General features: G+C 69.8%; 45 protein-coding genes and 1 tRNA gene. 17 read left to right on the top strand and 29 right to left on the bottom strand.

Features of this window, described 5'->3' with window-relative positions; genetic code table 11:
* On the bottom strand, positions 1 to 722 hold a 722-nt coding region (locus tag KBI44_10720), incomplete at its 3' end, for a hypothetical protein (GenBank protein MBP9144946.1).
* A gap of 117 nt (positions 723 to 839) precedes the next feature.
* Between KBI44_10720 and KBI44_10715 the strand changes: the two genes are divergently transcribed.
* The 3 genes from KBI44_10715 to KBI44_10705 all read left to right on the top strand — a co-directional run bounded on the left by KBI44_10715 (position 840) and on the right by KBI44_10705 (position 5,260).
* A complete protein-coding gene (locus KBI44_10715; protein MBP9144945.1) occupies positions 840 to 1,460 on the top strand; it encodes a hypothetical protein in 621 nt (206 codons plus the stop codon).
* A 237-nt stretch (positions 1,461 to 1,697) separates the two neighbouring features.
* Positions 1,698 to 3,488: an autotransporter domain-containing protein gene (locus KBI44_10710; protein ID MBP9144944.1), complete on the top strand. Its 1,791-nt coding sequence runs from the start codon at positions 1,698 to 1,700 to the stop codon at positions 3,486 to 3,488.
* 8 nt (positions 3,489 to 3,496) lie between these two features.
* Positions 3,497 to 5,260: a serine/threonine protein kinase gene (locus KBI44_10705; GenBank protein MBP9144943.1), complete on the top strand. Its 1,764-nt coding sequence runs from the start codon at positions 3,497 to 3,499 to the stop codon at positions 5,258 to 5,260.
* A 5-nt stretch (positions 5,261 to 5,265) separates the two neighbouring features.
* Here the strand turns inward: KBI44_10705 and KBI44_10700 are convergent, their stop codons facing one another.
* Complete coding sequence (locus KBI44_10700) at positions 5,266 to 7,314, bottom strand: SEL1-like repeat protein (protein ID MBP9144942.1); 2,049 nt, start codon at positions 7,312 to 7,314, stop codon at positions 5,266 to 5,268.
* 153 nt (positions 7,315 to 7,467) lie between these two features.
* On the opposite strand from KBI44_10700, the gene KBI44_10695 reads away from it, so the two are divergent.
* Entirely contained in the window at positions 7,468 to 9,126 is a 1,659-nt protein-coding gene (locus KBI44_10695) for a SpoIIE family protein phosphatase (GenBank protein MBP9144941.1), read from the top strand.
* Between the two features lie 57 nt (positions 9,127 to 9,183).
* Here the strand turns inward: KBI44_10695 and KBI44_10690 are convergent, their stop codons facing one another.
* Complete coding sequence (locus KBI44_10690; GenBank protein ID MBP9144940.1) at positions 9,184 to 9,687, bottom strand: STAS domain-containing protein; 504 nt, start codon at positions 9,685 to 9,687, stop codon at positions 9,184 to 9,186.
* A 1-nt stretch (position 9,688) separates the two neighbouring features.
* Entirely contained in the window at positions 9,689 to 10,555 is an 867-nt protein-coding gene (locus KBI44_10685) for a cyclic nucleotide-binding domain-containing protein (GenBank protein MBP9144939.1), read from the bottom strand.
* Positions 10,556 to 10,678: 123 nt separating this feature from the next.
* Between KBI44_10685 and KBI44_10680 the strand changes: the two genes are divergently transcribed.
* From KBI44_10680 to KBI44_10630, 11 genes are all read left to right on the top strand, one after another.
* Positions 10,679 to 11,818 (top strand): sigma-54-dependent Fis family transcriptional regulator, encoded by a 1,140-nt coding sequence (locus KBI44_10680; protein MBP9144938.1) that lies wholly within the window; start codon positions 10,679 to 10,681, stop codon positions 11,816 to 11,818.
* Positions 11,815 to 13,356, top strand: a complete 1,542-nt coding sequence (locus KBI44_10675) for an HAD family hydrolase (protein ID MBP9144937.1) — start codon at positions 11,815 to 11,817, stop codon at positions 13,354 to 13,356. The genes KBI44_10680 and KBI44_10675 overlap by 4 nt, the downstream gene beginning before the upstream one ends.
* Positions 13,357 to 13,632: 276 nt before the next feature.
* Positions 13,633 to 13,965, top strand: a complete 333-nt coding sequence (locus KBI44_10670) for an NHLP leader peptide family RiPP precursor (GenBank protein ID MBP9144936.1) — start codon at positions 13,633 to 13,635, stop codon at positions 13,963 to 13,965.
* Positions 13,966 to 14,078: 113 nt separating this feature from the next.
* Entirely contained in the window at positions 14,079 to 17,336 is a 3,258-nt protein-coding gene (lanM, locus tag KBI44_10665) for a type 2 lantipeptide synthetase LanM (protein ID MBP9144935.1), read from the top strand.
* On the top strand, positions 17,333 to 18,361 hold the full coding sequence (locus KBI44_10660; protein MBP9144934.1) for a GNAT family N-acetyltransferase: 1,029 nt from the start codon (positions 17,333 to 17,335) through the stop codon (positions 18,359 to 18,361). Before lanM ends, KBI44_10660 begins: the two co-directional genes overlap by 4 nt.
* 91 nt (positions 18,362 to 18,452) lie before the next feature.
* Complete coding sequence (locus KBI44_10655; protein MBP9144933.1) at positions 18,453 to 20,477, top strand: TolC family protein; 2,025 nt, start codon at positions 18,453 to 18,455, stop codon at positions 20,475 to 20,477.
* Between the two features lie 20 nt (positions 20,478 to 20,497).
* Entirely contained in the window at positions 20,498 to 22,486 is a 1,989-nt protein-coding gene (locus tag KBI44_10650; protein MBP9144932.1) for a TolC family protein, read from the top strand.
* Positions 22,487 to 22,517: 31 nt separating this feature from the next.
* On the top strand, positions 22,518 to 23,663 hold the full coding sequence (locus tag KBI44_10645; protein ID MBP9144931.1) for an NHLP bacteriocin system secretion protein: 1,146 nt from the start codon (positions 22,518 to 22,520) through the stop codon (positions 23,661 to 23,663).
* Between the two features lie 3 nt (positions 23,664 to 23,666).
* Complete coding sequence (locus tag KBI44_10640; GenBank protein MBP9144930.1) at positions 23,667 to 25,889, top strand: NHLP family bacteriocin export ABC transporter peptidase/permease/ATPase subunit; 2,223 nt, start codon at positions 23,667 to 23,669, stop codon at positions 25,887 to 25,889.
* A complete protein-coding gene (locus KBI44_10635) occupies positions 25,864 to 29,259 on the top strand; it encodes an NHLP bacteriocin export ABC transporter permease/ATPase subunit (protein ID MBP9144929.1) in 3,396 nt (1,131 codons plus the stop codon). Before KBI44_10640 ends, KBI44_10635 begins: the two co-directional genes overlap by 26 nt.
* A 21-nt stretch (positions 29,260 to 29,280) precedes the next feature.
* Entirely contained in the window at positions 29,281 to 30,876 is a 1,596-nt protein-coding gene (locus KBI44_10630) for an ATP-binding protein (protein ID MBP9144928.1), read from the top strand.
* On the opposite strand, the gene KBI44_10625 is transcribed toward KBI44_10630, so the two are convergent.
* Together KBI44_10625 and KBI44_10620 are read right to left on the bottom strand one after the other, a co-directional pair.
* The gene (locus tag KBI44_10625) at positions 30,863 to 32,029 is read right to left on the bottom strand and encodes an FHA domain-containing protein (GenBank protein MBP9144927.1); all 1,167 of its coding nucleotides are present in this window, start codon (positions 32,027 to 32,029) and stop codon (positions 30,863 to 30,865) included. The two genes, KBI44_10630 and KBI44_10625, sit on opposite strands and share 14 nt — an antisense overlap.
* Positions 32,030 to 32,063: 34 nt before the next feature.
* A complete protein-coding gene (locus KBI44_10620) occupies positions 32,064 to 36,572 on the bottom strand; it encodes an SDR family oxidoreductase (protein ID MBP9144926.1) in 4,509 nt (1,502 codons plus the stop codon).
* Positions 36,573 to 36,691: 119 nt separating this feature from the next.
* Between KBI44_10620 and KBI44_10615 the strand changes: the two genes are divergently transcribed.
* Positions 36,692 to 37,024 (top strand): hypothetical protein, encoded by a 333-nt coding sequence (locus KBI44_10615; GenBank protein MBP9144925.1) that lies wholly within the window; start codon positions 36,692 to 36,694, stop codon positions 37,022 to 37,024.
* A 13-nt stretch (positions 37,025 to 37,037) separates the two neighbouring features.
* Here KBI44_10615 and KBI44_10610 read toward each other — a convergent pair whose 3' ends face one another.
* From KBI44_10610 to KBI44_10570, 9 genes are all read right to left on the bottom strand, one after another.
* Complete coding sequence (locus KBI44_10610) at positions 37,038 to 37,442, bottom strand: type II toxin-antitoxin system VapC family toxin (GenBank protein ID MBP9144924.1); 405 nt, start codon at positions 37,440 to 37,442, stop codon at positions 37,038 to 37,040.
* A complete protein-coding gene (locus tag KBI44_10605; GenBank protein MBP9144923.1) occupies positions 37,439 to 37,684 on the bottom strand; it encodes a hypothetical protein in 246 nt (81 codons plus the stop codon). Before KBI44_10605 ends, KBI44_10610 begins: the two co-directional genes overlap by 4 nt.
* Before the next feature lie 169 nt (positions 37,685 to 37,853).
* Positions 37,854 to 38,915 (bottom strand): hypothetical protein, encoded by a 1,062-nt coding sequence (locus KBI44_10600; protein MBP9144922.1) that lies wholly within the window; start codon positions 38,913 to 38,915, stop codon positions 37,854 to 37,856.
* 664 nt (positions 38,916 to 39,579) lie between these two features.
* Positions 39,580 to 40,284 (bottom strand): MOSC domain-containing protein, encoded by a 705-nt coding sequence (locus KBI44_10595; GenBank protein ID MBP9144921.1) that lies wholly within the window; start codon positions 40,282 to 40,284, stop codon positions 39,580 to 39,582.
* A gap of 98 nt (positions 40,285 to 40,382) precedes the next feature.
* Entirely contained in the window at positions 40,383 to 41,246 is an 864-nt protein-coding gene (locus tag KBI44_10590; protein MBP9144920.1) for a hypothetical protein, read from the bottom strand.
* A 350-nt stretch (positions 41,247 to 41,596) separates the two neighbouring features.
* On the bottom strand, positions 41,597 to 42,763 hold the full coding sequence (locus KBI44_10585) for an ADP-ribosylglycohydrolase family protein (GenBank protein ID MBP9144919.1): 1,167 nt from the start codon (positions 42,761 to 42,763) through the stop codon (positions 41,597 to 41,599).
* Positions 42,760 to 43,308 (bottom strand): dual specificity protein phosphatase family protein, encoded by a 549-nt coding sequence (locus tag KBI44_10580; protein ID MBP9144918.1) that lies wholly within the window; start codon positions 43,306 to 43,308, stop codon positions 42,760 to 42,762. Before KBI44_10580 ends, KBI44_10585 begins: the two co-directional genes overlap by 4 nt.
* A 363-nt stretch (positions 43,309 to 43,671) precedes the next feature.
* A complete protein-coding gene (locus KBI44_10575) occupies positions 43,672 to 44,295 on the bottom strand; it encodes a hypothetical protein (protein ID MBP9144917.1) in 624 nt (207 codons plus the stop codon).
* A gap of 226 nt (positions 44,296 to 44,521) precedes the next feature.
* The gene (locus KBI44_10570; GenBank protein MBP9144916.1) at positions 44,522 to 44,773 is read right to left on the bottom strand and encodes a hypothetical protein; all 252 of its coding nucleotides are present in this window, start codon (positions 44,771 to 44,773) and stop codon (positions 44,522 to 44,524) included.
* Positions 44,774 to 45,080: 307 nt separating this feature from the next.
* Between KBI44_10570 and KBI44_10565 the strand changes: the two genes are divergently transcribed.
* Positions 45,081 to 46,946, top strand: a complete 1,866-nt coding sequence (locus KBI44_10565; protein MBP9144915.1) for a hypothetical protein — start codon at positions 45,081 to 45,083, stop codon at positions 46,944 to 46,946.
* A 51-nt stretch (positions 46,947 to 46,997) separates the two neighbouring features.
* Here the strand turns inward: KBI44_10565 and KBI44_10560 are convergent, their stop codons facing one another.
* The 14 genes from KBI44_10560 to KBI44_10495 all read right to left on the bottom strand — a co-directional run bounded on the left by KBI44_10560 (position 46,998) and on the right by KBI44_10495 (position 55,471).
* Positions 46,998 to 47,387 carry a hypothetical protein gene (locus tag KBI44_10560; GenBank protein ID MBP9144914.1) on the bottom strand — a complete coding sequence of 130 codons (390 nt, stop codon included), beginning with the start codon at positions 47,385 to 47,387 and terminating at the stop codon, positions 46,998 to 47,000.
* Between the two features lie 502 nt (positions 47,388 to 47,889).
* On the bottom strand, positions 47,890 to 48,186 hold the full coding sequence (locus KBI44_10555) for a type II toxin-antitoxin system RelE/ParE family toxin (GenBank protein MBP9144913.1): 297 nt from the start codon (positions 48,184 to 48,186) through the stop codon (positions 47,890 to 47,892).
* On the bottom strand, positions 48,174 to 48,359 hold the full coding sequence (locus KBI44_10550) for a hypothetical protein (GenBank protein ID MBP9144912.1): 186 nt from the start codon (positions 48,357 to 48,359) through the stop codon (positions 48,174 to 48,176). The genes KBI44_10555 and KBI44_10550 overlap by 13 nt, the downstream gene beginning before the upstream one ends.
* Before the next feature lie 387 nt (positions 48,360 to 48,746).
* Positions 48,747 to 49,061, bottom strand: a complete 315-nt coding sequence (locus KBI44_10545) for a putative addiction module antidote protein (GenBank protein ID MBP9144911.1) — start codon at positions 49,059 to 49,061, stop codon at positions 48,747 to 48,749.
* A gap of 4 nt (positions 49,062 to 49,065) precedes the next feature.
* Positions 49,066 to 49,362, bottom strand: coding sequence for a type II toxin-antitoxin system RelE/ParE family toxin (locus tag KBI44_10540; GenBank protein ID MBP9144910.1), 297 nt, complete (start codon positions 49,360 to 49,362; stop codon positions 49,066 to 49,068).
* Positions 49,363 to 49,746: 384 nt separating this feature from the next.
* Positions 49,747 to 49,968 carry a type II toxin-antitoxin system HicB family antitoxin gene (locus tag KBI44_10535; protein ID MBP9144909.1) on the bottom strand — a complete coding sequence of 74 codons (222 nt, stop codon included), beginning with the start codon at positions 49,966 to 49,968 and terminating at the stop codon, positions 49,747 to 49,749.
* A gap of 710 nt (positions 49,969 to 50,678) precedes the next feature.
* A complete protein-coding gene (locus KBI44_10530) occupies positions 50,679 to 51,107 on the bottom strand; it encodes a hypothetical protein (protein MBP9144908.1) in 429 nt (142 codons plus the stop codon).
* Entirely contained in the window at positions 51,094 to 51,705 is a 612-nt protein-coding gene (locus KBI44_10525; protein MBP9144907.1) for a nucleotidyltransferase domain-containing protein, read from the bottom strand. Before KBI44_10525 ends, KBI44_10530 begins: the two co-directional genes overlap by 14 nt.
* A 198-nt stretch (positions 51,706 to 51,903) precedes the next feature.
* Entirely contained in the window at positions 51,904 to 52,260 is a 357-nt protein-coding gene (locus KBI44_10520) for a transcriptional regulator (GenBank protein ID MBP9144906.1), read from the bottom strand.
* 106 nt (positions 52,261 to 52,366) lie between these two features.
* Positions 52,367 to 52,618, bottom strand: coding sequence for a hypothetical protein (locus KBI44_10515; GenBank protein ID MBP9144905.1), 252 nt, complete (start codon positions 52,616 to 52,618; stop codon positions 52,367 to 52,369).
* A gap of 100 nt (positions 52,619 to 52,718) precedes the next feature.
* Positions 52,719 to 53,885, bottom strand: coding sequence for a slipin family protein (locus KBI44_10510; protein ID MBP9144904.1), 1,167 nt, complete (start codon positions 53,883 to 53,885; stop codon positions 52,719 to 52,721).
* 404 nt (positions 53,886 to 54,289) lie between these two features.
* A tRNA-His gene (locus KBI44_10505) sits at positions 54,290 to 54,362 on the bottom strand.
* Positions 54,363 to 54,994: 632 nt separating this feature from the next.
* Complete coding sequence (locus KBI44_10500; protein MBP9144903.1) at positions 54,995 to 55,237, bottom strand: type II toxin-antitoxin system HicA family toxin; 243 nt, start codon at positions 55,235 to 55,237, stop codon at positions 54,995 to 54,997.
* A gap of 27 nt (positions 55,238 to 55,264) precedes the next feature.
* A complete protein-coding gene (locus tag KBI44_10495) occupies positions 55,265 to 55,471 on the bottom strand; it encodes a 2-oxoisovalerate dehydrogenase (protein MBP9144902.1) in 207 nt (68 codons plus the stop codon).
* Positions 55,472 to 55,517 lie beyond the last annotated feature (46 nt).

Genomic DNA, 55,517 nt, shown 5'->3' with positions numbered 1-55,517 from the left:
TTCTTTTCGGTGAAGGTGAGCTCGCCGCCGTCGCGGATCCGGTCGGCCAGCACCGCCGGCTTCGGCAGGTACTTCTTGCGGTAGTCGTCGCTCTGCCGGCGCTGGTCGGGAGGGAGCGCCGCGAGACGGGCGCGTCCGGTGACGGAGACGAGGTCCAGGGCCGCCTCGAACTTTCCCGACGTGAGCTTGCCGGCGTAGTCGAGCGCGAGCTTCCCCAACTCGTGGTCGAGGATCGCGGCGCCGCGGATCGCCGGCGCGGTCTCGGGCTCCGCCACCGCGAGCGTCATCGGCCCCCGGCTCACCCGCCACTTGCCGCCTTCGAGGGAGGCGAAGCCCATCGCCGAGATATCGCCGGACGGAGTCGGAATCGACAATCGTGCATCCACGCCATCGACGACCATCTCGCCGACGCGCGCGATGTCGGCTTCGAAGGTCGCCGGATCGGGCGTCCGTCCCTGCAGCCGCGCGGCTTCTTCCTTCTGCTCCGCGGGAGACATCGCCGCCCACTCCTCTCGCACCTCCTTCGATGCCCCCTTCCGCACATCTGCCGCCTTCCCCGCCTTGAGCAGCCGCCCGGCCTCGACGATCGCCTTGCCCGCCGGGTGCTCGAGAATCGCCTTGCCCTTGAGCGTCACCGGCTCGGGATCGGCAAGCACGGGTCCCATGGCCACCAGCATCCACAACGCCGCAATCCAAGCCGATGAAGCCGTTCGATCTCGCATGGCACTCTCCCTTATCCCTGGAAACGGAGGGAGCGTCCACCGAGAGACATCGCGGCCCGGTCTGCGGATAGAGTCCGCCCAACTTCCCGCAGGTGAGTGAGGTAACCGAGGTCACCGATGCCGATCCGAGCCCTGCTGCGCCGCGCCCTGTTCGCCGCTGCCACCTTCGCCACCAGCGCTGTCGGCGCGACGGCCGCGAGCGCCCAGGGCGTCGTCCAGAATCCGGAGTTCGACGTCGCTGCGGTCGGCCCATGGACCGGCAACATCGCGAGCCTCACCTGGTCTCCGACCGATCCGGACTGCCTGCCGCCCGATGCGTCGGGCTCTCTTCAGGTCTCGCCCGACAATCCGCAGGGACCGGCCACGGCCTTCCTCTGCGTGGCGCCTCCGCCGGCCGGCACCTGGAACCTGGCCTTCCTGGTGCGCGCCGAATGTCAGGAGGTCGTGAAGGGGATCTTGCGCTACTACCCGGAGGTGAATTGCGGCGGAGCGGTGATCGGCTCCGAAGAGACCGGCGGCACCACCCTCGGCGGCACCTGGGACCAGGCCGAGCTCGCCGGCGCCGCGCCCCCGGTAGGCACCCTGTCGGTCTGGATCGGTCTCGAGCTCTCGGAGTCGCTCACCTCGATCTGCACCACCCTCTTCGACCGGATCCACTTCGGCCGCGGCATCCCGATCCTGCGCAGCGGCTTCGAGACCGGTTCCACCGCCTGCCGGTGGTCCGCCACCGTGCCCTAGCTTTCCCCGAGCCGGCCCCCCGGCGTCGTGCCGGAGAGACCCGGATGCCGAGTGAATCAGGAGGACAGAAATGGGGCCCGGCCGCGTCTCCCGTCCCCGATTCCGCGCCCGAGGACGGACGGAATCCGCCCACGGCAGCCGGTAACTCGGAGGCTGGCCAGCCTCTTGACGCCACTGGATTCGTGGACGGGCGCCTGGGATAGACTGCCGCGGATCACCCACTGTAAGGAGCCTCAAATGACGATCCTTCGTCCCGCTCGCGTTGCTGTGTTTCGCGTGATCCTCGTCGCCCTGGCGACCCTCGCGACACTCACCATGATGTCGTTCGACGGCGTCGCGATTGCCCAGTCTCAAGAAGGGTTCCGGCTCGTCCCGGTCTCGCCCGGAACCCAGAGCGTCGTGCTCGGAGACGGCGTGACCCTGGAGGTGCGGGTGATCGACGCGAACGGCACGCCGGTGCCGAATGTGCCGCTCACCTGGGAGGTGGTCGCGGCTCCGGGATCGCCACGCGGGACGAGCGGTGCCCCCTCCCCGTCCGACGCCGCGGGCATCGCCCGCGCCAACTTCGGTTTCGGTGTCGCCGGCAGCGTGACCATTCGGGCTTCCTTCCGTGGAGTGGCAGTCAACTTCTCGATCACCGTCGGCAGCCTGGGTGAGCTCACTCCGGACAACAACACCCGGGTCTCGGCGGGCGGAGCGATGGACGACATCTGTTTCGACGTGTTCAACAATCCCGACGGCTCGCCGCGGCCGGTCCCGCGCGCGACGCCGCTCTGCGTCTTCATGACCGGAGTCCTGACCAATCAGGATCAGCGTGCTGCGGCGCTCGTCGAAATGTCCCCAACGGGACTCGGCAGTGCGTCGAAGACGGCCTCTTCTGCCGCCTCGCAGCAGCAGGCGATCGTCTCCTCCCGCCTGGGAGCGCTGCGTGGCGGCGCTCTCGCCGCGGGGTCGCAGATCTCCTGGTCGGCTGGCGGCGCGGTCATCGACGGCACGACCCTCGCGGCCGCGCGGACCGAGAGCAAGAGCCGCGAGCGCCTGGGGCGTCACGTCGAGGCGGCCCTGGGTGGCCGCGGCGGCAAGGGCGGGCGTCCGGGCACCTCCGCTCTCGCGCAGGCCACCGCGGCCGAGCCCGAGCGCGAGCGCCGTTGGGGGTTGTTCTTCACCGGCCGACTGCAGCAGGGCGAGCAGTCGGGCGATGTCGGGGACGAAACCGCCTTCGATTTCGACACCACGTCGGGTACGTTGGGCGTCGACTTCGCTGCCGGCGCGAACAGCTTCTTCGGCATCGCCGGCGGCTATGCCACCAACCAGACCGACCTGTCCGGCGGTGGCGGCGAGCTCGAGTTCGACGGCCTGAACCTCATGCTCTACGGAGCCTGGCAGTCGCAGAACGGCTCCTACCTGCAGGCCACCCTCGGCTACGGTTCGACCGAGTACGACCAGCGCCGCCGGATCGAACTGCCGGTGGTGGGCGATCTCGATGCCCGCGCCCTCTTCGACGGCGATCAGCAGTCGGCGTCGCTCGAGGGCGGTTGGGATTGGGGCGGCGAGCGCGTGATCGCTTCGAGCTTCGTGCGCGGCAGCTACACGCGGGCGAAGGTGGACGCCTTCGCGGAGAGCGGCGCAATCGCCAACGTCGTGATCGGGGGAATCCCGGTACCGACCGACTTCGGCGTCGCCGTCGAGGAGCAGCAGCTGGAGTCGCTCCTCGGTGAGTTCGGCTTCGATCTCTCGGGCAACATCTCGATGTCCAACGGTGTGCTCGTGCCGCAGTTCACGCTCACCTATCTCCACGAGTTCGACAACGACGCGCGCACAGTTCACGCCAGTTTCCTCGGCGACCAGGCTGCCGGTTCGTCGTTCCTCGTCTTTCTCGATCCACCGGATCGTGACTGGATCAATGCCGGCCTGAGCCTTTCGGCGCAGTATCTGTGGGGGAGCCTCTTCCTCGCCTACGACCAGGAGTTCGGGCGCGACGACTTCGAGCTCGCCACCTGGCAGGCCGGGCTGCGGTTCGCGTTCTAGCCCCACGGGTGTTCGACGCCGCGAAGCTCGATCCGAAGTACGAGGTCGTCCGCCGGCTGCGCGAGGGCGGCATGGGGACGATCTACCTCGTCCGCCATCGCCTCCTCGAAGAGCTCCGCGTCATCAAGGTGCTGCGCTCGCAGATGACGAGCGACAGCGATCTCGACCAGCGCTTCGAGCGCGAAGCGAAGACGGCGATCCAGCTCCGTCACCCGAACATCGCCCAGCTCTACGACTTCTCCATCGATCCCGAGGGCGTCGCCTACATCGTCATGGAATACATCGAGGGGGTGAACCTCGATGAGTATTGCCGGGCGCGGCCGTCGATCGACCTTCCCGAGACGCTGGGGATCGCCATCCAGGCGCTGCGAGCGCTCGGCTTCCTGCATCGCAAGGGGTACGTTCACCGCGACATCTCGCCCGACAACCTGATGTTGACCCGGGATGCCGACGGCCATTCGCTGGTCAAGCTCATCGACCTCGGCATCGTCAAGATCCTCCGCGAGGACAGCCAGGCGACCGCCACGCTGCACTATCTCGGGAAGCCCCGCTACTCCTCGCCCGAGCAGCTGTCCTCGACGTCGGTGGACGCGCGCAGCGATCTCTACTCCTTCGGGGTGATGCTCTACGAGCTGGTGAGCGGGCGACATCCGATCGCCGGTCAGGATCTGCCTTCGATCGTCACCGGCCACCTCTACCTGCCGCCGCTCGCCTTCGAGGTCTCCGACCCGGAAGGACGGATTCCCGCGTCGCTGCGCACCCTGATCCTCGACGCGCTGGGCAAGAAGCCGGAGGACAGACCGCAGAACGCGGAGGAGTTCGGCCGTCGACTGACCGAGATCCAGCGCGAGCTCGCGCGGAACGCCGCCGCGGCGAACGCTCGGCCGGCGTCCACTCCTGCCGCCCATGCCCCTCATGCCTCGCATGCCGCCGAGATCGAGCGCGTCGGTGCAGCGTCCGCCCGGCAGGCCGCGGCGGCAGCCGAACCGCAGCCGTTTCGGACACCGGAGCCGGAGACGGCCGCCGGGGGCGACGATTCCGACCAGCAAACCGTGGTTCAGAGACCGCGCAGCACGGCGACTCCGCCACTGGACGATCCCATCGTGCAGCGCTCGCCGCCGATGTGGCTCGCCTGGGTCATCGGTGTCGCCGTCGTGGTGACCGGTGTTCTGGTGGCGCTCGCGGTCGCCCGGCTCAAGGGTCACGGCGAACAGATTCCGGACAGCTACGGCAAGGGGCTCGAAGCCCTCGAACGCCACGAACCCGCCGCGGCGGTGCCGCTCCTGCGCTCCGCCGCCGGTCGGGATCCGATCGAGCGCGACGGCTATCTGCCGTTCTTTCACCTCGGAGTGGCGCTGGCGGCGAGCGGTGACTGCGCTGCGGCCGAGGTGGCCTTCAACACCTCGATTGGACAAGCCGCGGTGGGCCGCAGCGCGGACGCCATGGCGCAGGTGGTTTCGGCGCGTCAGGAGTGCGCCAGCGTCGGCCTCGAGCCCGAACTGGTCGAATTCGAGTCGCACGTCGCCGCCCTCGAAGCGCAGGTGAGGGCCCTCGAGGCCGATCGCTCGAATCGCGATCTCGCCGAGCTCTGGCGCGACCCCGCGCTCGGCCAGGAGCTCGACCGCGTCGCTTCGCTCCTGCGTGAAGCGCGCACGCTCATCGACTCGGCGCGCAAGAAAGGCTCGCGAGACCCGCTCTTTGCAGCGCAGGACCGGTTCGCCGACGCCCAGCTCGCGCTCGGTGCCCTGCTCAAGGGCATCGCGGCCCGCTAGAGTCCTCAGCTCTTCGGCTGGAAGATGAAATCGCCGCCTTCGTGGCCGGCGAAGCCGATCTGGGCGTACTCGGGTCGTTGCACCACGCCGAGCTCCGACGAGCGGAAGGCGACCCGCGCCGACACCGCCTGGTAGAGCCGGTCGGCAGAGAGCGGTTCGCGCGCCAGGGAGAGCACGGTGAGCAGGGCGCGGGCGAAGATCGAGTGGCGTTCGGCGCCCTCGTCCAGCACCGGCGCGAGGCCCCCCGACGAGAGCACGCTCCGGACCCGACTGTCCGCGCCGCTGGTGCCCTTCGCGCGCTCGAGTCCGAGCCCCCCGAGGGCGCCGGCGTAGCAGCTGTCGGCCACGACGAGCACGCGGCCGGCGCGCATGATGCCGAAGATCTTCGCCAACGCCTCGTTCGGAATCCAGGTCGACCGGTCGTTGGGATCGGCGTCGACGGGCAGCCAGTAGCCACGGCCGGTGGCCTCGTCGATCCGGCCGTGACCGGCGAAATAGACCAGCAGGTCGTCCTTCGGTCCGAGACGGCCGGCGAGCTCGGTCAGGCGCTGCATCGCAGAGAGAAAGGTGGCATCCGGCAGCAGATCCACTTCGAAACCGAAGCGGTCGCGGAGCATGGCCGCCAGGTCCTCACCGTCGGCGATGGCGGTCGCGAGCGGCGCGAGGTTCCGATACGCGCCGCCCGCGAGGACCAGGGCGTGAAACCGCCTGCCGGTCTCGCGCGGCGCGCCCGCGAGCGACGCGGCGGCCGGTGCCGCAGCACCCGAAGCGACGAAGACGAGCTCGGCTTCGGTCCTTCTCGCCGCGCGGTCGACGGCGACGAACGGGATCGTCTTGTTGGCCTCCACCGGGAGGCGCACCCGGAACAGGCCGTCGGCACCGATCTCGTGGCGCTCCCCGGCGGCCGTGAACTCGACGAGCCCCAACTCCGCCGTCACCTTGCCGACGATCTCCACCTCGCGCGCCCCGGCAGGAACCGGCACCAGAGCCGGACCGCGGGTGGCGAGCACGTCGGGGCGGAGGAACTCGATCGCCGGCGCGCGCTTGGCGATCACCGCCTCGCGGCCGCGGGCAGCGAGATCCTTCGCCGCGGCGGCGGACGATTCGAGCTCCGAAGCGAGGCGGCGGTAGCGATCCTGCGCGGCCTCGAGGTCGGCGACCCGCTTGCGGCCCGATTCGACCGCCTGCTGACGCTGCGCGACGGTGACTCCCGGGGTCGTCGGGGTCGGTTTCGTGGACGCACCGCCAGGGCCCGCGGGAGTCTTCCCTGCGTCCGGGGCGGCGGTGGTCTGGGTGCCGGCTGCGCCAGCCGCGCTGGCTGAGATCGCCGCGATGCTGGTTTTCGCCTGCGCGAGGTCGCGTTCGGCGGCGACGAGGGCCTCCCGCGCCCGCGCGAGCTCGGTGGCGTTGAGCTCGAGCTCGGCCCTGGCGCTCGCCGCTTCACCGGTGAGTCGAGAGACCTCGGAACGCAGCGCCGCCACTTCCTTCTCGAGATCGAGGTCCGTCGCCCCGGCGAGCCCGGCCGCCTTGCGATACCAGACGATCGCCTGGACGGCGTCCTTGGCGACGCCGCTGCCCGACTCGTAGCAATGGGCGAGATTGCGCTGCGCCCGCCGGCTCCCCCCGTCCGCCGCCTTGCGGTACCAGACCGCCGCCTGGACGAGATCGGGTTCGCCGCGGACGCCCTGTTCGTAGATCTCGCCGACGTTGTTGGCGGCCTCGGCGTCGCCGCCCTCCGCCTGCGCCATCCAGGCCTGCAACGCGAAGTCGTTCCGCGTCGGATCGAGGGTGAACTCGCCGCCGCGCAGCCCGCACTCGTGCGCGGTCGAACGCACCACCTGACGGGGTGCGGCGAACTTGGCATGCCGGCCGAGATTGCGCACCCGCGAAGGCAGCAGGCAGTCGACGATGAACAGGTCCTCGGGGTGCCGCACTTCGACGGTCGAGGTCGCGGGGCGCGCGGTGGACGCCGCCCTCGCCACGCCCGCTCCGAACTGCGGCGCGAGCAGCGGTATCGCGAGAGAGCCCAACAGAGTGAGAGTCGGGATGCGCATCGGGGCCTCCGGAATCTCGGCCGAGCGGTGAGGCGGCACCTGCGGCTCTGCGCCACGGGCTGGTCCGGTCGTCGCTCGGCGGGTAAGCTATCGCGTTTCGCCCCGCGGCGAAAGGCAAGAGGTCCCGCCTCTCGCTATGATCGGGCGGTCGCGATGCCGATCCTCATCCATCAATCCGCGCCGCGCAAGGGCCAGCGCTTCACCTTCACCCGCTCGGTGATTCTCGGCCGCGGTCAGCAGTGCGACGTGGTGCTGCCCGAAGCCTCGGTGTCGAGGCGACACGCACAGATCTCGGTCTCCGACGAACGTTGTTTTCTCGCCGATCTGGGCAGCGGCAACGGAACCTTCCTGAACGGCGAGGCACTCGCGAAGCCGGCTCCCCTCGTGAGTGGTGACGAAGTGCGCATCGGCACGGCCGTTTTCGAGTTCCGTGACGGCGACTCGCCGAAACTCGACGGCACGCGTTCGCACACCATGTCGATCCGGGAAGCGGTGCGCGGATCCGGACCGCTGCCCGTGGTCATCCCCCTCGCGGAGCTGCACAAGATCGGCCCGCCGGCCGACGAGATCGAGCGCCTGCGCCGCAAGCTCGACTTCTTCCGACAGGCGGGAGTCGTTCTCACTCAGACCCTGAACGAGCGCGAGCTCTTCGACGCCCTGCTGGAGAAGGCGATGGCGGTGCTGCCGCAGGCGGGGCGGGCCTTCATTCTGCGGCGCGACCCCGAGAGCGGCGAGCTCCACTCGATCGGCGCCCGGACCCGCAGCGGCGCGGTCGAGGAGATTCCCGCCAGCCGAACGCTCATCGACGCGGTCATCCGCCGCCGGGAGCCCCTGGTTTCGGTCGACGTCGGCGCCGAAGCAGGGTTCGAAGTGGCGATCTCCGTCCGCCACCTCAACCTGCGCGCGGTCGCCTGTCTTCCCTTGCTCGTCGAGGATCGGCTGGTCGGTGTCCTGCAGGTCGACAACACCGAGGAGCGGCGAGGATTCACCGCCGACGACCTCGACCTCCTGTCGGGCGTCGCCGGCCCGATCGCGCTCGCGATGGAGCACTCGCGACTGCACGAGAAGCTCGTCGCGCGCGACATCTTCGAGCACGATCTCGCGCTCGCGCGGCGTCTGCAACGCAGTTTTCTGCCGCAGACGCCACCCGAAGTGCCGGGCTACGGCCTGGCGGTCGAGTATTCGCCCGCGGCCGAGGTCGGCGGCGACCTCTACGACTTCTTCCCGCTCGCGAGCGGCCGGATCGGGCTCGCCATCGGCGACGTCTCGGGCAAGGGGGTCTCGGGGGCGCTGCTGATGGCGCGCCTGACCAGCGTGCTCCGCGCGGCCGCGGCACGCGACGAGCATCCCTCGTCCGTGCTCGAAGAGCTCAACCAGCTGGTGTTCGCCGAGAACGACGAGGGCATGTTCGTCACCGCGAGCTTCGCGGTGCTCGATCCCGAGACGGGTTGCCTGGAGATCGCCAACGCCGGGCACCTGCTGCCGATCGTGCGCCACCGCGACGGCCGGGTCGGCGAGCTCAAGCTCCCGTCCGCGAGCGCGCTGGGAGTCAGCCGGCCGCTGCTCGCTCCGGCAGCCTCCTGGACGATGTCCCCCGGCGACCTCATGCTGTTCGCCACCGACGGACTCACCGAAGCGGCCAACCACGGCCTGCAGCGGTTCGGCAACGCGCGCATCATAGAAACGATGCGCCGTCTCTCGAGCGACGATCCGGGGCAGGCGATGAACGCGCTGCTGGTCGCGGCGCGCGCCTTCGTCGGCGATCACGGCTTCGACGACGATCTGACCATTCTCTGCCTGACGCGCGCCTGAGGCGCGCCCGACGGGAGCTTCAGGAACCCCGGAGGCGCGCTCGCGCCACGCGCCACCTCACTTCGGGGGTGCGGCGCCGCGACGGAGGATCTCGGCGGCCAGCGCGACGAGCTCCGGATCGGCCGCGGATCGCTGGGCCAGCAGCGGCGGACCTGCCGGCTCACCGCGGCGGTGCAGGAGGCGATCCGCCATGCGGCCGATGCCACCGAGCCGCGCGCGTCCGGCCAGTGCCGCGACCGCCCGGGCGCGATCGGGAAGAATCGGAAAGAGACCCGAGAAACCGGCGATGTCGAAGACCTCGCGCACACTCGCATTGAGACCGCAGAGCGCGATCGCGCCGCCGTCCGCGGCCAGCCGCTTGCCGACCATGATCACGACCCGCAGGCCCGCGCTGGCGACGAAGTCGAGCGCGGTGAGGTCGAACAGCAGGGCGTGGCACTCCTTGCCGAGCGCCTTTGCAGTCTCGCGTTCGAGCGCCGGCGCGGTCCGCGAATCGAGCTGGCCCGACAGCGCGAGCACGACGACACCGCCCTCCTCGCTCGTCTGAACGGCAAACGCCATCTCAGGCCGGTCCGCCGAGCCGGAAGAGAAAATCGAGCCTGCCGAACCGCAGGCGATCCCGGTCGGCGAGCGGGTGCTCGACGCCGGAAGCGAGCCGCACCCCTCCGACCCAGGTGCCGTTCGAAGTACCGATCTCCTCGCGCAGGAAGTAGCCGCCGTCGCGCCCGATGAGTCGAGCGTGCCGGCGCGAGAGCGTGCGTTCGGTGTCGAGAGCGCCGAGGTCGATCTCCGGCACCGCGCCGGTCACCGGGTCGGGTCGGCCGATCACCAGCGTGGCGCCGGGCACGATCGCGATCGACCAACCCGAGGCGTGTTCGAGCCGCGCGCCCGCGGCAGGCACGGGCGCCGCCGCCGGGGCCGGACCGGGAGCGCGAATCCCCGCGTACGGCGTCTCGGCCGCGCCGCGCGGCCGCCCATCGGCCGCCGGTGCCGGCACCTGCGGCGGCGGCTGCAGGCGCTCCATCCCCACCCGCGCGGCGCGCTCTTCCTCCTCTTCGTACTTGCGCAGGCGCGCCGAGAGCTTGCGCATCATGCGCACGGCGACCTCGGGGTGCTCGCGCAGGAGGGCATCGAGAGTCGAGGCGTCGATCGGCAGCAGCCGGCACGCGACCCTGGCCCGCGCCGTGGCGCTTCTCGGCCGACTCTCGAGCACCGACATCTCGCCGAAGAAGTCGCCGGGGCCGAGCGTCGTCACGATCCGCTCGCTGTCGCCGAGAAACCGCACGATCTCGACCTCGCCGTCATCGATGATGAACATCTCGGAACCGGCGGCGCCTTCCTGGACGATGATCGCGCCGGCGGCATAGTCGCGCAGATGTGCGCTGCGTCCGCCGCCGGAACCGTCGGGCTTGCTCGGAGATTTGACCATATCGAGTGGGGATTGTAGATTCCCCGAGCATTCGACGCCAGTGACGCCAGCCGTGCTCCAGATTCCGGGACCGACACCACTTCGAGTCGGGTCGGAATTCTCGTGCGATCGATCGGAGATGCCATGAGCCGTTCCGCCAGGATCGATCCCAGCCGCCGCAGCGAGCGCCTCTTCTCGCCGGCCGCCTTGGAGATCCGCGAGTTGTCGGTCAGGCGGTCGGGCCCGGAGCGCGCGATCGAGATCGTCGGCCGGTCGCCGCGCCTCGAAGAGACGCTCAAGAAAGTCGCGAAGGTGGCGCGCTACGACGATCCGGTCCTGGTCTACGGCGAGAGCGGCGTCGGCAAGGAGTCGCTGGCGCAGGCGATCCATCTGCTCGGCAATCGCTCTTCCCATCCCTTCGTCTCGGTGAACTGCCCGCAGTTCCAGGAGGGCAACCTCACCGTCTCGGAGCTCTTCGGGCACCGCAAGGGAAGCTTCACTGGCGCCGTCAGCGACCACCGCGGCTGCTTCGAAACGGCCGATGGCGGCGTGGTGTTCCTCGACGAGATCGGCGATCTCGCGATGAACGCGCAGGTGATGCTGCTGCGCGCCATCGGCACCGGCGAGTTCCGGCCTCTGGGCTCCGAAGTCGCGCGCAAGACGAGCGTCCGCATCGTGTCCGCCACCAACCGCTCCCTCAACGAGATGGTGAGCTCGGAGCGGTTTCGCAACGATCTGCTCTTCCGCCTGCGCTACTTCATGATCGAGCCGCCCGCCCTGCGCGAGCGCGGCGACGACTGGCTGCTCCTGATCGAGTGGGCGCTCGATCGGCTGGCCTGCCGCTACGGCACGGCCCGTCAGTTCTCCGACGAATCGCTCCGCCTGATGGAGGGCTATCGCTGGCCGGGCAACGTTCGCGAGCTCATCAGCGTCGTGGCCACCGGCTACGCGCTCGCGGAAGCGAGCCGGATCGAGCCGCTCGACTTCGTCGATCGCCTCGAGCATCAGATGAGTGCGCGCGAGGATCACGTGGCGGCGATCCACCTGCGCCTGTCGCGCGGCAACGCCGACTTCTGGGCGCTCGTCCACGCGCCGTTTCTCGACCGCGACCTGTCGCGCAGCGACATTCGCCAGCTGCTGACCATGGGCCTGAACGACTCCGGTGGCAGCTACCGCAGGCTCCTCGAGCTGTGGGCGATCCCCGCCACCGACTACAAGCGCTTCATGGGTTTCCTGCACCACCATCGCCTGCAACCCCGGCCGACCGGGGAGCCGAAACCTTGAGTTCCGCCTCGAGTGCCGCCTCGAGTGCGACGCCCTCGGGTGCTGTCCGGGCGCTGGTGTTCGATCTCTACGGCACCCTGATTCACCTCGACGAACGGCCGTTCCAGCGCGAGATCGCGCGCCTGATCACCGCCCCGCGCAGGGAGTGGATCGAGTTCCTGCGCGACGTGCTGGTGGTTCGCGCCTACGCCTCGCGCGAAGCTTTCGTCGATGCGATCTTCGAGCGCTTTGCGCCTCGGCCGGACCTCGACCGGGGTGAGGCGCGCTCGCGCGCCCTCGCGCTCCTCGACCGCGAGATCGCTCTGGCGCGGGTGGAGCCCTCGGCGCGGTCGATTCTGGGGTTCCTCCGCCGGCGAGGGTTCGGTCTCGCCCTGCTGACGAACTCGGCGAGCCCGTACCGCGCGCCGTTCGACCGTTTCGCGCTCGCCGAGTCGTTCGACCAGGCCCTCTTCTCCTGTGACCTCGGGGTGAAGAAGCCGGTGGAGGCGAGCTATCGCGCGGCGTTGAGCGCCCTCGGCGTCGGCGCGCAAGAGGCGATGATGATCGGCGACTCGGTCGCCAACGATATCCAGGCGCCCCGTGCCCTCGGGCTCTCCGCGCTGCGGACCGGCGGAACCGGCCCCGGAACGATCCCGAGGTTCGAGGATCTGGCCTGGGCCGAAGGCCTCGAGCGCGGCGAAGTGAAGCCGCTCGCGGCGGCGGGCCGGCGCGTCCGGCTGGGCGGTCTCGTGGGCAGCGTGATCGCGCTCCGCCTGCTCCCGGACACGCTCCAGGGCCGCTACAACCTGGTCGCGAAAGCGGAAGTGATGTGGGACGAGGGTTTCAGCGAAGAGCTCTATCTCAAGCGCTTTCGCCACCCCGAGGCGGCCTGGATCGAAGCGATCGCACGGCCGCTGCACGCCGAGCTCGGAATCGAGACCAATCGCGTCGAAGTGCAACCCGGCGCCGAGACCCTGCTGCTCTCGCGCGCGGTGACCGGCGAGAAGCTCGCGGCGGAGGTGCCCGGTGCCGAGCTCGCCTACGAGATCGGGCGCCATGGCGCCTCGGCGCTGCTGCTCGCCAATGCCGACCTGCGGCCCAGGAACGCCTTCCTGACCCGCCAGGGAGGCACCGAACGGCTCACCATGGTGGACTACGAGTACACGCTCTTCGATCGCGCCCTCGACCTCTCCGGCCTCCCGGGTCGATTCGATCCGAAGTGGCTGGCGCGATTCTCCGACGCCGAGCTCGCCCTGCGCGGCGAGCGCCGGGTGGTGTCGCGCGGCGCGATCCAGCGCACCCGTCGCGCCTTCATCGACCCGCGCACCGCCTCGCCCGCCGCCATCGTCGCCTTTCGCGAAGGCTGGCGCGACGTCCACCAGCGGGCGCGCGCCGGAGTCGCGCGGCTCGAGGAGCTGTTGCGCGCGCGTCTGGCCATGGATCCGCCGCTCGTGGTCGGCACCGAGTCCTATCGCCGGGCGTTCGTGCCGCTCGATATCGCCGATCTCAAGGAACGGATCGCGCTCGAACCCGATGCCGCTTGCGATCTCTGCTTCTGAAACCCGGCACCCCGAACCCGACTCCCCCGCGAGTCGCGCCGGGGCGCGACTCAATCTTGCCCCGGCCGGAATCCAGCCCTTCCAGGATTCCGGCCTCCAGGGGCCATCGCCTTTTGTTTCATGAACTTGACCCCGGCGTCACGAGATGGCACGGGGCCTGCTAGATAGGCTGGACAAGACCGAGGAGAGCGAGCTACGCCGGTCGTCGGCGTGGCAGCCATCCGGGAACGGAGCCCGGTCGGGACAGGAATGCACGCAACACAGGGGAGAAGCAAAATGAAGATGACTCGTGGTGAGATGCAGGACCTGCTCGAGAAGTTCGCCGCGACGAACTCGGACTACCGCTCGGCGCTGCTCAAGAACCCGAAGTCGGTGATCGAGAAGCAGTTCAACATGACGGTGCCCGACAACGTCACGATCAAGGCCGTCGAAGAGAACGCCAACACGATCTACGTCATCGTTCCGCACGCGGTCGCGGCCGGCGCCGAGCTCGCCGACGAGGATCTCGAGAAGGTCGCCGGCGGTTCGACCGTCAAGGGCGACGCCAACTGCGGCGACAGCGACGGCGCGATGAACACCGTCGTCGAGATCAACGCCAGCCTGTTCTAGTCGTTTCGGCGACCCGGCACCCCGTTCGGTTCGGACGGGGTGCCCGGCGCCTCTTTCGACTTCGAGCACGACCTCCCGACGACTCTCCGCTCCACTCTCCACCCGACATCCCCTTGCCGGCATCGACCCCCCTCCCGCCGGCCCGTTTCGACTCCACCGCCGCTCGTCTCGCGCAGATCGCCGAGCGCGCCCTGACGCTGGCCGAGCGTCTCGACCGAGCGCACACCGAGACGGCTCCCCGGCTCGAGCCCGAGGCCGATCTTCTCTCCGGTTGGGCGCGTGCCTTCTCGGGTGGCGATCTCGCGGCGCTCGAGCGCCGGCTCTCGTGGGACGGGCTCGACCTCGCGCTGGCGACGCGGGCGCTGGGCCCCGCCCGGAGCGTCACTCGCTTCACCGGGGAGACCCTGCCCGACTGGCTCGCCGTCGCAGCGCGACGTTTCTCGCTCGGCGAAGACTGCCGCCCCGAAGCGCGCCGAAGGCACAGCCCGGCTACCGGGCTCGAGCTCGCCGCGGTTCCCTTCGCCGAGCTGTGGACCCCGCTCGTCGAGGCGGCGCTCGCCGAGGTGTCGGCAGAGATCGACGCCGCCACGGTTCCGCGGCGCGATCTCGCCACGCTCGCCGAAGGGCTCGCCACGGAGATCGCGGCCGCCGGTGCGCGCGCCGCGCACGGGCGTTACCTGCGATTCCGCGCTCTCTCGGAGGGCGACGAAGCTCCCGGAGCGTACCGCCGCTATGTCGATTCGGAGCTCGCCTCGGGCCTGCTCGAGCTCGCGGTCGAGTTCCCGGTCGCGCTGCGCCAGATCGCCCGGCTCGTCGACACCTGGATCGCTGCGCTCGTCGAGCTCGCGCAGCGCATCGTGCGCGACCGCAACGCCCTCGCGGACCGCTTTGCCGCGGGGCGCGATCCGGGGCCGGTCGTCGCGGTGACGCAGCCGCGGTCGGACCGGCACCACGGCGGCCGCGGGATCTTCCGCGTCCGCTTCGCCGATCGAACCGACCTGGTCGTCAAACCGCGCTCGCTGGCGATCGAGGTCGCCTGGGAGCGCCTCCTCTCGCGGCTCGCGGCGAGGGGTTTCGAAGAGTTGCCGCCGGCGGCACCCGCCCTCGACTTCGCAACCCATGGCTGGATGGAGTGGATCGAGGCCGAGGAGCTGGCCGACGAAGCGGCGGCCGAGGGCTGGTTCCGTCGCGCCGGAGCGCTCGTCGCCCTGGCCGAGCTGCTCGGCGCCGAAGACCTGCACGCAGAGAATCTGGTCGCCGGGCGCGGCGGACCGGTGGTCGTCGACGCGGAGATGATGGCGCAGCCCGATCGCCCCGGGGTCGACGCCCGACAACGCTTCGCCGGCGGTCTGCTGCGCGCCGGTGGCGCCGGTGGCGGCAAGGGCGGCGCCGGCGGCCGGATCGCAAACTGGGCAGGCCTGCACCCGGTCGAACCGCGCGCGGTGACCGCGCAGGCGCTCGGTTGGCGCGATCCGGGCGGTGACGACATCGCGCCGGTCGCTGGCGAGATCTTCACCTCCCCGCTGCCGAATGCGCCGACCCTCTCCGGGGGTTCATCCGGGGCCGGGCGCCAGCTCGCACCCGAGGACCACGCTGCGGCGCTCGCTGTCGGGCACCGGCGAACCTGGGAACGGCTGCTGGTCTGCCGGGACGAGCTCCTGGCCGAAGACGGGCCGCTGGCCGAGCTCGCCGGCGTTTCGACCCGTCTCCTCTTTCGGCCGAGCCAGGAGTACGCCTCGGTTCTCGACCTCCTGAAGACCCCGCGCTGGCAGCGCGAAGGGACGTCGCCCGGGATTCTGCTCGAAGCGCTGGCGCGCCCGTTCGCGACCGCGGAGCGCATCCCCCAGGCCTGGCCGCTGGTCGTCGCCGAGCGGGCGATGCTCGAAGCGCTCGACGTGCCGCGCTTCGAAGTCGGCGCCGATCGACTCGTCGTCGAAGTGCCAGGCGGGCGCGCGGCGGGGCTGATCCTTCGTACGACGCGCGACGCGATCGCCAGCCGCCTTGCCGCCCTCTCCCCGGAGGAGATCGTCCGTCGAGGCGATGCGCTCGCGGCGGCCCTGTCGCCGCCGGCCGGCCCGCGGATCTCGCTCGCGCCGGCGCCGGGCCCGGACGTTCCGGGCCGCGCGCTCGCGCTCGCCGACCGATTGGCGGCCTTCGAGCGCGATCGGGCGGCTTTCGGGCCCGCGCGCGCGGCGGAGAGACCCGCCTCGTTCGACCGCCGCCTGCGCGACCTGGCGCTCTACGACGGCGCGCTCGGCCGGGCGCTCGTCCTGGCGCTGGCCGATCGGCTCGATGGCGGCGACCGTTACGTCGCCGTCGGTGAGGAGCTCGCAGCCGCGCTGGATCGCTTTGCGGACGACTCCCACCTTGCCGAGCTCCCGATCGGCGGCCTGGAGGGGGCCGGATCCGTCGTCTGGGGCCTGGTGGCGCTCTCCTCCCTGCGGCGTGCTGAGAGCGGGGAGAGCGAGGAGTCGGCTGCGTGGCTCGACCGGGCACGCCGCTTTGCCGAGCGGATCGGGCGACCCGGGGCGACCTCCCCGGCGGTGCACGACCTCCACGGCGGCACCGCGGGCGCCCTCCTCGCGCTGCTCGCGTTCGCCGAAGCGACGGGAGAGGCGGGCTGGCGAGAGCGCGCCGCCGAGCTCGGTGACCACCTGCTCGCGGCCGGGGCACCTTCGCCGGGCGGTGGAATCGTCTGGCGCGCGAAGGCCGGAGAGCCGGCCCTCACCGGCTTCGCGCACGGCTCCACCGGGATCGCGCGCGCGCTCTCCGCGCTCTGGGAGGCCACCGGTGAGGCACGCTTCGCCGAGGCGGTCGCCGGCGCGCTCGCCTTCGAGCGCGGTCGATTCGACGCGCGGCTCGGCGACTGGCCGCTGGTTCGTCCGGGGGTCGGCGAGGGCGAAGAGCGCCGGGTGGCGATGACCGCCTACTGTCACGGCGGTGCGGGGATCGCGCTCGGGCGCGCGCTCCTCGCGCCGAAGCTGCGCAACGAGCGCTTCGACGGCGACGTCGATCGCGCCATCTCGGCGACGCGGCGCGCCGGGATGGGCGACTTCGACCACCTCTGCTGCGGCGCCGCCGGAAGGCTCGCGATCCTCGAAGGGGTCGGAGTCCGGCTCGGCCGCGAGGACGCCCGCGCCGCGAGCCGCTCGGGACGCGAAGCGCTGCTCGCCAGGCCGCTCAGCCTACCCGGCTCGTCCCGGGCGCGACCCGAGGTCGAAGCGGGTCTCTTCCGCGGCGTCGCGGGAGTGGCCTGGCTGGGTCTCTTCGCCGCCGCGAGCGGCGACCCGGCCGTACTCGATCCGCTGGCCCTCGAGCTGCCGTCGGAAGCGCAGCAGCGCGCCGCACAGGAGAAAGGGAACGCCCGATGAGCAGGGACCTCGAATTCGTGACGCTCGAGGCCGGACGGGAGCTTCCGCCCGGCCTCGACGAGATGACCTTTCCGATCTACCGCCCGCTCCTCGGGCTGGCGCCGGTCAGCCGCCATCCCGAGCAGGGCGACGTCCGGCTGGTGCAGCCGGTCGCCGTGGTCGCGCGGAGCGGCGACCGCCTGGCGGGCCTGGCGCTGGCCGAGCTGCCGCTCGCTGCGGACGATGCCCCGCAGGCCTCCCGGCCATCCCAGCCATCCGACACCGACCGGCGCCCGGAGCTGCTCTCGCTCTTCGTCCGGCCCGCCGCGCGCTGTGCCGGTGTGGCGACCGCCCTCCTCGCGGCGCTCGAGCGCGAGCTCGTCCGGCGCGGCGCGACGGCGATCGCGACCGTTTACACCGCCGGCCGGCCTTCGATCCCGGCGCTCGAGCGGGTCCTCGAGAAGCGCGGCTGGGAAGCGCCCCGGGCCCGGACACTCTCGGTTCGCTTCCCTCCCGAGGCCGCCCTCGCTTCGGATCTCTTCAGCGAGCGCCGCATGGGCGCGCTCGCGGGGCGCCTCGAGCTCTTCCCCTGGCGCGATCTCGATGCGGCCTCGCGGGACCGGATCCGCAGCAGCCACGAGGCGGCGCCCTGGATCACCCCCGCCCTGGCACCCTGGCGCTTCGAAGCCGCCGGATTCGATCCGCTGTCGTCGATCGGGGCCCGCTACCGCGGCGAGGTCGTCGGCTGGGTGCTCAATCACGTCGTCGCGCCCGGCACCGTCCGCTTCACCTGCAGCTTCCTGCGCAAGGACCTGTCGCGCCGCGGGCGCATCGTGCCGCTCTACCGCGAATCGCTCCGCCGCCTGGCGGAGGGCGGTGTCGAGCGCGCGACCTTCGTCACGCCGGTGAGCTATCCGAACATGGTCCGCTTCATCCTGCGCTGGATCGCGCCGATCGCCGAGTTCGTCGGCGAGACGCGCGGCTCGACCAAGCGGCTCGGGAGCCCCTCGCCGGGCGTCCGGGTCTCCCCCGGCGGGCTCAGTTGATGCGCTTGACGCAGCGACCGGGCGAACGTAACCTTCGCACCGCAACCAACAATGTCCACGCGTCGCCGAACCGGCGACGAGGAGGAAAACGATGAACTTCTTCGGGAAGCGGCTCGGCCGGGCTGTAGGAACCTCTCTCGTCTGCGCCGCGGGGGCGGCCACCCTGGCGCTCGCCGCTGGCTCCGCTGGCTCCGATGGCTACCAGCCGCCGCGCTTCAACTACGGCGAGGGCCAGATCAATCTCGTCGAAGCGGTGCGGCTGACGCTCGAGAACGACCCGAACCTGATGCTCGACGCCCAGGATGTCGAGCGCCAGCGCGGCATCCTGCAGGAGAACACCGGCGCGTTCGACTGGAACCTGAACATCGATCTCTCCTACGACTATCGGCAGCAGCGGGTTCGCGACTCGACGCTCGAGCGCGAGAAGGAGAAGCGCACGGACCTTGCCGCGCACAGGGACTTCACCTGTGCAGAGGAGATCCGCCAGCGCGGCGAGCTCGAGAATCTGCAGCGCTTCGCGGGCGGCGATCCGGCGGCGACGCTGCCCAACGACGTCCAGCAGCAGGTCGACTTCCTCGACGCCATCATCGCCGCCGAAGACAACGCCACCCAGCGCGGGCTGCTCGCCGAGGCGCGATCGAATCTCCTCACCCGGGCGATCGACGCGGCGACCGAAGGCGTGACCGACCTCGCCAACGGCTGCGTCGAGTTGAACGAGGACGTGGCGAATCTCGGACCGGCGCCGGAGGAGGAGGAGATCGCCAGCGGCCGCTTCGATCTCTCCCTTTCGAAGTACTTCCGCTCCGGCATCACCCTCACTCCGTACATGACCGCGGGCTACGACCACAACCAGTTCGCCGGGCGGCGCAACGGCTACTTCGTCGACCGCGTCGACGAGAACGGTCTGCCGGTCACCACCGAGTACGGCACGCAGCTGCGGCGCTTCGTCAATTTCGGCGGCAAGAACATCCTCGATCTCTATCGCACCGAGATCGGCTTCGATGTCAACCTGCCCCTGCTGCGCGGTCGCGGCATCGAATCGGCAGGCGCCTTCGAGAAGGCGGCGCAGATCGACCTCGCCGCCTCGGAGCTCGTCCTGCGCCACGGTTCGTCGACCTCGACGCTCTCGACCGCCTTCGCCTACTGGCAGCTCTACAGCGCGCAGCAGCGCGTCGCGGTGCTCGAGCGCTCGCTCGAGCTGCAGACCCGGATCGGCAACCTCACCGCTCAGCTGATCGAGGGCGACGCTCTGCCGCGGGTCGAATCCGCGCGCTCCGCCGCCTCGCAGGCGAATGCGCGCGCGCAGCTCGAGGGGGCGCGGCGGGATCTCGTCACCGCCCGCCTCGGGCTGGCCCGCGCCATGGGGCTCGACGTCGACGGCGTGGCCAACGCCCCGCTCGCCGAGGGCCCGTTCCCGATCACGCCGACGCCGGAGCAGATCCGGGCGCTCGACGCAACAGCTCTCTCCACTCAGGCGCTCGACCTGCGCGCCGATCGTCAGGCGACACACGAGCTGGTGGCATCGGGCAAGGTCCTGGCCGAAGCGGCGCGTCGCGATCTCGCCTCCCGCCTCGACCTGGCGCTGTCGCTCTCGACCGCGGCGATCGGCGAGGAGAGCTTCGGCAACGCCGTCGATCGCTGGACGGGCCCCAACGGCAGCTTCGCGCTCGCCTTCGACAAGAGCATCGGCAACAACGGCCAGGAGGGCCGGTACGCGCAGAACGAGGCCCTGGTGCGACAGCGGGAGATCTCCGCCATCGATCTCGATCGGCGGATCCGCATCGCCGTCGTCGAGATCCTCCGCTCCCTCGAGGAGGCCTCGGCCGGCCTCGCGGCTGCGGAGGCGGCCGCCGGCCACTTCCAGGCGACGGTCGACGCCGAGTTCGAGAAGCTGGGGCTCGGAGCCTCGACCTTGATCGACGCCATCCTCACCGAGCAGCAGAAGACGGGCTCGGATCTGGCGGTCATCGCCGGTCAACAACAGGTCGCTCTCCTGCTGGCGCGGCTGCGTTTCGAAACCGGAACGCTGATCGACTGGAATGCGGACGGTGGGCGGTTCGCGCCCGAAGCGCTGGTCACCCTGCCGGGCTCGATCGCCGCTGGAAGCCAGCCGTGAGCAGAACGAACCGTTTCCAAATGAACGCGATGGCGGTCCCTCTGCTCGCCCTGCTCGGGCTGCTCGCCCTGGGATCCGGCGCACCGCTGCGAGGCCAGGCGACGCTCCTCACGGCGGAAGAGGCGGTGCGGCGTGCGATCGCCGACAATCCGGACCTGGCGCAGGCCGAGCAGGACGTGGCGCGGCGCTCCGCGATCGTGACCGAGGCGGAATCGATCTTCGATCCCTCCCTGCTCGCCGACTTTCGCGTCGACTACGCCGAGGAGGAGCTCGTCGGCAGCCGCCTCAAGTCCGAGGTCGATCGCCGGTTGCAGCTCGAGATCCCTCCCCCGGCGCTCGACGAGGCCGCGCGCCGTCTGCGCGCGGCCATCCCGACCGACGTGAGCCTCATGAACCCTTCGAGCTGCATCGGTGCGGCGACCTACATCGTGGTCGACGGCGCGCAAACCCTGCTCTGCCTCGACGACAACGGCAATCTCCTCGGTGTCCTGGATCCGGCGCTCGCCGTCGGCCCGACACTCTTCTCCGCGGTCGACCTCGCCGAGGCGTTCGTCGGGCTCGAAGGGCTGAACGGCCGGATCCAGCTCTTCGCCGACTCCCTGCGCGCCACGGCAGCCGATCAGATCCGCCTGGTTTCGGACATTCTGACCGGGACGGCGACGGCGCTCCGCATCCAGCGCGACAACATCGGCGACCTGCCGCGCGATCGCGAGACGATCCTCCTCGACACCGGGGTCGACTACCGCATCCCGTTCCAGAACGGGACCGCGTTGATCTCGAGCCTTTCGCTCGCCAGCACCGAGGACAACTTCACCGATAAGCCGCTCGATCCCGAGTTCGGCGATTCGTTCGTCGCCAACCAGTTCCGGGTGACGGGCGGCGTCTCGCTGGAGATTCCGCTCGGACGCGGCGGCGGGCGCGCCTCGTACGCCGCGCCCCTCGTCGCGGCGGAACTGGCGGAGGCTTCCGCCCGCTCGCTCTACCGTCACGCCGCTGCCGAGCGGGCAGCGGTCGCCCTCGAAGCCTTCTGGGACGTGGTCGCCGCCAAGCGCCGTCTCGCTCTGTTCGAAGTCTCTCTCTCGCAGCAGGACCGGCTGCTCGACGCGACGCAGCAGCTGATCGAGGGCGAGCAGATCGCGCGCCTCGACATCGAGTTCAATCGCGCCCAGCGCGCCGCCACCGAGTCTTCGGTGGCCTCGGCGCGGCGGGCGCTCTCCGAGGCCCGGGCCGCGCTCGCGCTCGAGATCGGCGCCTTCGCCTCGGAGCTCGACGTCCTGGATCCCGGCACCGACTTCGCGCAGTTCCTCGACCAGGCGATCGAGGCGGCGCTCGACGCCGAGGCGTTGGTCCAACTGGCGCTCGCCGAGCGCGCCGACGTCGCGGCGGCGGCCAAGCGCGTCGAGGCGGAATCGACGCTCGCAGCGGCGGCCGAGCTCGACCTCCGGCCACAGGTCGATCTGCGCCTGAACGCCTCGTACAACGCCTACCACGAGACCTACGACACCCGCTTCTACGAGCCGGAGGGCTTCGGCGACGCGTTCGGCGAACCCTGGTCGGGCCCGTCCTACGGCATCGCGCTGCGCTTCCGCCTGCCGATCGGCAACAACGTGGCGCAGGGGCGGCTCCTCCAGGCGCGCTCGGCGACGACCTCGAGCGAAATCGACGCGACCGAGCTCAAGCGCTCGATCCGTCTCCAGGTCCTCGAGGAGCTCTCGACTCTGGCCGCCGCCCGGGCGGAGCTCGCCGCGCGGCGCGAAGCCCGCCTGCGAATCGAGGAGACCGCGGAAGCGACCATGACCCGCTACCAGGCGGGCGACCTCACCGTGCTCGACACGTTGATCACCGAGCAGGAGCTGACGCGGGCCGGACTCGACCTGGTGGCATCCGAACGCGAAGTCCTGTCGCTCCTGACCCGTTTGCGCTTCTCCGCCGGACGCCTGCTCGACCTGCCGGCCGAGGGCGACGTCCGCGCGGCGCGGCTGCTGCCGCTCGATTCGCCACTGCGCTGAGCAGAGAGACGACCGGAGCGAGGAGAGAGCGATGCAAGGCCCGGAAAATCTGCTGCGCAAGGCCTCGGTCGAGAAGCTGTCGTCGCCCGAGCAGCTCGACATGATGATGCGCGTCACGTCGCCGATGGGATGGGTGGCGGTCGCGGCGATCGGCGCCATCATCCTCGCGGCGATCGTCTGGAGCGTGACCTTTCCGATGCCGGTGAAGGTCGACGGGCGGGGCTTCATGGTGCGCGGCGAGGCGGTGCGGGAGGTCCAGATCCTCGCCGGCGGCACGATCCAGTCGATGGAGGTCAAGACCGGCGACGTCATCGAAACCGGCACGGTGGTCGCGCGCCTCTCGATGCCGGACGTCGAAGCCCGGTTGATTTCGGCCCGCGAGCTCCTGGCCGGGCTCGAGCAGCAGACCAGCTCCTCCGGCTCGCAGACGGCCTCGATCCAGGGCCGGCTGCGCGGCCAGATCGCCCGCCTCGAAGCCGATCGCGCGCAGAAACAGAAGCTCGTCGATCGCGGACTCCTGACCTCGGCGTCGGTCGCCGCCATCGACCAGCAGATCACGAGCCTCCAGAACTCCCTCGCGCAGAGCATGATCGGCACCGGCGATCGCGGCCTCCGGGTGGAGGACAAGCGACTCGAGGTTCGCGAGCTCGAGTCGCGGCTCGCGAACGACGCGGTCGTGCGCTCGCCGTTCCCCGGCAGGGTGGTCGCGGTGCGTGCCGGCATCGGACAGTCCGTGCGACCCGGGGACGCGCTGCTGTCGCTCGAATCCACCCAGGATCCCATGCGGGTGATCGGTTTCGTGCCGCTCGCCGCCGGCAAGAAGGTCCTGAACGGTCTCGACGTGCGGATCTCCCCTTCGTTCGTGCGCGTCGAGGACTACGGCTTTCTGCTCGGCAAGGTCATCTCGGTCTCGACTCTGCCTCTCACGCCGGAGGAGATTCAACGCATCGTCGCGAACGACGCCTTGGCCCGGCAGTACATCGACCTCAACCCGTTCCAGGTGGTGATCGAGCCGCTGCCCGCGGAAACGCCCTCGGGGTTCCGCTGGACGTCGTCCGCCGGTCCCCCGCTCGAGGTCGGCAGCGGCACCGACTGCACCATCCAGGTCGTCGTCGAGACGAGGAAGCCGATCTCCTATGTCATCCCGACGGTGAAGAAGGCGCTCGGACTCTCCTGAGCGATGGCTTCGACCAGCGAGTCCAAGCCCGAGAAGCCGGGTAAGTACAGCCCCCGGTCGCCGAAGTCCAAGCGACAGCGAACGCCGACCGTCCTCCAGATGGAGGCAGTGGAGTGCGGCGCCGCCTCGCTCTGCATGATCCTCGGCTACTTCGGGCGCATCGTTCCGCTCGAAGAGTGCCGCGTCGAGTGCGGCGTGTCGCGCGACGGCTCGAAGGCGAACAACGTCCTCAAGGCGGCCCGCAAGTTCGGTCTCGAGGCCAAGGGCTTCAAGTTCGAGCTCGAGAGCCTCTACGAGCTCGACTACCCGGCGATCCTGTTCTGGAACGCCAACCATTTCGTCGTCCTCGAAGGGTTCAAGAAGGGCAAGGCCTGTCTCAACGACCCGGCGCAGGGGCCGCGCCAGGTCACGCTCGAGGAGCTCGACGCCTCCTTCTCGGGCGTCGTCCTGACCTTCAAGAAAACGCCCGAGTTCAAGCCCGGCGGCGAGAAGCCGAGCCTCGCGGGGGCGCTGCGCCGGCGCCTGCGCGGCTCGGAGGTGGCGCTCGCCTATGTGCTCGTCTGCGGGCTGTTCCTGGTCGTTCCGGGGCTGGTCATCCCGACCTATTCGCGCATCTTCGTCGACGAGGTCCTGGTAGCGAACCGGGCCACCATCATCCAGCCGCTGATGCTCGGCATGGCGATCACCCTGCTGCTGCAGGGGGCGCTCACCTGGTTGCAGCGCCACTACCTGCTGCGCCTCGAGACGAAGCTCGCGCTCGCGACCTCGGCGACCTTCTTCCAGCACATCCTGCGGCTGCCGGTGGGCTACTTCGCGCAGCGCTTCGCGGGCGAGGTCGGATCGCGCGTCGGCATCAACGACAAGGTCGCCGGGGTGGTCTCGGGCAAGCTCGCGACCACGGCGATCGACTGCTTCATGGTCGTCTTCTACGCCGCGTTGATGTTCCGCTACGACGTCGGGCTGACGCTCATCGTGATCGGCGTGGCGCTCGCCAACGTCGTGGCGATCAAGGTCGTCGCCCGCGTGCGCACCGACGCCAGCCGCAAGCTCATGACCGACAAGGGGCGGCTCCAGGGCACCTCGATGGGCGGCCTGCGGATGATGGAGACGCTCAAGGCGACCGGCGGCGAGAACGAGTTCTTCTCGCGCTGGGCCGGCTACCAGGCGAAGGCCCTGCGCGCCGAGCAGCAGCTGCGCCAGATCAGCGACATGGTCTCGGTGGTGCCGACGGTGGTGGGAACGCTCGTCACCGCATCGGTGCTGCTCTTCGGCGGCCTCAAGGTGATGGACGGCGTGCTGACGGTGGGTCTCCTGGTCGCCTACCAGGCGCTGACCAGCGGTTTCGTGAAACCGCTCAACTCGTTCGTCACCTTCGGGTCGACCCTCCAGGAGCTCGAGGCCGACCTGAACCGGCTCGACGACGTGCTGCGCTACCCGCAGGATCCGCTGTACTCGAGAGAGTCAGGGTCCCCCGCCGACGCCAGCCCAGACGACCGGCGCCTCAAGCTGCAGGGCAGGATCGAGCTCCGCGGCATCACCTTCGGCTACAGCCCGCTCGAGAAGCCGCTGATCGAGGATTTCGAGCTCACGATCGAGCCCGGCAAGCGGGTCGCCCTGGTGGGCGGCTCGGGCTCGGGAAAATCGACCGTGGCGAAGCTCGTCTCGGGTCTCTATCAGCCTTGGAAGGGCGAGATTCTGTTCGACGGCGTCCCCCGCGACCGCATTCCGCGGCGCCTGCTGGCGAACTCGATCGGCATGGTCGATCAGGAGATCTTCCTCTTCGACGGCGTCCTGCGCGAGAACATCACGATGTGGGATTCGACGGTCCCCGCCGGCCGGCTGACCGAAGCCTGCCGCGACGCGGCGATCGCCGACGTGATCGAGACCCGCGAGGGCGGCTACAACGCGCGCGTCGACGAAGGCGGCGGCAACTTCTCCGGCGGCCAGCGCCAGCGCCTCGAGATCGCGCGCGCGATGGTGGGAAACCCCACCATTCTCATCTTCGACGAGGCGACCTCGGCGCTCGATCCGGCCACCGAGGCGGTGATCGACGACAGCCTGCGGCGCCGCGGCTGCACCTCCATCATCATTGCGCACCGGCTTTCGACGATCCGGGATTGCGACGAAATCATCGTCCTCTCGCGCGGCAAGATCGTGCAGCGCGGAACCCACGAAGAGATGAAAGAGCTCGAAGGCCCCTATGCCGACCTCATCCGGACGCACTGAGGTCAAGCTCCGGGTCACGGCCTCGCCGGTCGACGGTCTCGTCGGCCGGGAGATCGAGCTCGCCGCCGACGGCACCGAGCTCGTCGTCGGGCGGTCGCCGGAGTGTTCGCTGCCGGTGGCCGATGCCGCGATGTCGCGCCGCCACGCGCGCATCGCCCTTCGCGACGACGGCGCCTTCGTCATCGACAACGGCAGCGCCAATGGCGTCTTCGTCGGCAGCGAGCGCGTCGCCGAGCGGCTGCTCGGCGACGGCGGCAGGTTCCGTCTCGGCGCGACCGAGTTCGAGGTCATCGTGGAGCGGCCGGCTCCGCCGGAACCCCCACCGCTGGCTCCGATGACCACGGTCTACGACCCGGCGCCACCGGCGCCGCCGCCGGTCGATCGCACGATCTCGATCGCCGATATCGCCGAGATCGTGCGCAACATCGAGAAGCCGAAAGGCTTCGAGGACGAGGGCGAGGTCGTGGTCGTGGCCGCGAACAAGCCCTTCGTGCTCTCCGACCCCGACTCCGTCTACCTGGTCGAATCCGGCCGCATCGAGATCTTCACGGTGACGCTCGAGCAGGGACAACCGGCGGGCGCCCGCACCCATTTCGTCACCGTCGAGGCGGGCGGGCTGTTCTTCGGCATGGACACCGACCGCTATGGCATGGGGTCGGGTTTCCTCGCCACCGGCAAGGCCGGCTCCGAGCTGCGCCACTTCTCCGCCGCCCGCCTCATGCGCATGGCGGCGGAGCGCGATGGGCACCGCGAACGGATCGCACCGCTGGTGGCGCGCTGGATCGAGGCGCTCTCCCGCCGGCTCATCGTCGATCTCGAGGTGCCGCGTCCGGAGGTCACGATCGAGGCCGGGAAGCTTTTCGAAGCCCCGTCCGGCAAGCGGGTGTCCTCCGAGCGCAGCGTCTGCTGGGTCGAGATGCCGGCGGCGCAGTTCCTGTTCGATGGCATGTCGAGCGCTTCGTGGGAGCTCGAGGGTGTGCTGTTTCCGTTCGCTCCCGGCAGCTGGATGGAGCTCATCGGCGGCGCCGACACCTTCACCGGCACCCCGCGCTCGACGGCCGAAGGGATGGGCGATCCGCGCGCCTGGGCCGGGCTCGAGGCGTTCCACCGCCTGCTCTGCGAGGGGGAGTTCCTCAACAAGCGGCTGTCGAACGTCGACGAGTTCCAGCGCCTGAGGAGCAAGGCCGCGGAGACCGAGCGGGCGCGCGAAGCGGGCATGGGGGCGATCGGTTCGGTGCTCGGCGGCACCGGCGTCTGGAACGTCCAGTCGTTCCTGGGGTCCGACCTCGGTCCGATCTTCGCCGCCATGCAGGCGATCGGGCGGCACATGGGTGTCCCGGTCAAGAGCCACCCGGAAGGCAAGGAGAAGAAGAGCTTCGACGACAGCGTGCTCTCGGTCTGTCTCGCCTCGCGGCTGCGCCTGCGCCGGGTGGCGCTGGTCGACGACTGGTGGGCGCGCGACCAGGGCGCGATGCTGGCGCAGCTCGAGGAGACCAAGGCGCCGATCGCACTCCTGCCGGTGAGCCCGACGAAGTACGAAGCGCTCGACCCGGTGACGGGAGCGCGTCGACCGGTCGACGAGGCGTTCGCGCGCACCCTGTCGTCGTTCGCGACCACTTTCTACCCCGGCTTCCCCGACGGCCCGGTGAGCGCGAAGCAGCTGATCAAGTTCGCCGTCCGCGGTCTCGGGGCGGATTTCCGCTCGGTGATCTGGATGGGCATCGCGCTCGGCGTGCTCGGCACGGTGCCGCCTCTGCTCACCGGCAAGGTGTTCGACACGGCGATCCCGCAGGCCGAGCAGGGGATGCTCTTCCAGTTCGCCGGCGGACTGTTCCTGATGGCCCTGGCGCAGGCCGCCTTCAAGATCACCCAGTCGATCGCCACCATCCGCATGCAGGGCAAGATGGACTACGCCGCCCAGTCGGCGGTCTGGGACCGGCTGCTCGATCTGCCGATGACCTTCTTCCGCGACTACTCGGCGGGCGATCTCGCGGATCGCGCTTCGGGCGTCGATCAGATGCGCGGCATCGTGGCGGGAGCCGGCATCGCCGCCATTCTCGGCTCCTTCTCCTCGCTGTTCAACGTCTTCCAGATGCTGGGCTACGACTTCACCCTGGCGGCGGTGGCGATCGGCCTCACCATCACCTACGTCCTGGTCACCACCTTCGCGAACTTCCTGCAGCTGCGCTATCAGCGCGACGAGCAGAGGAAGCGCGGGCGCATCACCGGGCTGATCCTCCAGCTGATCTCCGGGGTCGCGAAGCTCCGGGTCTGCGGCGCCGAGAATCACGCCTTCCGGGTCTGGGCGACCGCCTTCTCGGAGCAGCGCAAGGTGAGCTTCCGCGTCGGCCGGGTGAAGAACGTCATGCAGGTCTGGAACGCCTGCTTCCCGGTGCTCTCGACGATGATCATCTTCTTCACCGTCGTCTCGCTCAAGCAGTCAGCGGCCGAGTCCGGCACCCCGTTCGAGATGACCACCGGCGACTTCCTCGCCTTCTCGGCCGCCTACGGCATGTTCCTCGCGGCGATGCAGGCGCTGGGCGACGCCTCGCTTTCGATGCTGCGCATCGTGCCGATCTGGGAGCGCCTCAAGCCGATCCTCGAGGCGACGCCCGAGATCGACTCGTCGAAGGTTCACCCGGGAACGCTCTCCGGCGGGATCGAGATTTCACACCTCTCGTTCCGCTACTCCGCCGACGGGCCGTGGATCCTGAAAGACGTCTCGATCAAGATCAAGCCCGGCGAGTTCGTCGCGCTGGTCGGCGGCTCGGGCTCGGGCAAGTCGACGCTGATGCGGCTGATGCTGGGCTTCGAGAAGTCCGAGGTCGGATCGGTCTACTACGACGGCCAGGATCTGGCGACGCTCGATCTCCGGCTGGTGCGCTCCCAGATGGGCGTCGTGCTGCAGGAGAGCCGCCTGCTGCCGGCCGACATCTACCGCAACATCGTCGGCTCGTCGTCGCGCACCGTCGCGGAGGCCTGGGAGGCGGCGGAGAAGGCCGGCATCGCCGACGACGTGCGCGCCATGCCGATGCAGATGCATACCGTCATCTCGGAGGGCGGCGGCGGCTTCTCGGGCGGCCAGAAGCAGCGCCTGATGATCGCCCGGGCCATCGTTCACAAGCCGCGGATCCTGTTCCTCGACGAGGCCACCTCGGCGCTCGACAACAAGACGCAGGCGATCGTCACGGAGAGCATGAACCGGCTGGCGGCGACGCGCATCGTCATCGCCCACCGCCTGTCGACGATCGTCGGGGCGGACCGGATCTGCTACCTCGAACAGGGCGAGCTCAAGGAGCAGGGAACGTTCGACGAGCTCATGGCGAAGGACGGCCTGTTCGCGGCGCTCGCCAAGCGCCAGCTCGCCTGAGCGCCCCCCCCTCCAGTGACGATGCCCGAGCCCAGGGAAAGCGAGCGGCGCCGTCTCCTCGGCGAGCTGGGCGCCGGCCTCGCAGCGGAAGCCAGCACGCTCGCGGCCCTCACCGACTACCTGGGGCAGTCGTACGCCGAGTTGCCGGAGGCGGAGCTCGCCCTCCCCCTCGCCGAGGAGCCGCAGATTCCGTTCTGGCGGGGCTACGCAGAGCAGGCCCGCGACATCGGCGTCGCCCGGGCGCTCGCGCTGCGCTTCCCGCAGCTCGGCTTCCCGGTCGAGCGAGGCATCTCGGAGAGTGCCGAGTACCGCCGCGCGACGCGGCAGGGAGAGGCCGATCCCGCTCGACGCGTCCCGGTGGAGATCGAGCGCGAGGATCTCCTCTCGCTGCATGTCGAGGAGAGCATCGCCGGCGCGATTCCGGTGCTCATCGCCCGCCACAGGAACGACTTCGTGCGCCTGGTGCGCGCCCTCACCGCGCGCAACGAGCCGGAGCCGGTGCCGGACGCGATGGGCGCCTGTCTCGTCAAGGGACTGGTGAACTGGGATCGGGTCGGCGCCCTTCGCCGCCGATTCGAGGCGTCCCTCGAGCCACCCGGCCGCGCCGCGACCGAGGAGGAGTGGGCCGCGGAGATGGCGAGCCGCATCCGGCCGCAGAAGGAGCTCTGGCAGGATCGGCTGATCCTGCTCTCCGACGGCCCGTACTCGGCGGTTCCGGCGGCGGAGGTCGGCCTCGATCCGGCGACCTGGCGCGAGCGCTCGCTCGCGCTGCGGCTCGCGCACGAGTGCTTTCACTGCCTGACGCTCCGGCGGCACGGCCGGATCCGCAGCCACCTCCTGGACGAGCTGCTCGCCGACTATGTCGGCAGCCTCGCGGCCTTCGGCAGCTATGACGCCGGGCGCGCCCTGCGTTTTCTCGGCCTGAATGTCGACGCCCCGTCGCTGCCCGGAGGTCGCTGGGAGATCTACCGCGGTGCGCTGCCGGAGGCGGCGATTCCGATCCTGGCGCGGCTCGTCGAGGCTGCAGCCCGGGCCCTCGAGGGGCTCCCCGTGACGCCTCTCCCCGTGGAGGCGCGCGCCCGGCAGCTCCTCGGTCTCGCGGCTCAGGGGCTCGACGGGATCGCCTCCGGCTCGCCGGGCGCGCCCGAGTCGCTGCTGCCCTTCGCTGCGTCACCGACCTTCCGGGCCTCGGCGCCGGCGACCCTCGCCGCCGTGGCCGAGACGGCGGCGGAGATCGCCCTCTGGGCGCGCCAGGAGGGCCTCGCGGAACGCCCGCTGCGCGACCTGCTCGTGGTCCACGACGAGCTCGCTTCGAACGTCGCCAACCACGGCGCCGGGGCGAGCGAGATCGCTCTGCAGATCGACCTCGACCGGACGCTCCGACGGCTGCACTACCGGCTGGAGGACGACGCGGCGCCGTTCGATCCCGGAGCCCGCTCCCGGCCGGACACCGCGGCCGCGCTCGAGGATCGCTCCCCCGGCGGGCTGGGGATTCACCTGGTGCGGACGCTGACGCGCGACCTGCGCTGGTCGCGGGTCGGCGACCGCAACCGGATCGAGCTCGAGATCGATCTGGACTCGTGCGCTGGAGTCGTCGTCTCGACTAGCCGGTCTTGAAGAGGAAGCGCACGGTGCCGATGTTGACGCGGTCGCCGTCGGCGAGCCGGCGCTTCTCGATGCGCTCGCCGTTCACCCAGGTGCCGTTCTCCGCTCCGAGATCCTCGAGCGTCCAGCCGTCCTCCGTGTAGCGCAGCAGCGCATGGTGGCGGGAGACCGATCCGTGCTGGATCTGGATGCTGTTCTCGCTCACCCGCCCGAGGGTGTTCTCCGGCGACAGCACATGCCCCCGGGCGGAGCCGTCGCCGGCATCGGCCGGGACCAGCGTGGCCTGCAGGCGCAGCGTGGCGCCCGCCGCGCCCGGGTCGACCGATTCGGGAAAGAAGCTCGGCGGCTCGGGCGTGTAGACCACCGTGTGATCCAGCGCTGGCACGGCCGGCGGAGCTGGCGGAGGTGGCGGAGGTAGCGGAGCCATCGAAACGGACGCTGGGATGGCAGCGACCGGCGCCGGCGAGGGCGGGATGGGGATCGCCGGCGAGGACACTCGCGGCGGCGGGATCGGACGCGGCATGGTGATCGACGCCGGCGAGAGCGGGCGAAGGTCGATGCCGGTGGGCGTCGGCACCAGTGGGGAGATCGCAGGCGGCGGATGCACCGGAGCAGGCGCGCTTCCGACGCCGGCCCACGAGCCGCTCGACGAGCCAGTAGCCTGGGTCGATTCCGGGGAAGCCGCGGACTCGGGCGCCGCGGTTTCGGCGATCGCTCCGGCGACCGCCTCGCCGCGAGCGGCGAGCCAGAGCTCGCGGCTCGCCCGGAGCTTCTCGAGCTCGAGACCGAGCTCGGCGAGCCGTTCGCGCGGCACCCGGGAGCGCTCCTCGAACTCGGCCTCCGTGTACTCTTCGAGAAAGCGCCGGAGCTCGATCTCCTGCAGATCGACCTCGACCTCCTCCTTTTCGGTGGCGAGCCGGGCGAGCTCGCTGTCGAGGACGCCGATCGCGCGCGTCGCTTCGACCCGCAACGGCCTCGCGAGGCGGTCGAGCTCGTCGATCCGTTTCGAATAGTCCTCCCGAACCCGCCGGTAGACCGGCTCCGAAACGCTCTCGCGCCGGGCCTCGAGGCCCGCGAGCCAACCCGCGATCGGAACGCGAGCGGCACCCAGCCGGTTCAACTCGTCCAGCACTCCCGAATCGATCGACGTTTCACTTTTCGCCATGGTCGCGGGCGCCCTCCAGAACGGTAGCCGGATCCTATCTCGCGCCGAGCGCCGGGCGGCTCGGTGCCCCGGAAAGGGGACCGCCGGGGGCCTGGCTCCGATGCGCCCGGACGAACGCGGCGAGCGTCGCGACGTCGACCCCGGGGTCCGAGAGCGCCTCCCCCACCACCGCGCGGAAGCGGGCGGTCGGCGTCCGCGGCAGCGCGGGGATCGACTGCCGCAACTGCGGGAGGATGGCGAGCGCCGCGGCGCCCGTCGCCTCGACCCGCGATCGCCACTCGGCCGGCGTGACGAGCTGGAGGGGCTCGACGGGCTCGAGCGAGCCGGGTGCCAGCCCGGCCCGCACTTCCAGATCCGCCAGAACGAGCAGATCGAGCAGCCGCGGCAGTGTCACCAGCCCGCGCTCGCCCGGGGCGAGATTCGAGACGTGAAAGACCGGCGCGCCGCTCGCGCCGATCGCGCCGCTCGCGCCGATCGCCTCGCTGCCGCCGATCCCCGGCGCCTCGCGCGTCCGCTCGGCGAGGCAGGCGATCGCCTCGGCCGCGAAATCGATCGGCACGAGATCGAGGCCGCGCGCCGAGGTCTCGGTCTCCGGGATCCACCCCGGGACGCCGGCCTCCGGCGGACCGGGAATCGACCGCGTCGTGAGGCAGGACGAGAGCACCCGCGTCAGCCAGTCGTGATCGTTGGCGTAGCCGGTCGCGCGCGACCAGGAGAGGAGCGCCGGGCGGCTGATCGAAGCGCGAAAGCGGTCACCCCTCCCACCCATCTGCCGTACCAGCTCCTCCACCATCCGCTCCCCGACCCACTTGGTGATCGCGTAGCCGCTGTTGGCGTCGAACTGTTCCCGCGACAGGCGCTCGGGCACCGGCGTCGTTTCGGCGGCGATCCCGCGCCCCGGTCCGGCGACCAGAAGCGAGACGTTCAGCGACGAGACGAGGTGAAACGCCTTGAGGGTCCCCGTGGTGGCGAGCTCCAGCGCCCGACGGGTGCCGAGAACGTTCGTCGCGCGCAACGCCGCGTAGCCGCTCGCGCCGGTGACGCTCGCCGCCACATGGAGGACCATCCCCACCTCGCGGGCGAGCTCCTGCCAGCGCCCAGCATCGAGCCCGAACTGCGGCGCATCGAGTCGGCCGGCGATTCCGACTACCCTCGCCGACCGGTCGCGCGGATCGGGAGAGAGGCTGGTCTCCGGGAGGCCGGCGGCAGAGACCGCCGCCCGCAGGCGCTCGCAGGCCGCCCGGTCGCTCGCCGCCCGCACGATGGCGAAAACGCGCGCGCCCGCAGGGAGGGTGCGCGCGAGGAGGGTGAGGAGGTGGACGCCGAGAAAGCCGTTCGCGCCGGTGAGCAGAACGTCCCGCGAGGTCGCCTGGGGGACGGTCTTGCCGATCTCAGGCACATCGACCGCGTCGCGATTCGCCAGCGCGAGCTCGTCGTCGCTGGCCGATTGCGGTGCGTTCGCAACCGATTCCGGCAAAGGACCGGACAAAGAAAGGACGGTGGTCGCTTCGTGGCCCGCGGCGTGCCCAGCGGCGTCGTCCACGCCGTCGTTCTCGCCGTCGTCTGCCCTGCGGCGCGCCGGTGCGAGCCAGGCGGCGAGCTCGCGGAGCGGTCGCCGGGCGAGCGTCTCCGAGGCCGCTTGCACCGCCTCGTCGAGCCGCTCCTTGCCGCCGAAGACCTCTTCGATCCGCATCGCCAGCTCGAGCGCGGCGAGCGAGTCGCCCCCCTGCTCGGCGAACGAGAGCTCGAGGTCGATCGTCTCGCGCGGCCGGCGCAAGACCCCTGCGACGATGGCGACGATAGCGGTCATCGCGCGCAGACTCTCGGCGGCCGCGCCTTCGTCCCTTGTGAGAGCTTTCTCCGTGGAGCTCGCATCCGCTCCGACCGCGCCACTCCATCCGGGCTCGGCGCTGGCTGCGACGCCGGCGCTGGCTGCGATACCGGCCACGCCGGCGACGGCGCTCGCGATCGCCTCGCGATAGCGCTCGCCGAGCGCGCGACGGTGGATCTTGAACGACGGGGTGAGCAGCCCGTTCTCCACGGTCCACGGCGAGGCGCCGCCCTCGCGCTGCGCGACGACCACTCCCGACACCCGCTCGTGGGGACGCAGCGCCGCCTCCCCGGCGACGCGCAGCAGTTCGTCGGTGAGCTCGCGCTCGTCGACGCCGTCGCGGCGCGGCACCACGACGGCCACGACCCGCGCCGCGCCGGGCGCGGCGGTGATCCAGATCTGCTCGATCGACTCGCTCCGTGAATAGACGCGCTCGAGCTCTTCGGGCGAGACGAGCTCCGCGCCGGCGAGCTTGAAGGTGAGCTTCGAGCGCCCGACGACGCGCACCCGCCGGCCTGGGCCGAGCTCGACCAGGTCGCCGGTGCGGAAGAAACCGTCGGCGGTGAACTCGGATGCATCGCGCGCCTCGGCGCCCAGATACCGCGCCGTCGAGCGCGCCGTGCGCACCGCGAGCTCGCCCCGCGGCAGCGGCCGGTCGGCCGCGGTAAAGCCGAGCTCGGGCCGGTCGATGAGCCGGTACTCGATGCCCGGCAGCAGGACACCGTTTCTGGCGATGAAGCCGGTCTCGGTGGTGCCGTAACCCTCGGACATCGGCACGCCGAAGAGCGTCTCCATGGTGCGCCGCACGCCCTCGTCGCTCGGCGCCCCGCCGGTCGCCATGAAAGCGATGCGGCCGCCGAGCGCGTCGCGGAAGCGGCGCCGTATCCGGGCGACCTCCGCGGCGTCGAGATCGGGCCGGGCGATCGCCCGCCGGTACTCGCCGTAGAGCGTGTTCCAGATCACCGGCGGCACGTCGAAGAGCGTCGGGCGCAGCCGACGCAGGTCGTGAAAGAGCTCCGCGCCGCGCCGCGTGAAACCGACCCGGCCGCCGTTGGTCAGCGCGCGCCAGACCGAGCCGCGGTCGCCGGCGATCGCCGACGGCTGGAACGAGGCGCCGACGTACGGCCAGAGGTCGACTTCGACGCACATCTCCTCCGCCCACCGCCGGCGCGTCGCGAGCGTCCCCTTCGGCAGTCCGGTGCTGCCCGAGGTGAACAGGATGGTGAAGAGGTCCTCGGCGCCATCCTCCACGATGCCGAGCTCGCGCGCCCGCGCATGGCCGGGCGCGTCGTCGTGCAGGATTCCGGTCGCGAGCGTGAGTCCCGAAGCGGCCCGCCAGGACGCGAGACCCGGGTCACTTCGAGCGTCGTCCAGCAATGTCGAGAGAGAGCGTTCGTCGTGTTGCAACTCAGGCAACGCATCGCCGAAGCCGATGACCCCGGCGACCGCTGCGGTCGCGGTAAGAGCGCCGCGCGCCGCTGCGAACCCCGGCGCGCGCAGGAGCTCGAGGCCGCGGCGGTCGGCGACGACGAGCCCGAGCCCGGCGCGGCCGGCGATGCCGCCGAGCGCCTCGGCGGAGAGCGAGGCCGGGAGCCCCACCGAAGTGCGGCGCGTGAGGACCGCCGCGAGCTCGGCGAGATAGAACTCCGGCGCGTTCGCGTCGACCAGGATCCCGATCGAGGCCTCCGCGGGAACGCCGAGCCGCTCCCAGGAGCGCGCCAGGGCGAAGGCATCGCGCCGCACCTCGGCGTAGCTCCGCCAGGCGTAGGGCCCGTCTCCCGGCATCTGGAGGCGCGCGAGAGTCCCGAACAGCGGCCGGTGCGCCCAGGCGACGAGGAGGTTGTTGAGTCCGACGGCGAGCGCCGGAAAGTCGAGCAGCCCGAGGCGGGCGAAGGTCGGGTGGCTCGGCTCGGCCAGGTACTCCTCGAACAGGAATCCGAACGACCGCCGCAGCGCGCTGATGGCCGAAGGCGCCCCCCTCGCCGGCGATCCCGATGCCTCCTCCGGAATCCGGGCGAGCGCCGCGCGGAGCCGCACCACGAGTCGGTGGCTGGCAGGCGAGAGTACGTGATGGGCCGCTTCGAGCGAGCGATAGCGAACGAGCGGCTCGCGGCTGCGATCGATCAGGAACGGTTCGCCCGAGAGCACGCAGCGCTCGCCCCACGGGCGCTTCGCGGCAGGGGTTCCGGGGAGCTCGTGTCCCGCGATCTCGAGCTCGTCGAAAGGCGCCTCCGGGTCGAGGTGAGAGCAGAGCTCGAGCCGCCAGGGCAGCGCGCGGAGCGACCGGCCCGAGGCCGCCTTCTCGAGCGCCCCCCAGGCGCGCGTGAACAGCCACTGCGCCTGCGAGAGCGCCCGCTGCGCCTCGGCCGAACGAAAGACGCGCCGCGGGGTGAAGGCGTGGCGTGCAGCCCGAGCCGCCGCCACCGCCCGGTGGAAGCGCTCGATCGCCCGGTCGAGCTCCAGGCCGAACGGCGAGAGGTTCTTCCGCCCGGTGATCTCCTCCAGCGCCGCGACCGCGGCGGCGAGCTCGGCCGAGGCAGCCCGTGCCGCCTCGCCCCCGGGCGGCCCCGCAGGCACCGCATCCGCGTAGGCCCGTCGCGCCGCGGCGCGAAGCGCCGCACCGCGTTCGAGCACGCTCTCGACGGCCGGGGCCAGCCCGGGCTCGCGCTCGAGCAGGCGAACGATCGCAGGCGCAGCGAGAACCCGGGCCATGGATGGCGTGGAGACTATCGGACGGAGCCCTCGCCGGGGACGGTCCCCGGCGAAAGCTGCCAGATAGCACCGCGCGAATGCGTCTTTCACTTCGTAGAAGCAACCTTCCGGGAGGACGTATGCACCAGAACAACCGCCGCCGCCGCCGCGCATCGATCCCTGCAGGCCTGCTGTCCGCCGAGGAGGGGTGGATCACCCTGGTCGGGCAGGGCTCGGGATTCGACGACTGCCCTCTCTGCCGCGAGCTCGCCAGCCAGCCCGGAGGGGTCGAGGCGATCGTGGGCTTGCGCCCCGAGAGTCTGCCGGAGCTCGCGCGCGCCGGCTGGCTCGACGACCTCCTCGATCTCGTCGGCCCGAACGCGACCGTGCGGGTCATGGGCCGCGACATGGAAGCCGAGCCGGTCGAAGAGATCTCGATGGCGACCTTCCTCGCCCGCCTGGGCTACAACTAGCCCGGCGCAGTTCCTACTCGACGACGAACTCCTCGATCCGGAGCACCGCCTTCGGAAAGGCCTGCGCGAGGCGGCGGTCGGCGGTGACCAGCGGCAGGTCGAGGCGCAGCGCGACGGCGACGAACTCGGCGTCGTAGGCGGAGATCTTGCCGCGCGCCGCGAGCTCGAGGCGGTCCGGGAGCTCGGGCTCGATCTCCGCGTCGACGACCAGACGCTCCGCCGCGGCGAAAGCATAGAGGGCCTCGGTCAGCGACAGTCCGCGGACGCGCATCGCGGTCGCGAGGATGTTGGCCAGCTCGTGCCGCCAGAGCGCCGGCGCGATCCAATCGGAGTCGCGCAGCGCGACCCGCTCCGCCAGTTCGGAGTGCTCCCCGGCGAGCACGGCGTAGGCGAGCAGATTCGTGTCGACGACGATCAAGGCCTGCCGTCGTTCTTGGCCAGGCTGAGGAAGTCGTCGGTGAGCGGTGCCAAGTGCGCGAGGCGCGCCCGCGCCGCCTTCATGATCGCGACCTTCTCCGCGCCGGTCTGCTGCCGGGCCACCAGGCTGCGCTCGAGCCGCGCCAGCGCCTCCTGGTTCAGGCTCCGCCGGCTGAGCTTCGCCTCCTGCTTCAACCGCCCCACCAACTCGTCCGGCACGTTCTTGAGCGTCAGGGTCGCCATGGGGCCCTCCTTCCGCTCTAGTATATCCATTTCGGTTCCGTTTTACATCCACTTTGGAGACCTTCGGATCGGTCTCCTTCGAGCCCCGGGAGATGGCGCCTCGTCGCCAGCGAGGACCGACGAGAGCCGCGGCGAGTCCCCACGATACGAACCGGGTGGGAAGGTCCTTCTAGCGCGGCGCTTCCAGGTCACGCCGCCGCAGAGCGACCATCCTTGCGAGCGCTGCGAGCGCGAGCAGCGCCGCGAGCGCCGCGAGGCCGAGCGGCGAGAGCGCCGGGACCTCGGCGGGCTCTCCCTGCTGCTCGGCGCTGACGCAGATCTCGACCGAGCCGGCGCCGGGAATCGGTGCAGGCTCCATCACGAACGTCGCGCCACTCGGGGCGACCAAGGTGCCGCCGGCGCCGCCGCCGTCGCCCTCTTTGCCGAGGCCGGTGCCGCCGCCACTGTAGCCGCCGCCCCCGCCGCCGGACGGCCCGGCGCCGCCGCCGCCGCCGCCGAAGCCGCCATCGCCGCCCGAGACCGATCCGGCCCCGCCCGCGGCGTCTCCCGGGCTCGAAATGCGGTGGCCGCCGAATCCCGAGACAAAGCCGATGCCGTCGCCACCGTCGCCGAGGAAGCCCGCGCCGCCGCCGGCGTTGCCGCCCTTCTCGCCGCCGGCCTCGCCGCCGAGGCCGTTCGTGCCACCGGCTCCTCCGGTCGGCCCGCTGCCGGCACCTCCGTCCGGGGAGAAGTTGCCGTCCTGGCCGTCTTGCGAGAGTCCCGCGCCGCCCCCGCCCGCTGCCGCAAGGTAGAGCTCGCCGGCGGGCGTGAAGAGGAAGCTCCCACCGCCGCCTCCCGCGCCGAAACCGGGGTTCCCCGCCCCCCCCTGGCCGCCTGCGATCACCTGGAGCGCCAACGGCGGGGCGACCTCGAAGATCGCGACCACATGGACGCCCCGACCGCCGAGGCGGTTCCCCTGGCCTTCGAGCGCGAGTGGCGCCCGGTCGACGGTCGAGCCGACATGCGAAACGTCGACGTCCGCAGCGACCGCCGAAAGATCCGGGATGGAGTCGCCGCCGGAGCCGCCGGTCAACTCCACGCGGAGCTCGGTCGCGTTCGCAGGGACGTTGTACAGCGCGATCGCGCCCGTCGCGGGGAAGGTGACCAGCGTTCCCGGGAGGCAGTCCGGCGGCCCGCCCGCCCGGATCGGCGCAGCGCAAAATCCGAGGGCGCAGACGAGCCCCACGGCCATTGGAGCCCGAGCGCTTCGCTTCTTCGATGAACGTTCAACTGCGGATGGGCTTCGCTTCACGATGCCTCCCTGGAAGTGTCGACTCCGGGCCGACGACCCGGAGCGGGCCATAGACGCCGTACCGGCCCGACATTCCCTTCATCGAGATCCGCCCCTCCCACCCGACACCGCAAGCGGAAAAGAATCGAAACCGTCGCCATCTCTCCAGAGGCAAGACTTGGCCTGGATCCAGAACCGGATCGGCCCGGCAAGGTGAAGGCCGGCCCGCCGAACACCTGGAGACACCTTGGGACACCGGGGGACACCGGGGGACACTCGAGGACACTGGGAAACACTCGATGACACCGGGGGACACATTGCGGGCAAGCCGACGCGCCCTCCCCGCAACCCCGCCCCACCCCGCTATGTGTCCCCTCCCCGCGGCAACGAAATCTCATCTCCTTCGAGCCCCCGAGAGAAGACCGCCCCGTCTCTCAGAATCTCAGCCCACACCAGGGGACACATTGCGGGCAAGCCAACGCGCCCTCTCCGCAACCCCGCCCCACCCCGCTATGTGTCCCCTCCCCGCGGCAGCGAACTCTCATCTCCTTCGAGCCCCCGAGAGAAGACCGCCCCGTCTCTCACAATCCCAGGAAAAAGCAGCCGGCAAAGCTGCCACGCAACCTCACCCGCGCAGCAACTCCACCGGATCGCCGACCCGAACCCGGCCGCCCCGCACGACTTCGGCGTTCAGTCCGAGGACGCCGCCGGTCCGTTCCACGACGGTGCGCAGCACGCGCGGCTCCTGCTCGAGGGTGTCGGGATCGAACGTCGTCATGACGCAGCGCCCGCGGAGATCGGCGAGCGCCACCACGACCGCGTCTGGCTGACCCGCCTTTCCGATCCGCAGCCGCCGCCCCTCCCAGCCGCGCTCGGCGAGTCCGGGCACCCCGGCGAGGAGCAGGTTGGGCCGGAACCGGCGGCGGTCGGTCTCGACCGAGCCGGCGGCGAGCGACGCGTTCGAGATCTCCGCGATGGCGCCGTCCGTCATGACGAGGAGCGGCAGGATGTCGAAGCGCTCGAAGAATTGGGGACTGTCCCCATTTCTCGTCCGCACCAGACGCGCCCCGGCGCCCGCGGCGCGCTCGACGTCCGCCGCGACCGCCGGATCGCTCCAAGGCCGCCCGTCGACGCGGATCTCGCCGTCGGCGCCGAGTCGCGCCCGATGCCCGAGGAGCCGCGGCCGGCTGCGCGCCGTGACGAGGTGGTCGCCGACTCGCACCTGAACGAGCCGGTCGCCTTCGACGCCCGACGTTGTCAGCTCCGCCTCCTCGAGCTCCTCCCCCGCCATCGACTTCACCGGATACCGCCAGATCTCCGCCAGATGCATGGAAGCTCCCCGGGCCGATCCAGGATCCGCGATCGGCCACCCACTCACTTGGATGCATCGCGGTTTCAGCCGGCACCCGCCGGTGAGGATCTCTGCCCCTACCCGAGCTCTGCCCTCTCTTCGCGGCTCGCCCGCTCGGCGAGGAGCGGTACGCCGAGAATCAGCATCTCGCTCGCGAACTTCGCCGAGCAGTAGCCGATCGTCCAGCCGAGCTCGCCGGCCTGCATCAGCCAGCCGACCAGCATCATGAGCCCGAGCCCCAGGACCGGCAGGACGAGGATCACCGCCGGCAACCTGCCGCGCTTCGGCCCGAGCGGATGGCGCCGGTCGATTCGCTCGATCGCCTTCGCGGCCTGCGCCACGCCCCAGCCACCGGCGGCGAACGGCACGAAGAACGGGATCCCGCCGAGGAACAGGGTGAGCCAGCGCGCCATCGCCGTGAAGGCCGGGGTGCTCACGAACGTCCCGCCATGGTGGAGCCAGAACCGGCGGTCAGCGATCGCGTCGAGGAGCAGCCCCGCAATGGCGACCGCGAGCGGCCAACGGATGGCACTCTCTTCGAGATAGGCGAGCGGCTCGCGCACCGCGGCGAGGAACGGCCCCAGGTCACGCAGCAGAAAGCCGAAGACGAGGCCGTAGACACAGACGAGCCAGAAGAGCCCGAAGGCGAGCGCCGGGAGCCGCGCCACGAGGCTGAGGCTTTTCTCTTCCGCCTCCGGCCGTGCCGTGGGGGGCACGAACTGCAACTGAATCCAGGCGACGAGGGAGTAGGCGATCGCCTCGAACGCGACCAGCACGACGAGCTCCCACGGCCGCATCTCCCCACGCACGAGCGCCCGCGCCGCGAGGAGGTTCGCCGCCAGCACACCGCTCCCCTGGCGCACCAGCTCCCAATGCGACGCGACCGGATAGCGCCGCCGCAAGGCGTCCCAGAAAGCGATCGACGCCAGCTTCTGCCGCATCGAGCCCTTCGGTGCTTTCGGTACCTTCGATCCCTTCGGACCGTTCGACGCCTTCGGCGGCTTCACCCCTCAGCACCCCACGCCCGTCCGGTTCCCATCCCTCCTGAGAACGCCAGGAACCCCCACCAGGGGACAGAAGGCGAAGAGACACATCGCCCGCATTGGGGGACACATTGCGGGCAAGCCGAGGGACATTGGGGGACACATTGCGGGCAAGCCGATGTGCCATCCCGAGAACCCCGCCCCACCCCGCTATGTGTCCCCTCCCCACGGCAGCGAAGTCTCATCTCTTTCGCGCCCCCGAGAGAAGACCGCCCCGTCTCTCAGAATCCCGAGAAAACGCCCCCCGATCACCACCCCGGATACCGCTCCCACCAGGCATCCGCCTCCGGTGTCCTCTCCGAGTACTCCCCGAGATCCGGTGCCCTCCCCTCGAGCTGCCGTGCGAAATCGTCCGCCAGCTGCGTGATCACCTCACGCCCCTCGAGCTCCTCCAACCAATCCCCCGGCAGCGCCCCTTCGCCGAGCACCGCTCCGAGAAGATTCCCGCAGATCGCCGCCGTCGAATCGCTGTCGCCCGAGTGGTTCGCCGCCAGCACCAGCGCGGCGCGCTGATCCTCGGGATGTGAGAGCGCGGCATAGACCGCGATCGCCAGCGCCTCCTCCGCCACCCAGCCCTCGCCGAGCGATTCGACACGCTCGGCGGAGGGCTCGCCCGCGAGCGAAAGCCGCCGCGCCGCTTCGAGCGCCACCAGCGTCTCCCGGTGCCGGGGCTGCCTCTGCAACAACCCGGTCGCCACATCGAGCGCTTCGTCCAGCGTCCGTCCCCCGTGCGCCACGCCATGGACGACCGCCGCCAGCACGCCGGCTGGCAGCTGCCCGCTCGGGTGCCCATGGGTCAGCGCCGCGATCTCGACGCTCATGGCGAAGGCCTCCGCAGCGCCGTCCTTGCCCACGCCGCGCTCCCGACCGAAAAGGAACCCGACCGGCGCGGCGCGCATGACCCCGCCGCAACCCTTCGAGTCGTTCTGTGCCGGACCTCCGCGGTCCCCGCGGCTCTGCAGTGCGCCGAGGCAGGTATTGCCCGGCGCCCGGCGGGCGTGCAGGAAGCGCTCCCGCGCGAGCCATCCGTCCGGCTCCGGCTGCTCTTCACTCCAGATCTCCCGCCCGGCCTCTTTCCAGCTACCGCCCTGAGTCCACAGCCAGCGGAGGTAGGCGTGGAGCACGACCGCGGGCGGATGACAGAGCCCGCGTGCTGCCAGTCTCACCTCCGCGCGAATCAGACCTTCGACGGTGAAGAGCGTCATCTGCGTGTCGTCGGTGATCGCTCCCCTGGCTCCAACGGCTCCGACGACGCCATACGCGGGCGCGAAGTGCGTGAGCCCCCGCGGGCCCCACTTCGCCCGGATCGCCGGCCACTTCATGAACTCGATCGGCGCCCCGAGCGCATCGCCGAGAGCGCCGGCCAGGAGACAACCGCGCACGCGACTGGCGAGGGGGAGCTCGCGCGCGCTCACGCGCGCTTCCCCTCGCGACTCGCGAGCCAACTCTCGGCCGCCCGCCACTGCTCCGGCATCGGCTCCCCGCGATAGCCGTTCGCCTGCAGGCGACGCACCGCCGCGTCGAACGCGATCCCCTCGCGCCGCGCGAGCCACGCCGCGAGGATCGTCGGCGTCCGCTGCATCCCCGCGCGGCAGTGCGCGAAGACCACCGACCCCGGCTCGTCGAAGCGCGCATCGAGCCACGCCGCCGCCTGCGTGAACGCCGCCGCGCTCGGCGGCGAGCAGTCCTCGATCGGCAAGTGCATCCGCTCGATGCCGACCTCACCCGCGAGCGCGACCGCCTCGATGCCGACCCGCCACGGCCCCACCCACTCCGCCTCCTCGCGCAGATCGAGAACATGCGTCACCCCGCGCTCCAGGAGATTCCGCAGATCCTGCTCCGAGAGCGGATTCCTCCCCGCCCACAGCCGCGGCGCGAGCTGCCAGAAGCGAAACGCTGGGACCGCAGGATCGGAGTAAATGGCGTCGTGCCGGCTGCGAACGTCGTCGGAGGGCTTCACGCGACGATTGTCTCTCGCCGCGCCCCAGAGAAGAAATGGAGAGAGTCCAGGTCTCCCGCTGCGGCCAACGCTGCGAGTGGGGGGCACATTGCGGGCGAGCCGAACTGCCCTCCCCGCCAATAGGGGACATACCGCAGGCGAGCCGAAGTGCCCTTCCCGCCAATGGGGGACATATTGCGGGCGAGCCGACGTGCGCTTCCCGCGAGCGCGCCGAACCCCGCTATGTGTCCCCTCGCGCCGCCAAGGAGACCCATCTCCTTCGCGCCCCCGAGAGAAGACCGCCCCGTCTCTAGCGATGCCCCCTACCCCGCCCGCCCCCGCAACCTCCGACTCAACGCCCGGCGCGCCGGAGATTGCCGCTGCTCACCGATCCAGCGGGGAGAAACTTCCGCCCCCGGGCTCGACCTTGTTCAGGCGGTTCCAGTCCGGCCCGGCGCTCGGCTTCACGTCGCGGTCGGCTTCGGGCGTTCCCAACGGCCAGCGAACGAAGCGCTTGTCGGCGATGACGATGTCATCCGTCGCCGACCCCGGCAGGAATCCGCCGATCTCATAGACATCGCCGTCGAATCGCCCATTCGCCCCCGAGCTTCGAACGCTGAAGACGCGCGCCGCGAGAAGTTTCTCCTCCGCGTAATGGACCTCGATGCGCTTGCCCCAACCGTCGTATTCCGGGATATCGCGCAGGTAACTGGCTTCCTCGCGCGGATTGAACAGCTCGAAGAGCTCGCGGTAGGTCAGCAGCTCGTTCACCGCGGGAATGCGGACGAGCTTCGACGGCTGGCTTGAGAGCACCCAGTCGCTCGGTGCCCCTTCCAGCCGATGCTCGCCGGATGTCGCGTCGTTCACGAAGGACTGGAGCGCGGCAGCGATCACGCGGAGGCGATCCATCGTCACGGCTTCTGGCGATGCCGGCGATGCCGACGACGCGCGCTCTTTCGCCCCCGCGAACGCCGAAGTGCCGATGAGAGCCAGCATCACGAGGATCATCGATGCGAATCGGAGCGATTTCGCCATAGCGCCTCCCGGATCTCTGCGGAGACAGGGTACACCCACCCGACTCGGACCCCGCGGGGACTCCAAAAGGAACCCCTGTGGGTGCGAACGTCTTGCGGCGGAGATGGGACTGTCCCCCTTTCTCCCGAGACCGCCCCGCTTTCCATTCCCGCCGCCGAGAACTGGAGGCTGTCCCCGAGTTCTCCCGCCCCCCGACCGCTCACCCCGCCGAAGCGAAGTCCTGCGTCTCCATCATTTGCAGCAGGAACAGCGCCTGAAAGGCCTGGATCTTCCCGCCCCGCGCCTGCACGCCCAGGGTCTCGGGCCGAGAGGGATGATCGAAGATCCAATCGTCCCCTTCGAACCGCTCGAACCGGAATCCCCGCGCCTCGACCAGCGCGCGGAACTCGTCGAAGCCGACCTCGCGGACCTTCCCCTGCAGGATGCGCTCGTAAAGCCCTCGATTTTCCATCGTCTCGTCCTCCTCGAAAGAGTAAGGACGCAATTTCGCCCCGCTATCTCGCACCCGAGAGTTGGAGCAGTTGGGGACACATTGCGAGCGAGCGTTGGGGACGCATCGGAGCCTTGGGGGCACATTGCGGGCGAGCCGAAGTGCGCTTCCCGCGAGCCCGCCGAACCCCGCGATGTGTCCCCCCGCGCCGCGAGGAGGACTCATCTCCTTCGCGCCCCCGAGAGAAGACCGCCCCGTCTCTAGCGCCCCCGAGGTCGGTCTGTCGCCTTCCGCCCTCCAACGACGTTTCTTCCTTAGGAGGACCAAGATGCCGACTCTCTTCGCCGGACGAATCCGCGCACAATTCCGCGCCCGATTCCCGACACCGCACCTCACTCTCACCCTCGCCTGCCTCTGCGTAGCCGCCGTGGTCGCCTTCGGTGCCGCGGGCGCCGGCGCGGTCGAGCGCCGGGTGCACAAGGTCAGCGGGCCCGCGGTCGTGGGCAGCGACGTCTACTGGCTCTCATCCGCGTCGAACCAACGAGTCTCGCCCGACGGCGAGTGGATCGTCTGGGTGCAGGACGCCGAGGTGAACAACGCCCACGCCCTCTGGGCGGCGCGGCGGTGGGGCGGCCCGGCGAAGCGGCTTTCGGGCACTCTCGCGCCCGGCGACGCGTTCGAGGTCGTGCGTTTCTCACCCGATTCGAAATACGTCCTCTACACCGCCGCGCAGGAGGTCTCCGACCGCTACGAGCTCTACACCGTGCCGCTACTCGGCACCGCCGCCGACGGCGTCAAACTCTCCCCGCCGCTCGCGGGTTCGCAGGACGTGTTCTCCTACACCCTGCAGTTTTCCGCCGACGGTAATCGGATTTTTTTCAACCTTTCCCAACTCGGAGCCCTGGAGCACACGCTTTACTCGGCGCCGGTCGACGGCTCGTCCGCCGCGGTCGGCCTCGACGGGCCTTTCGACGACGACGGCCAAACGCTCAACTTCGCGGTGACGCCCTCGCGGGTCGTCTTCCAGCGGCGCGCCGGCTCGACAGACCCCTTCGAGATCTGGAGCGTTCCGCTCGCCGGTGGGGCGAAGGTCCGCCTGACGCCTCCGATCCTGGGCACGGGAGGAGCCGGGGCGCCGAGGCTCGCGCCCGGCGGCGCCCGCGTCCTCTTCGTCCTCAGGGACGCGCCGACGGAGCCCGCGAACGAGCTCTGGTCGGCCGACGTCGCCGGCCCCGCCGGCAACGCCATCCGTATCGCCGACGTGCCGGTCGTCGGCGGCAACGTCAACGATGTCTGGAGTGTCACCGCGGACGGCTCGCGCGTCGTTTTCCAGGCCGACCGCGATACCGACGGCAAGGAGGAGCTCTACTCGGTGCCAACGGCCGGCGGGGCGCCGCCGGTCAAGCTCAACACCGGGCTCGTCGCCAACGGCGACGTGAACGCGTACGAGATCTCGGCCGACGGTTCAACCGTGGTCTATTCGGCCGACTGGGCGGTCGACGAACGCCGCGAGGTCTTCTCGGTGCCGATCCTCGGCCCTTCGGCTTCGGGCGTGCGCCTGAATCGCCCGCTCGTCGCCGCCGAGTCCGCGGTCTTCGGGGGCCTCTTCGACGACATCGTCGTCTATGGGGTGGGCGATGCCGCGGGGACTTTCATCGACGAGCTGCGCGGCGCCCCCCGGGGCGGGCCGGCGAGCGCCGAGTGGCCGATCCTGGTCGCCGAGACCCTGCTCTCCGGGCCCGGCGTGATCCTGCCGGTGCGCTCCATCTTCCGGGCCGACTTCTCCGTTCCCAACGACTTCGCGCTCTGGACGGTGGCGAACGACGGTACCTCCACGCCGAACAATCTCTACAACATCCTGTGGGGGAGCGTCGAGCTCGGCGTCCTCACCGGCGTGACGCCCGACCACTCGGAGTTCTTCTTCCTCGCGGCGATCGACGGCGGCCCGCTCCATCTCTGGGCCACCCGCACCGACGGCCTGCAGCCCCTGCCGCGCCGGCTGAGCCTCACCCCCACCGCCGGAGGCGGCGTCATCGACGAGCAGTTCGACCTCGAACCGACCCCGGACGGCATGGGCATCCTCTACGAAGCCGACTCCGAAGTCCCCGGCCGCGAAGAGCTCTTCATCTCCGACGCCCTCATCTTCGCCGCCGACTTCGACGAAGAAGGCGACCTCTCGGAGTGGTCCCCCTAGCGCGGACCAGAAGAATTGGGGACAGTCCCCATTTCTTCCGCTAGCGGTCGCTCACCAGCTGCAGCCGTACGCCGCAACCTGCATCTTCGCGAGCTCCGCCGCCTGCTCGCAGGCCGCCGCGAGCCCAGCCTTCCCCTCCGGCGTCGCCACTGCCCGCTTCCAGGCGTCCCGCGTGGCATCGAGCGCCACCTTCACCTGCTCGCGAGCGTCCCCCGTGACCTTCGTCGCGAGGCAGGTCTCCCACTTGTTCAAGTACTCGTCGCAGGCGGCGACTCCGATGACGCCAGCCGTGGCCGGCGGCGCGGTGGACTCGATCGGCGCCATCTTCGAATCGGTCGCCGCCGAAGGGGCGGGCGGAGCGGGTGCCGTTTTCGACTGGCAGCCGAGAGCGCCAACGAATACGGGAACCAGGGCGAAGGCGAGAAACATGGACTTGCGCATGAGGTTTCTCCGGGAAGTTGGGTTCGATTGTCTGTTACGTCAAAGCGACGGAGGAAGGGACACCGGAGGGCCCGTCCACGTCCCCGGAGCTATTCCAGATCGCCGGGGACCCATCGCGGGCGCGACAGTGCCGCGCCTCCGCCACCCCGCCCATTCGGGGACACATCGCGGGCGCGCCAGTGCCACGCCCCCGCGACCCCGCCCATCTGGGGACACATTGCGGGCGAGTCAATGGAGCGACTTCGCGACCCCGCCGAACCCCGCTATGTGTCCCCTCGCGACGTTGAGGAGACTCATCTCATTCGAGCCCCCGAGAGAAGGCCGCCCCGTCTCTAACGATGCCCACCCCGCGAGCCTTCGCTGCCGCACAAACAGCAGAATGATCCCGCCGTTCCTCACGTGGTGGATGCACCGCTCCCCCGTCGCCGGCGCCTGCGAGGTCGTCGACTGCGACTCCCAATGTACCCGTTCGTGCGAGATCGCGCAGTCCGTCCCGCCAGCGCTACGGCAGGTACCTCGGCAAGTCCATGGCGCCGTGAAAGACGCCCAGAATCGTGACGGATGCGCCCGGCTCGAGCCGGTAGACGACGCGATAGTGGCCGTAAAAGACAATGCGCACGGAGCGGCCCGATCTCGTCTCGTAGGCGAAGCCGCGCTCCGGAAAGCGGTCGAGGGTTTCTGCGAGCCGATAGATTCCACCAACCGTCTCAGTGGCCGCCTGAGGACTGGTTTCCGCGATGTACTCGAGAATCTCGTGCAGCCGATCGGCAGCCTCCTCGGTCCACCTTACTTCTGCCAAGCGGCCATCCTCCGGCCCAACTCCTCGTGGCTGATCGTCCGCCCGTTCTCGGCGTCGGTGACACCCCTCTCGACCATGCGATCGAACGCCAGCTCCTTGATCAGTTCCTCGAAGGAGCTGTCGTCCGGCTGCCCCTCCAGAAGCTGGATCATCCGCTGCTTGTCCGTCGTCACTGGTTCGCTCATGCCAGGGTCTCCCTCAAGGTGCTCCAGCCCGGAATTGTAACGCCAGCGAACGCCAGCAGTCGCGCGGCCGAAGACAGCCAGCACTCCCGACCACCTGGCGGGCAAGACATCGCCACCATCGACATCTGGGGACACATTGCAGGCGAGACAACGGAGCACCCCAGCGACCCCGCCCATTTGGGGACATATTGCGGGCGAGTCAATAGAGCGACTTCGCGACCCCGCCGAACCCCGCTATGTGTCCCCTCGCGACCATCTCCAGATGGAGGAGACTCATCTCATTCGAGCCCCCGAGAGGAGACCGCCCCGTCTCTAACGCTGCCCACTCCGCGAGCCTTCGCTGCCGCACGAACAGCAGAATCGTTCCGCCGTTCCTCACGTGGTGGATGTACCGCGCCCCGACTCGATCGCCGCCGCCCTGAGCCTCAGTCCCAGCGCTGCCACCACCTTGAGCACCGTCCCGAGCTCCGGATTCCCGTCCTTCGAGAGCGCCTTGTAGAGGCTCTCGCGCCCGAGCCCCGCGTCGCGCGCCACCGTCGTCATCCCCGCCGCGCGAGCGATATCGCCGAGCGCGGCCGCGACGACCGCAGGATCGCCGTCTTCCAACGCCGCTTCGAGGTAGGCGATGCGTTCCGCTTCGGTTTCGAGATACGCCGCCGGATCCCAGCGCCGGGTTCGAACGACCTTCATCGGTTCATTCCTCCAGATGGAACGCCAGCTCGGAAGCCCGCTCGATGTCTCGCGCCTGTGTGCGCTTGTCCCCGCCACCGAGCAGGATCACGAGCGTCTTGCCCCTCGTGACGAAGTAGATTCGTAACCCCGGCCCCCAGTCGATTCGCAGCTCCGAGACCCCGCGCCCGACCGGGCGGACATCGCCAGGATTGCCGAGCGACAAGCGACGGAGGCGCACCCGCACCTTGGAACGCGCTCGAATGTCCTCGAGGCTTGCGAACCAGCTCGCGAATGCCACCGTCTCGCGAACCTCGATCACCAGACAACGTATCCCAAGGGATACGTACCGTCAAGGTGCGCTTTCGAGGAGGTCCGAGAGAATCCGAGCGCCTCATCCATGCCCTGTGAAGACGGATTCGACGCCCGGAATCTTGCGACGAGCGATCTCCTGGGGACACTTTGCAGGCAAGACAACGGACCGCCCCCGCGACCCCGCCCATTCGGGGACACATTGCGGGCGCGAGGCTGCAGCGCCCCCGCGCCCGCGCCCATGTGGGGACACATTGCGGGCGAGACAACGGATCGACTTCGCGACCCCGCCGAACCCCGCTATGTGTCCCCTCGCGACCATCTCCAGATGGAGGAGACCCATCTCATTCGAGCCCCCGAGAGAAGACCGCCCCGTCTCTAGCGCTGCCCCGACCTAGCCCGCTGCACGCCTCGCATCGGGCCGATACGTCGGCTCCGGGACGGAGAGTCCGTGCTCGCGCGCGGCCTCGAGCCAGACCTGTTTGGCGACCAGCACCTCCGCGAGCGCTTCCTCCGGACTGTCGCCAAAAGCCGCACAGGGAAAGAGATCGGGAATGTCAGCGACGTAGCTCTCGTCCTCGTCGCTCCAGAAGACGTTGATGTGGTAGTCCTTCATCGGTCGATCTCCCCGGGCAGATTGTATTCCTCCAGCATTCGGAGCAGCTGCCGGACCTGGTACGGCTTGGCTTTCCCCGGCACTCTGTCGGGGACACATTGCGGGGACAACAGGGCAACGCGCTCGAGACTCCTTCGATACCCGCTATGTGTCCCCTGCAACCCACCCGTTCGAGGCGGAAGCCAAGCTCCTCGAGAAGCGCGACGAAATCACCGAAGGCCACGTTCTGCATCTCCCCGCGGCGGATGCGCCCCAGCAGCTTCCAGTTCCGCACGGCGTCGTCCTCCTCGAAAGAGGAAAGACGGAATTTGCCGTACGAATCTCGCGCCTCGGTGCGGGCATTCGGGGAGACAAGCACTTGGAGAGATTCTGAGGGCAAGACTGCCGGTCCCATTTGGGGACAAATCTCGGGCAAGACAACGGACCGCCCCCGCGACCCCGCCCATTTGGGGACATATTGCGGGCGAGTCAATGGAGCGACTTCGCGACCCCGCCGAACCCCGCTATGTGTCCCCTCGCGACGTTGAGGAGACTCATCTCATTCGAGCCCCCGAGAGAAGACCGCCCCGTTTCTAGCGCTGCCGCAACAGCAAGCGAAATCTCTCCGCCGCCTGGCGCATCGCTCAGATGTCGATGCGACGCCCGACTCCATTCCTATCGTCTGGCTCAGTCTTGCTTCACGCTGACGATGGTCTCCAACGACAAGTCTCTCAGGTTGTCTCGAGCTCGCCGCGATCCTGAATCTCGCGGAGGATCTCGGCGGCTGCCGTGAGGAGGTCACGCAACAGGCGCTCGTCGATCGCCTCCATCCCCTCATAGTCGCGCCGGTTGCGCTGCTCATGGCATTTCGCGAGGACTCTCCAGGTCGACGCCGATGTTCCGAGCGTATGAGCCAGCGCCTGGAATACAACTTGCCGGTCCGATGCCCGGTAGCCCAGGCGGCGAAGGGCCGCGCCTGCGACGGAATGGGCCGCAGAATAGGCGAGATCGAATCGACTCTCCGCATGGAGACGGTCGTTTCCGGCATCTTCGAGACGCCTTGCCGCATTTCGGATGAGCCCTTCGTACTCCTCTCGAACGACCGGCTCTCGCTTGAGCCTTCCCACCCGGACGAGATTCTCGAGCTCAACCGAGAGCATTCTCGTCCCCGACGACGAAGAGCTTGGCTCCCTCGGCAATCCGCTTGGCGAAGGAATCTCGCCCTGCGCGCTTGCGCTGCCATTCGGCTGCGGTCATGACCGTAGGGTTGATCGGACGGGCGAGGGCTCTCTCTGCGCTCGGGAGTACCTCGTAGAGATCGGGATAGGACAGTACGTCGCTGACGACGAGGAGATCGACGTCGCTGCGAGCTCGCTCGGTACCCTTGGCCAGAGAGCCGAAGACGAAAGCGATCTGAATGCTCTTGGCGATCGGAGCGAGCGCGGCGCGCAACGGCTCGACGAGTCCGACCGTCTTCACGACGAGGCCGTGCAGTTCTTCGTAGATCGGGGACTTCGGGTTGGCCTGGTAGTGCTTCTGGTTGCCGATCCGGGTCACGGTGACGAGCTCGACCTCGGCCAGCCGCTGCAACTGCCGATGCGCCGCCCCCGTCCCACTGTTCGCCAACTTGATGATCTCCCCGTTTCCGAACTGGCGCTCCGGCTGCCCGAACAAAAGACCCAGGACGCGCTGCTGCACAGGCGTGAACAACGCCCCCGCCAATCCGCTCCCGGGAGCCTTCTTTCGCACGTTTCCCATAATGGGTACGATTCTACCCGTTTTGGGAATCAACGTCTCCAGGCCGGCCCGCCTCCAGACCGACGCAACTTCGAGCCGAGGGCTTTCTCTCCCCATAGATCCATTCATGGAAGGTAAAGACGAATTTCAGCCCTGTCGTCTTGCGATTCGGGGCAGCGAGCCAACCCGCCCCCCCCTGCGCCGTCGCCGCACCTCCGCTCAGACCGCCGCCAGCCTCTGCACCGTGTCGGGATACCTCTGCACCAGGCGGATGAGCAGCGCCGCCTGCGCGTTGGGCTTCGCCCGCCCCTGTTCCCAGTTCTCGAGGGTGCGGACGTTGGTCCGCAAGTAGGCGGCAAACAGGCCGCGCGACAGGTTGAGCTCTTCGCGCAGCTCGACGAGCTGCCGGGGCGAAACTTCAGGAGCCGGCTTCAGCTCGATCGTATGGGTGCGGAGCGTGCGCTTGCCTTGGCGCTTCCCTTGGCGTTCGTCGGCGAGGGCCTGGATTCCTTCATCGAGCTCGGCGAAGAGATCGCGCCTCTTGCCGCGCCGCGCTGGGGTCTTTGCCGATTTCATGACTTCCTCCTGGCCTCAACTTCCGACTTGATCCTGGCCCGCATTCGATTATACGCAACTTACGTACATGTCAATCAAGGCAGCCTGGTACCGTAGCGGTGCCACCTCAATGCCCCGCGGCGATGTCGTGCTCTTCCAGCATCCGCAGCAGATACAGCGCCTGGAAGGCCTGGATCTTTCCGTCGGTGGACTGCACGCCGATGGATCCAGGCAGGGCGGGATGCGCGAAGACCCAGGAACCCTCGGTTGCCCGGTCGAAGCGAAAACCCCGCTCCCCGACCAGCGCGCTGAACTCGTCGAAGCTGACTTCCCTCACCTTCCCCTGCCGGAGTCGCTCGTGAAGCTCGCGATTTCCCATCGTTTCGTCCTCCTCGAAAGAGGAAAGACGGAATTCCGGCGCGCTGTCTGGCGCGGACGCACAAAAAGCCTCCCCGGAAACCGTCCCGGAGAGGCAGCACCTACACCAGCTTCATCACCCGCTCCGAAAGTCCGCCGTCACCCAGGACCACGGTCAGGTTGGCCTTCTCGGCCACCTTCTCGAGGACCTCGAGCTCCTTGAGCTTCATGAGCGTCGGGCTCGACTCGAAGATCTTGGCGGTGTTCGCCTGCATCCGCATCGCCGCGGTCTCTTCCCGCCGCGTGAGGAGCATCGCCTCCGCCCGCTTCTTCGCCTCGACCACCCGGTTGAGGATCTCCTTCATCTCGCCCGGCAGGATGACGTCCCGGATACCGGCCTCGCGCACTTCGAGACCGAGCTCCAGCGACCGCTTCTCGAGCAGGCTCTGAAGCTCCGCGACGACCTCGTCCTTGCCGGCGAGAAACGCCTCGAGGTCGCGCGTGCCGACGACAGCCCGCAGCGCGAGCTGCGCCTGCCGGTAGAGCGCCTGCGAGTACGACTCGACGGTGGTCACCGCGAGCGCCGCATCGGCCACCCGGTAGACGACCAGCGCGTTGAGCCGCAGGGTCACCTTGTCCGCGGTCAGGATCTCCTGACCGGAGACATCGAGCACCTGCTCCCGCCGGTCGACCGCGACGACCTGGAACTTGCCGCCGCCCTTCCAGAAGGCATAGAGACCCGGACTCAGGTCCCCCATTTCGCTCACCAGCCTCCCGTCCCGAAACACCAGGCCGGTCGTACCCGGAGCGACGACCGCGACGTCGAGCTCGCTCTTCGCACCCGGCAGCTCGACGATCACGGCGAGCGACGGGTGCTCGAGCCGAAAGCTCGCAGAGCCGAGAGCCGACGAGCCGGCAGCGTCCGGCGAGTTTGAGGAAAATCCGAGCTCGTACTTCTCGACCTCGACCTTCCGCTCCGCGGTCCACACCGCCGACACACCCTTGCCCTTGACGCCCGCGTACCGGCCGTCGATCCGCACGATCGCCCGCTCCCGATCGACGAGGTCGAGCACGACCGCCTCACCCTCGAGGAGCCCCGCCCGCACGATCTCCGGCAACATGTTCGTGGCCACCCACGGATCCCGCGTCGAGAAGCGCTCGATCTCGAGCCCGCCGCCGATCGCCATCCGCAGGTACCGCCCCGGCCGCAGCAGCTCGACCGGCTGCGCATCCCGGTACACGACGACCCGCTGCCCGTACTGCACTCGAATCCACTTCAGGAACGACATGGTGCACCTTCCTTCCTCGCAACCCCCGGACCTCCTGTCCGGGGAAAATCAACTCGAAGACTTCTTCGACAACAACCGAACGCGACGCGACCGAAATCGCCTGCCCCAAGACGGGACGCGGAGCCCGCAGTTCGAGTCCTCGCCTCCGGCGGAGCAGCACCAGGGAAGTTCGCAGGAGGTAGCCGTCTCCCACTCCTTCAACCCGATGCCGCTCCGCCGGTTCGGAAGACTCTCCCTTCCGAGCCGCAGGGCGCCCACCCTTGTTGCCCGTTTCGCGCGTCTCCGAGCTACGAGGACACGCGCCAGGCCGGCAAACTCAATGAAGTCGACCGCAGTCGACTCCACTTTTTCGATCCCGCTCGCGCCGCGATCGGGTCCTGCAGAGTCGCCTTCCGGCGACGTTGTGAATGGCGCGGGATTCGAACCCGCGACGACCGAGTTCATGGCTCGGTGCTCTCCCAACTGAGCTAGCCATCCCGCATGAGCACGAGGCGTCCGCCGGCTTCGAATCCGTCTCGGAACGCGCGGCTTCGAGAATCTCTCCCCCCCGCGCGCCGCACGGCTCCGGCACACCCCTCCCTTCCTCCCGGCGCTCTGCTCCGGGCAGTCCCGGCCCCCTTCGATGGATCGGCCGGAAAACAAAAAAGCCTTCCGAGGATCGCTCCCCAGAAGGCTCGTCGCGTCGAAACGCAGTTCGAACGAACCCTAGAGAGCAGCCTCCACGACAAGACCCTGCGCGCAAGCGTTCCGCGCGCGGAGATCCGTCTGACCGAGGAAGTTCCTCAGATCGGCTGGCTCGAGATGCCTGTTTGAATTTCGTTCGCTGCGCGGCACGTGTGCTCCTTCAATTCGAAAATGGAGGCGGAGTATGGTCCTCGAGAAAACGTTTGTCAAGAGCCTCGCGCGAGACTGCAAGAGTTGGGGACACATTGCGGGCGAGCCGAAGTGACATCCCCGCGACCCCGCCAAACCCCGCTATGTGTCCCCTCCCCGAAGCCCAGGCAACGAATCTCTTTCGCGCCCCCGAGAGAAGACCGCCCCGTTTCTAACGCTGCCGAAGAAACGGCGACAGTCCCGCTCCCCGCGCATCTCCCGGCTCGAGGCTTCGATCAGCCGAAGAGTCGGGCGAGCAGCTCGTTGCGCTCGATTCCGAGGTGCTCGGCGACGTCCGCGAGAATTCCAGCGACGGTTCCGGCGCGGAGTGCCCGATGTCGCGGAACGGTCAGATGATGCTCCCCTCCGGTGATCGTCGTCAGCCGCTGGTGAGAGCCGGACTGCCGGGTCACGACATAGCCCACGCGCCCGAGCGCACGGACGAGTTCGTCACCAGACAGGTCGCGAGGAAGCCGCACGTTGGCTCCAGGGATGAGGCGCGCAGCCTAGAGCGCGAGAACCTGATCGCGCACGAAGTGCAGTCGCACGACCGCTGGCTTGTCGCCGGCGTCGTAGTGGCACTCCACCGCGTCGCGAATCTCGCTCTCGAGGGCCGGCCAGCTCTCGGCCTCGGCGAAGATCGACTCTCCCAGAGCTCGAGCGACATAGCCGCCCTCGTCCGCCTCCCGCACCTCGAAGATCAACTCTCGAATCTCGGAACCCGGCATACCCCGAGTATAGAACCGCAGACCCGCTTTG

It is taken from the genome of Thermoanaerobaculia bacterium, assembly GCA_018057705.1.
Classification (GTDB): Bacteria; Acidobacteriota; Thermoanaerobaculia; order Multivoradales; family JAGPDF01; genus JAGPDF01.
The sequence above is the reverse complement of the archived record's forward strand: the minus strand, read 5'-3'. Positions and strand labels throughout refer to the sequence as shown.

Excerpts from the sequence above, each read along its gene's own strand:
- KBI44_10715 (MBP9144945.1), top strand. The coding sequence starts at position 840 with ATGCCGATCCGAGCCCTGCTGCGCCGCGCCCTGTTCGCCGCTGCCACC.
- KBI44_10710 (MBP9144944.1), top strand. The coding sequence starts at position 1,698 with ATGACGATCCTTCGTCCCGCTCGCGTTGCTGTGTTTCGCGTGATCCTC.
- KBI44_10700 (MBP9144942.1), bottom strand. The coding sequence starts at position 7,314 with ATGCGCATCCCGACTCTCACTCTGTTGGGCTCTCTCGCGATACCGCTG.
- KBI44_10695 (MBP9144941.1), top strand. The coding sequence starts at position 7,468 with ATGCCGATCCTCATCCATCAATCCGCGCCGCGCAAGGGCCAGCGCTTC.
- KBI44_10690 (MBP9144940.1), bottom strand. The coding sequence starts at position 9,687 with ATGGCGTTTGCCGTTCAGACGAGCGAGGAGGGCGGTGTCGTCGTGCTC.
- KBI44_10685 (MBP9144939.1), bottom strand. The coding sequence starts at position 10,555 with ATGGTCAAATCTCCGAGCAAGCCCGACGGTTCCGGCGGCGGACGCAGC.
- KBI44_10680 (MBP9144938.1), top strand. The coding sequence starts at position 10,679 with ATGAGCCGTTCCGCCAGGATCGATCCCAGCCGCCGCAGCGAGCGCCTC.
- KBI44_10670 (MBP9144936.1), top strand. The coding sequence starts at position 13,633 with ATGAAGATGACTCGTGGTGAGATGCAGGACCTGCTCGAGAAGTTCGCC.
- KBI44_10660 (MBP9144934.1), top strand. The coding sequence starts at position 17,333 with ATGAGCAGGGACCTCGAATTCGTGACGCTCGAGGCCGGACGGGAGCTT.
- KBI44_10655 (MBP9144933.1), top strand. The coding sequence starts at position 18,453 with ATGAACTTCTTCGGGAAGCGGCTCGGCCGGGCTGTAGGAACCTCTCTC.
- KBI44_10650 (MBP9144932.1), top strand. The coding sequence starts at position 20,498 with ATGAACGCGATGGCGGTCCCTCTGCTCGCCCTGCTCGGGCTGCTCGCC.
- KBI44_10645 (MBP9144931.1), top strand. The coding sequence starts at position 22,518 with ATGCAAGGCCCGGAAAATCTGCTGCGCAAGGCCTCGGTCGAGAAGCTG.
- KBI44_10640 (MBP9144930.1), top strand. The coding sequence starts at position 23,667 with ATGGCTTCGACCAGCGAGTCCAAGCCCGAGAAGCCGGGTAAGTACAGC.
- KBI44_10635 (MBP9144929.1), top strand. The coding sequence starts at position 25,864 with ATGCCGACCTCATCCGGACGCACTGAGGTCAAGCTCCGGGTCACGGCC.
- KBI44_10630 (MBP9144928.1), top strand. The coding sequence starts at position 29,281 with ATGCCCGAGCCCAGGGAAAGCGAGCGGCGCCGTCTCCTCGGCGAGCTG.
- KBI44_10625 (MBP9144927.1), bottom strand. The coding sequence starts at position 32,029 with ATGGCGAAAAGTGAAACGTCGATCGATTCGGGAGTGCTGGACGAGTTG.
- KBI44_10620 (MBP9144926.1), bottom strand. The coding sequence starts at position 36,572 with ATGGCCCGGGTTCTCGCTGCGCCTGCGATCGTTCGCCTGCTCGAGCGC.
- KBI44_10615 (MBP9144925.1), top strand. The coding sequence starts at position 36,692 with ATGCACCAGAACAACCGCCGCCGCCGCCGCGCATCGATCCCTGCAGGC.
- KBI44_10605 (MBP9144923.1), bottom strand. The coding sequence starts at position 37,684 with ATGGCGACCCTGACGCTCAAGAACGTGCCGGACGAGTTGGTGGGGCGG.
- KBI44_10600 (MBP9144922.1), bottom strand. The coding sequence starts at position 38,915 with ATGGCCGTGGGGCTCGTCTGCGCCCTCGGATTTTGCGCTGCGCCGATC.
- KBI44_10595 (MBP9144921.1), bottom strand. The coding sequence starts at position 40,284 with ATGCATCTGGCGGAGATCTGGCGGTATCCGGTGAAGTCGATGGCGGGG.
- KBI44_10590 (MBP9144920.1), bottom strand. The coding sequence starts at position 41,246 with ATGCGGCAGAAGCTGGCGTCGATCGCTTTCTGGGACGCCTTGCGGCGG.
- KBI44_10575 (MBP9144917.1), bottom strand. The coding sequence starts at position 44,295 with ATGATCCTCGTGATGCTGGCTCTCATCGGCACTTCGGCGTTCGCGGGG.
- KBI44_10570 (MBP9144916.1), bottom strand. The coding sequence starts at position 44,773 with ATGGAAAATCGAGGGCTTTACGAGCGCATCCTGCAGGGGAAGGTCCGC.
- KBI44_10565 (MBP9144915.1), top strand. The coding sequence starts at position 45,081 with ATGCCGACTCTCTTCGCCGGACGAATCCGCGCACAATTCCGCGCCCGA.
- KBI44_10560 (MBP9144914.1), bottom strand. The coding sequence starts at position 47,387 with ATGCGCAAGTCCATGTTTCTCGCCTTCGCCCTGGTTCCCGTATTCGTT.
- KBI44_10545 (MBP9144911.1), bottom strand. The coding sequence starts at position 49,061 with ATGAAGGTCGTTCGAACCCGGCGCTGGGATCCGGCGGCGTATCTCGAA.
- KBI44_10535 (MBP9144909.1), bottom strand. The coding sequence starts at position 49,968 with ATGAAGGACTACCACATCAACGTCTTCTGGAGCGACGAGGACGAGAGC.
- KBI44_10530 (MBP9144908.1), bottom strand. The coding sequence starts at position 51,107 with ATGCTCTCGGTTGAGCTCGAGAATCTCGTCCGGGTGGGAAGGCTCAAG.
- KBI44_10525 (MBP9144907.1), bottom strand. The coding sequence starts at position 51,705 with ATGGGAAACGTGCGAAAGAAGGCTCCCGGGAGCGGATTGGCGGGGGCG.
- KBI44_10520 (MBP9144906.1), bottom strand. The coding sequence starts at position 52,260 with ATGAAATCGGCAAAGACCCCAGCGCGGCGCGGCAAGAGGCGCGATCTC.
- KBI44_10515 (MBP9144905.1), bottom strand. The coding sequence starts at position 52,618 with ATGGGAAATCGCGAGCTTCACGAGCGACTCCGGCAGGGGAAGGTGAGG.
- KBI44_10510 (MBP9144904.1), bottom strand. The coding sequence starts at position 53,885 with ATGTCGTTCCTGAAGTGGATTCGAGTGCAGTACGGGCAGCGGGTCGTC.